This window comes from Clostridium sp. OM05-5BH (assembly GCF_003481505.1).
GTDB classification, from domain to species: Bacteria; Bacillota; Clostridia; order Lachnospirales; family Lachnospiraceae; genus Otoolea; species Otoolea fessa.
The window spans coordinates 57,672-115,342 of the sequence record NZ_QULJ01000008.1 but is presented as its reverse complement, the minus strand read 5'-3'; the positions used below and the strand labels follow the sequence as shown (position 1 = coordinate 115,342).

The window sequence follows — 57,671 nt, the reverse complement described above, 5'->3', positions numbered from 1 at the left end:
GACAACGATAGTCTTCGGAAGTCCGGTAACCAGATTTCGTCCGCGCACTTCCATCGTGATTACCTCCGGACGGCGGTATGCCGCGCCGATATTTATCTTGATCTCCTCAGCAGTTCTCTCACCGATCAAAAGATTGTGTTTCTTTCTCATGTAACGGACCAGCGCCTCGTCGAAGTCATCACCAGCCACTTTAATAGAAGTGCTGACTACGGTACCGCCCAAGGAAATAACGGCGATATCTGCCGTACCACCACCAATATCTACGATCATGTTGCCGCACGCCTTGGAAATATCGATACCAGCGCCGATCGCAGCTGCTACCGGCTCCTCGATGATCGAAACCTCGCGTGCGCCAGCCTGATAAGTCGCATCCTCAACCGCCTTGCGCTCTACCTCGGTCGCACCGCTCGGGATGCAGACGCTGATACGCGGCTTGCGGAGTGTCTTCTTGCCGACTGCCTTGTTGATGAAATATTTCATCATCTTCTCTGTCACTGTATAATCTGAAATAACCCCCTGGCGCAACGGACGGACCGCTACGATATTGCCAGGGGTTCTGCCGATCATCAGGCGGGCTTCCTCGCCGATCGCCATGATCTTATTCGTATCCCGATCGATCGCCACTACGGACGGCTCTTTCAGTACGACACCTTTTCCCTTGATATATACAAGGATGCTGGCTGTACCCAGATCGATACCAATATCATTGGACATCAACATAGTTGTTTTCCTCCTGCTCTGAATATGCACTCTTGAGTACATAAATCTATGAGTTTCATTGTATTTTATCTTCTTTATTTCAGCTTTTTTCGCTGCCATCCAGCCCGCGCATTGTTTTAGAGCGGACTATACCACTTACTATTATATACAACTTTCGATTCTTTTGAAAGAGGTTTTTATTTTTTTATGGACTTTATATTTTTTTTATGAAAGGGACATATTTTAGTCACAACTTTCTCCTATAATACAAGTATGTTATCCGAAAGGGTAACAGGCCTTTGTTTCAAGTGTTACTTGAAATAAAAAAGCTTTTTCATACTCATACCGGACGATACAAATCGTCCGGCCCCCCTAAGCCAATTTCTTTTTTATATATACCTACCATTCCCAATTTAAGAAAAACAGGAACGCCGTCGGACTCTCAGCCGATGGCGTTCCTGTTTTTTGTCAGTGCCAGGCACCTTAGAAAAAGGGCTCTATACTGAATGTTGGGGTACGCTGAAAAACATTTTTTTCTTATATTTTCAGACTCCACTCACTGCAGTCCCAGACCTTCGTTGCGAATTCCTCATAGAAATCCGGTTCATGGCAGATCAGAAGGATATTTCCTTTGTACGCCGCCAGCGCACGCTTTAACTCCTCCTTCGCCTCAACGTCCAGATGGTTCGTCGGCTCGTCGAGAAGCAGAAGGTTCGTCTCGCGGTTGATCAGCTTACACAGGCGCACTTTTGCCTGCTCGCCACCGCTGAGCACGCGCACCTGGCTCTCGATGTGCTGGGTCGTCAGACCGCATTTTGCCAGTGCGGAACGCACCTGGTACTGGGTGTAGGACGGAAATTCTTTCCAGATCTCATCGATGCAGGTCGTCGTATTGCCCGGCGCCATCTCCTGTTCGAAATAGCCGATGGAGAGATAATCGCCCAGCGTCACCTTGCCGGACACTGCTGGAATCAAACCTAAAATACTCTTTAAAAGCGTCGTCTTTCCAATTCCGTTGGCACCGACCATCGCAATCTTCTCGCCGCGCTCCATATAGAGGTTCAGTGGACGGGAGAGTGGCTCGTCGTAACCGATCACCAGATCCTCCGTCTCAAAAATACATTTTCCGGAGGCTCTCGCCTCCAGGAAGTTGAACTCTGGCTTCGGTTTTTCCTTCGCCAGTTCGATCACATCCATTTTATCCAACTTTTTCTGGCGGGACATCGCCATATTTCGCGTGGAAACACGCGCTTTATTACGTGCCACAAAATCCTGCAGCTGCGCGATCTCCTGCTGCTGACGCTTATACGCTGCCTCGAGCTGCGCTTTCTTCGCCTCGTGCACCTCGAGAAACTTGTCGTAATCGCCCACATAGCGGTCAAGCCGCTGATTTTCCATATGGTAAATGATATTTACTACGCTATTTAAGAACGGAACATCGTGTGAAATCAGGATGAACGCATTTTCATATTCCTGCAAATACCGTTTCAGCCACTCGATGTGCTGCACATCCAGATAGTTCGTCGGCTCGTCCAGCAACAAGATATCTGGCTTTTCCAGAAGCAATTTCCCGAGCAGTACCTTCGTTCTCTGTCCGCCGCTCAAATCCGTTACATCGCGGTCCAGACCGATATCGGTCAGCCCCAGCGCACGTCCGACTTCCTCCACCTTCGCATCGATGGAATAAAAATCGTGGTTCATCAGAAGATCCTGGATCGTTCCCAGCTCTTCCATCATCACGTTCATCTCATCCTCCGATGCCTCGCCCAGATGGTCGCAGATTTCATTCATCTGCACTTCCAGCTCAAACAGGAAGGAAAATGCGCTCTTCAAAACCTCGCGGATCGTCATGCCTTTTTCCAGCACCGTGTGCTGATCCAGATAGCCGACGCGCACCCGCTTTGACCACTCTACTTTTCCCTCGTCCGGCTGCATATGCCCGGTAATAATATTCATAAACGTCGATTTACCCTCGCCGTTCGCACCGATCAGACCGATGTGCTCACCCTTTAACAGGCGGAACGAAACATCCTGAAAAATCGCCCGGTCACCAAAACCGTGGCTTAAATGTTCTACATTCAGTATACTCACGTGTGTACCTCATCTCTTTCTATTGTATGTGACTGCTTGAATCATATGTGATTGCTGGTTTGTTTCATCGTTTGTTTCATCGTTTTTTTCGACGCGCATCAAACGCGACTTCGATTTATTGTACACGAAGGGAGAGTTCGTGACAAGCAGAGATTTTCTGTTTTTATTCAGATATTCCATATTGTCGCCCTTTACGGATGTGTATCCGACACTCGAATTTTACCGATACCGCATTACAGGGCAGAAAATCGTTACTGTTCACGGGTAGGCACTTTTGGAACCGAAAGTGCCGTAAGAAAACGTGGTGGCAGCAGGAATTTGCCGTATTTAAATGCGAAGCCACGGCAAATTCCGTTACTGGGCACGTATGCGTGAACAGTAACAGAAAATCATGGATTCTATTTTAATTTTTATCAGGACGCCTTGAACTTCTCCGGCGCTATGTAGTAAGATAGAAAACAACTTGCATTTTGAGGATGTAACCTGTTTCATGACAAATGAGAAAATGACTTGATTTTTGAAGGAGGTTTTATGTACACCTATACCTGGTACCAATGGTTGGCTTTTTTCTATCTATATTGCTTTTTCGGATGGATTTTCGAATCGACGTATGTTTCGCTGAAGAAAAAGAAATTCGTCAACCGTGGATTTCTGCGGCTTCCGATGCTGCCGCTCTACGGTTCCGGCGCGGTGATGATGCTCTGGGTCTCCCTGCCTGTGCACGATAATCTGCTGCTGGTCTATATTTCCGGCTTTATCGCAGCTACTGCCCTTGAATATGTCACCGGTGCTGTGATGGAACGTCTATTCAAGGTTCGTTACTGGGACTACAGCAATCAGCCGTTTCAGCTGAACGGCTATATCTGCCTGAGTTCCTCGATCGCATGGGGATTTTTAACCATCTTTATGACCGATGTCATCCACGAACCGATCGCCCGCGCAGTGCTGGCGGTTTCCCCGGTCGTCCTGATCACCTGCGATTTTGTCATCAGTGTTCTCTTTACCGCCGATATCTATGAATCCACCAAGGCAGCTCTGGCTCTGGGCCATACACTGGAAGCCATGACAAAGCTGAAAGCTGATATCGAGACACTCCAGTCCCGTATCGAACTGCTGCGCGAAGAGGCAATCGAGCGCGGTGCCCTGACCCGGGAAGAGACCGCCGAGAAACTGGCTGCCGCCCAAGCCGAAGCTGGCCGGAAGCTGGCAGCTGTCAAGGCAGAGGCCGAAGAACGTCTGGCGGCTGCCAGATCTGAAACTGCCAGACAGCTTCAGGCTGCAGCGACCGAACATCTTGAACGGGTCGCCGAAACCCGGGCGCTGGCAGAGCAGCGCATTGCAAAAGTCAAAGAAGATACCAGCGCACACCTGGAACACGCCAAAGCAGAATACACCGATCGCGTAGAAAATGCCAAGCTGCGTGTCAATGAACGCCTCACGGAAGTGCGGACTGAAGCCGATGCGCGCCTTGCATTTGATGACCGCCTCGCCCGGCTTACCGCCCAGCTGGAGGAGCTGAAAAAACGGAAGCAGTCCCTGCGTCCGGTGAAAAAACTGCACGCTTTCTACCGCCGCGGACTGCTGCGCGGAAACCCGACCGCTGTTTCGTCCCGGTTTGCAGCGGCGTTGAAAGAATTGAAAGAACAGAATAAATAAAAAAACTATAATATACGCCCAAAATCTTTCTGTATTCGAAAGACTCTGGGCGTATATTTTGATCAAATAATTTTTTTTATATCATTACAAAATATTTTCTGTTGCTTATTCGCCTTATGTTCCCTTTTATTCTCATACATACGTTGATCGGCTCTAGCCTTTGTATCACAAATACTTTCCTGCTCTATAAGCAATGCGCTTCCATACGAAATCTCCGGCAAGTAATCGATGCGCTTTCTTCTCTTTTCTAACAGCCCATAAAACTTATCCTTACAAAATTTTTCTTTTTCCGGGTTCCAAAGAAGAACGCAAAACTCATCTCCACCAATCCGATAACAGTTTCCATAATTAAAATATACCCTTTTTAGGCAATCAGAAATCTCTTTTAAACACATATCACCTGTCAGGTGGCCATATGTATCATTAATATGCTTAAAATCATCCAGATCCAATACTATAAGCATCCTGTCCTCCGCACGCAGATTTAACGTACGATTCAAGTAACTTTTCTGACTCAGTAATCCAGTCAGTCCATCCAACTGATTCCACATCTCATTGCAATAAAGATAATAAAACACTGAAATCAAAGTCATACAGAGCCAGGTGATATGGATCTCCGGAATCAATATCTGTACAAAAATACCCGTTCCCAGGAAAGCTGTCAGACTGTAAATCAGTTTTCGTCCATAATTTTGAAATAAGCTTGCCATCTCCAGTGTATAAAACATCAAATATAAAACTGCCATATAATATACAGCTGTATAAACATGAAATCCTGCCTGTCTTGAATAATGATTTGTTTCATCTACTTTAAATACTAAACCGTTGAAGAACAGGGATATCGTCAATAGAAGCACATATACAAGTTCAACTATTAAAGCAATCTTAAGACTTGCTCTTATACGATTAGAGCGACTCAACGCATAAACCATAACAATTGGAACAGCCGGAGTCAATGCAAAGCCAAGATAATTAGTCAAAATATTCGCAAAACGAAGCCATACCGGAGCACCATCAACCAGTACCGTAAGCATCTCCAAAAACGAAATTGCTCCAATCAAAATAAAAGTAAAAAGAAACCTGTTCGCCTGCTTGGGATTCAACGTATCATTCATGTGCACTAGTACACACATAAAAACGAGAATATAAAGGTTAATTGCTGTCAATATAAAGAAATATAGGTCATTCATATCTTTCCCCCCTTTCCGATTTGCAAATCCACCCTGAAGTCTGATTATTTCTCATTCTTCTTTAATTATATCATTTATTTTACTATATGGCAAACTGGATCAAAAAAATATTGCCCCCTCCGATTTAATTCGTTACTGTTCACGCATACATGCCCAGTAACGGAATTTGCCGTGGCTTCGCATTTAAATACGGCAAATTCCTGCTGCCACCACGTTTTCTTACGGCACTTTCGGTTCCAAAAGTGCCTACCCGCGAACAGTCACTTTAATTCTTCTTATCGTCTTTTTTTCATTAAAATAAAGTTGTTAAACCATTTTCAACTTGTATCCCAAGCTATATTCTTACTCTTCTATCTATGCTACTATTCTGATAATACAATCGTTTTTCTTCATACATTCGTTTTTCTGAGTTATAGAAAGAAACGCAAGCAGAATCGAACAAAGTTTCGATTTTGCTTGCATTTCAGACGCTTTCATCTCGGCAATTGAATAACCGAGGATTCTCGCTTATTATCCTAATTGGGAAAAAATGTCCTAACTTATAAAAGATATGGTTACAAGAACTATTTATATTCCATATTTCTTGTAACCATATCTTCAATATTTACTTACAGCAGCCCATTCACAATTCCCATCACAGACTCGCCGACTTTCTCCGACTTCGTTGCTGCATCTTCCAGAGAAGTACCTTTTACGCCATAGTAGAATTTGATCTTCGGCTCGGTTCCGGACGGGCGGACGCAGAGCCATGCGTTGTCTTCCAGTTCGTAGTAGAGAACATTGGAGGACGGAAGTCCGGTCGGCTTTACCTCGCCGGTTGCCAGATCCTTGACGGTATCTGCCTTGTAATCGCGGACAGCCAGCACCTTATGTCCGGCAAAATCGGACGGTGTGTGGGCGCGGAAATATTCCATGATCTCCTGAATCTTTGCCAGTCCCTCGATGCCCTTTAAGCCGATGGACTTCACTTCATCTTTATAATAGCCGTATTTCTCGTACATCTCGACCATCGCATCCCACAGCGTCATGCCTTTTTCCTTGTAATAGGCAGCCGCCTCGCAGAGTGCTGCGGTCGCGGAAATGGCATCTTTATCGCGTGCGTATGTACCGATCAGGCAGCCATAGCTCTCTTCCATGCCAAACAGATAGGTTCCTTTGCCTTCCTGCTCATTTTTGAGAACCTGTTTGCCGATCCACTTAAATCCGGTCAGAACCTCGATGAGCTCTGCGCCGTAATTCTTCGCAACTGCATCTACCAGATTCGTCGTAACGATGGATTTAACAACCTGTCCATCTGCCGGAATCTTGCCGTTTGCCTGTTTCTGGCTGAGCACATACTCGCAGAGCAGGGAGCCGGACATATTGCCGGTCAGCGGAATGTATTCGCCGGACTTGGTATCTTTGACATACACGCCCAGACGATCGGCATCCGGATCGGTTGCCAGAACGAGGTCTGCATTTTTCTCTTTTGCCAGAGCCAGTCCCAATTCAAATGCTTCCTTTGCCTCCGGGTTCGGATAGCTGACGGTCGGGAAATCGCCGTCTGGAAGCTCCTGCTGCGGAACCACATATACATGGGTAAATCCAAGCTCTTTCATCACACGGCGTGCCGGGATATTGCCCGTGCCGTGAAGCGGTGTATACACGATCGTGATCTGATCCTGCATGCGGTCAATCGCGCCCTGATTGACTACCTGTGCCTTGACCTGTGCAATATATTTGTCGTCGATCGCTGCACCGATGATCTCGTAGAGTCCTTTCGCCTTTGCCTCTTGTGCTCCCATCGTCTTAACAGTGGAAAGATCGGTGATCGCCATAACTTCCTCAGTCACGCCCTTGTCATGCGGCGGTGTAAACTGTGCGCCGTCCTCCCAGTAAACCTTGTAGCCGTTGTACTCCGGCGGGTTGTGGCTGGCGGTGATGTTGATGCCGGCGATGCAGCCAAGCTCGCGGACGGCAAAGGAAAGCTCCGGCGTCGGGCGCAGCGTCTCGAACCGGTACGCCTTGATGCCATTTGCCGCCAGTGTCAGCGCTGCTTCCTCGGCAAATTCCGGGGACATATGACGGGAGTCAAATGCGATCGCCACGCCTTTTGCCGCGCCGCCCTGCTTGATGATGTAATTTGCCAGTCCCTGGGTCGCACGGCGGACGGTGTAGATATTCATCCGGTTAATACCTGCACCGATGATGCCGCGCAGTCCTGCCGTACCAAACTCCAAATCCATATAGAAACGCTCTTTAATCTCATTTTCATCGCCCTCAATGGCGCGTAATTCCTCTTTCGTTGCCTCGTCAAAGTATGGATTTTCCAGCCATTCTTTGTAAATCGTCATGTAATCCTTCATGATTCACTTACCCCCTGCTTTCTTCTAGGATGACTTTCTTTTTCTCCATTATAGTATAATTATTCTGAAAAATAAAGAGAATTTCGGTTACTATTCTTTGTCTTTATTTTTTCTCTTTTCAAAGTTTCTCCATGATGTATCGAATACGCTTAACCAAAGAATTTATATGCATATGTAAATCAACATTTCTTATCGGATTGCCTCAAGAAAGAGGTTACGCGCCGTCTGCTGTTCTTCCAGCTTCTGCAGTTTTTCAATGCTGCGGACTGGAATCCACGCCTTGCCTGCATTATAATAAAAATTTAACTGTTTCCAGTATTTTTCCGGATATAAAAACAGGTAATAGAGGTATGTCCGCTCCTGTGCATTCAACGGCAGAATACGATCATACGTCTCCAGCAGCCGCATCCCCAGACGCAAATCCCAGCCATGCTTTTCCAATATTTTGCGCGTAAAATGATACAGGTCTTCGACCTGGACGCCCCGGTGCATCCGGTTAAATTCAATCACCGCCATCTCATTTTCTTCTACCAATAAAATATGATGCTGGTTCAGATCCCCGTGACACAAATAGTTTTCCGGCTCGCCATCCTGCTCGATCTGCGCTTTCAGCCCGCCTGCTGCTTCCTGCGCCTGCTCATAAAAGATGGCAAAGCTTCCGCTGACTGCCCTCTCAAAATCCGATTTACGCCGTTTTTTCCGGATATAATTCCGCGTACGGACAAGTTCCCGGTTGTGGCGCTCCATCTCCGCCACCGCCGGACGCGTGAGAATTGACCCCAGATTCCACGACTCATCGATCGCAATGCCGCGCAATGTCCGGTGCAGCTTCGCGATCTGCCCGACCGCCCGGACTACCTCCGCCTCGCTCTGCACACTGCACTCGCGCCCGGAAAACCATTCCTTCACAACACACCGCGTTCCATCCTCCGCCACCGACAAAAGCTCGCCCTCCCGGTTCCGCATATACTGATCGGTCCGGCATGTTTTCTGATTTTGCAGAACATTCATGATTTGTTCTTCAAATTCAAGACGTTTGACGGTCCCCTTATATTCCCGGAGGAGTTTTAACCCCTGACTCGTCTCGCAGATCCACGCGCCTCTTCCACGGCGCTTCGACTGCACTTCCAGTTCATACTGTTCCAGCACCTCGGTTGTTCTCTCGTTCACAGCTTCCCCCTCCTGCCTCTATCCGGCTGCCCGCCTTTCCATTTCCCAAAAGAATGTGGACAGCACATTTTCACGCCGGGCCACAGCTGCTGACAGCTATGTTAATTGCAACATTCACACGATTATGCAAATATGCACATCAGACACCCAGCCTGCTACTCCTAACCTATGAGAGGGGGCTTACAAATATGCTTATGCATAAATATCGCAGATTTGAAACACAGCGCACAAACCATCATACACAATCGCCAATGTGGAGTGATTACGAAATTCTGTTCATTGCCATCATTTTGACAGTATGTTACAATGATTCACATTGGGATAAAAAAGCGGTCTGGCTATTTGTCCCAACAATCAGGCAAAAAATCAAATAATATATTTGACTGTAAATGAAAAGGAGGGCTCTCTTTGTCCATACAATCCGCTCATCGTTCCAACGATGAAAATACGCGCCCGCATTCAGGCGCAGCATCATCCCGTGAAGCTGATCTCGGCAGTGCGCCGATCGGGTCACTTCTTTTTAAACTGGCGCTCCCGGCAATTGCCGCACAGATCATCAACGTCCTCTATAACATGGTTGACCGCATGTACATCGGCCATATCCCGGACATCGGTCCCAGCGCCCTGACCGGCGTCGGCGTCACAATGCCGATTATCATGTGCATTTCCGCTTTTGCCGCGCTCGCCGCCATGGGCGGTGCCCCGCAGGCGTCGATCCTGATGGGAAAAGGCGATAAGGATTCTGCTGAAAAGGTACTCGGCAACTGTACCTTCATGCTGACCGTCATTTCGCTCCTCCTGACCGCCCTGTTTCTTGGCTTTGGGCGCCCGATCCTCCTGATGTTCGGCGCCAGTGAGAAGACGATTCTCTACGCCTGGAACTACATGAAAATCTACGTCTGCGGCACTTTCTTCGTCCAGATGGCGCTCGGACTCAATGCCTTTATCAACGCACAGGGTTATGCCAAAACCGGCATGATTACCGTTGCCATCGGCGCTCTCTGCAACATCATCCTCGATCCGATCTTTATCTTTGGACTGCATCTGGATGTGCGCGGTGCGGCACTTGCAACCATCCTTTCACAGGGTATTTCCTGTATCTGGATTCTGCGTTTTCTGACCGGAACGCATAGTACCCTGCGGATACGGCTCCACAACCTGCGCCCGCAGAAGCAATTTATCCTACCATGCCTGGCGCTCGGACTGGCGCCGTTTATCATGCAGTTTACAGAAAGTGCACTGTCCATCAGCTTTAACACCAGCCTGTTGAAATATGGCGGCGATACCGCGGTCGGCGCGATGACGATTCTTTCCAGCGTCATGCAGTTTTCCATGCTGCCGCTGCAGGGGCTCACACAGGGCGCGCAGCCAATCATCAGCTTTAACTATGGAGCAAAAAATATCGACCGTGTGAAAAAAGCGTTTCACCTGCTTCTGCGCTCGGCAGCCTGCTATTCCACCTTGCTCTGGCTCTTATGTATGCTGGTTCCACAGATTTTTATTTCCATCTTTACCAGCGACGCAGACCTTGCCAGCTATACCATCTGGGCGCTCCGGATCTATATGGCAGCTTCCCTGCTCTTTGCCGTTCAGCTCGCCTGCCAGCAGACTTTTATTGCCCTTGGAAATGCGAAAACATCCGTCTTTCTGGCATTGCTCCGGAAAGTGTTGCTTTTGATTCCGCTGATCTTTATCCTGCCGCATTTCGTTTCAAATCCGGTATTCGGCGTATTCGTGGCAGAACCGGTGGCAGACACGATTGCGGTGGCGACGACGGCGGCGCTGTTTTTCAAGGAGTATAAGAAATTGGGATAACTCTTTTAATCATCCTCTGATTGAAAATATTGTTGTTAAAAAAGCAAAAGGAAAAGAGACAAAATCGTTTGTCCGGCTTGTCCTGCCGGTTCCAAACGATTTTGCCTCTTTTCTCTTTTTATTTATTAATCTTCTTATGCTTTACTGGTTCCCGCATTCTGCGATTGTTTCAACACTTCCACCTCAGCCAGAAGCCGCTCTTTCTCATTCCAAGCCGGATTCTCCAGCACCTTTTCAAAGAGAAGATGCAGCGTTTTTCCAAGCGCCGGTCCCGGCTGGATGCCTGCCTGAATCAGGTCTTTTCCGGTTACCGCCAGAGTTTTAAGACGGATACAGTCACCGCGCTCCCGGATCTGCCTTGCAAGTGAGCGAACCATTTCCACCGCATCCATGCGCTCCGGCATCAGAACTTCCTGAAGGAGAAGCAGCCAGTCAAAGACCGTATCTTCCATCGCACTCATCGCGTGGCGGACAGCGCTTTCCTCCGGTTCCATCTGTGTGAATGCAAAACGGCTCAGAATCTTAGCCTTATCGATCGTGTCGTTGTCCATCTTGAGTTCTCTCAGAACCCGGACACAAGTTTCCTCGCCCGCCGGGGCAAGAAAATACGACCAGCGCAAGGCTTTTTCTGCTGGCAGATGTGCCGCAGCAGCAGAAATTTCCCCCGCCATGTCTGTCTCACATTCATGTTTCACGAACATGTGCCCCTGCTGCGCTGCCGTTTCCGTTTTGATCGCATCCTTGTCAGCAGTTGGCACATTCTTCGAATATACCTTCTCTTCCAACCTCTGCTTTGCACAGCTTTTCTGCTTTTTCCACGCCGCAAATACCTCCGGAAATGTCTTTGAAATGTACGGTGCCAGTCCTGCCGCCTCCGTTTTCCAGATAAATTCCGGGCGGTCGGACAGGAGTGTTTTTGTCAACTCCACCTGCACCCGTTCCTTGCTCACATGGACAAGGGAGGGCGCCAGCTCACAGAGCGCCTGCCAGGTCTTTTTCTCTATCGAAAATCCCAGCTGGGCCGAAAAGCGGACGGCACGCAGGATCCGGAGCGCATCTTCCGTAAACCGTTCTCCCGCATCCCCGACGCAGCGGATCCGGCGCGCTGCCAGATCCTCCGCCCCGCCGAAAATATCGACAATTCCCGTTTCGTGGCTGTATGCCATCGCATTGATCGTGAAATCACGCCGTCTCAAGTCCTCACGCAGTTCGGCAGTAAATACGACTTCCTTCGGGTGGCGTCCATCCTCATATTCACCGTCAATCCGGTAGGTGGTTATTTCATATCCGATATGATCACGCATGACCGTGACCGTACCGTGCTGAAGCCCGGTGTCGATCGTGTGACCGAACACCTGCTTCACCTCCTCCGGGTGCGCCGAGGTCGTGATATCCCAGTCACCGGGAATCCGCCCCAGGATCGCATCGCGGACACAGCCGCCGACTGCAAATGCCTCGTAACCATGTTCTCGCAGCTTTCCCAGGATTTCCTCGACCTGGACCGGCATTTCTATCCGTTTTGGAATCATATTAATATGCCTTACCCCAGTAAACCATCTTCGTTGCCGGCTTGCCGCAGCATACGCAGGTGTCAGCCAGATGTTCCTGATTGAACGGGATGCAGCGGGAGGTTACGCCGACTACTTCTTTCAGTTTATCCTCGCACTCCTGATTGCCGCACCACATTGCCTTGATGAAGCCTGGCTTATTTTCTGCGATCTCCTTCATCTCATCCAGTGTTGTCGCTACATAAGTATGGGAATCTCTGTGTGCTTTTGCACGCTCAAACATATCGTGGTGAATCGTCTCCAGAAGCTCGCCAACCTTTGCTGCGATCTCATCCAGAGATACCGTAATCTTCTCATGCGTATCACGGCGAACCAGAACTGCCTGATTTTCAGCAATATCTCTCGGTCCGATCTCGACACGTACCGGAATACCGCGCATCTCGGACTCGCTGAACTTCCATCCCGGAGATTTGTCGGAATCATCCACTTTGACACGGAAGTTGGACAGAACCTCTTTTACCTCAAATGCCTTGTCCAGAACACCCTCTTTTGCCTGCTGAATCGGAACGATCATAACCTGGGTCGGAGCTACCTTCGGCGGCAGAACCAGACCATTATTGTCACCATGAACCATGATGATCGCGCCTACCATACGGGTTGTCATACCCCAGGAAGTCTGATGAACGTATTTTAATTTATTATCCTTATCCAGATACTGGATGTTAAATGCCTTTGCAAATCCATCGCCGAAGTTGTGGCTAGTGCCGGACTGCAGTGCCTTGCCATCGTGCATCAGGGACTCGATCGTGTAGGTTGCCTCTGCACCGGCAAATTTCTCCTTGTCAGTCTTGCGTCCGCGGATAACCGGAATTGCCAGGAAGTCCTCGCACAGATCCGCGTATACATTTAACATCATCTCGGTACGCTCCTGTGCTTCCTCAGCGGTTGCATGAGCGGTATGACCTTCCTGCCATAAGAACTCTCTGGAACGCAGGAACGGACGGGTGGTCTTTTCCCAACGTACAACCGAAGCCCACTGGTTGTAGTTTCTCGGCAGATCGCGGTAAGAATGTACGTCATGTGCATAAAAATCGCAGAACAGAGTCTCGGAAGTCGGACGTACACACATTCTCTCCTGTAACGGCTCTAAACCGCCCTGTGTCACCCACGCTACTTCCGGTGCGAAACCTTCTACGTGATCTTTCTCTTTTTCCAGAAGACTTTCCGGAATAAACATAGGCAGATATACGTTCTCTACGCCGGTTGCCTTAAAGCGCTTGTCCAGTTCATTGCGGATATTCTCCCAGATCGCATATCCGGCCGGTTTGATAATCATGCAGCCCTTTACACTGGAGTAATCAGAAAGCTCTGCTTTCTTTACGATGTCCGTATACCACTGGGCGAAATCTTCATCCATCGATGTGATGGCTTCTACCATTTTCTTTTCCTTTGCCATGTCATTTCTCCTTGTTAAAAACATTTTATTGAAATCCGGCTTGCCGGATTTTGGCGCCAAGGCGCGGCTGCCATCGCAGCCATATTCCCCTGCGCCGAGTGTGCATTGTTGTTTTTTATTTCGTAGAAATAAAAAAGCCATCCGATCCCTGCTGATCGCTGCGATCAAAGGGACCGAATGGCTTAACTTCGGCGGTACCACCCTGCTTAACCAGAATTTCGTTCCGATTCTGGCTCACTTAACTTCCGTTAACGCCGGAAATACGTTGCATTTTCATGCACAGCTCCAGGGCCGGTTCAACTTTCAGGGACACAAAAGCCTCGCACCATACGGCTTTCTCTCTGGACGTGTGTCAAAGTTTACTGATTCCTCTCTTCGCCTGTTTTGTTTCTTATTGTTTGATGTTCTAAAATCAAACGCCGGATTTCTTCCACGGCATCCACAAACTCAGCCGCGCAAATCCTGACAGTATTATGATTTTACGCCAATCGGTCGGGTTTGTCAAGGCTGGAACTCGCCCTTGTACAAGTCTTGACGATGCCTCGCATTTTTTACTCGGTCGTCACTGACTCGGTTGCGTTCGAACAAAAAATAATGTTTTTATCCCTATCTTACGAATCCTATTTTAATAAAATATCCTCCCGGTACATCTCCGCCAGTGACCGCAGAATCTTCGCTGTCATCCCCCAGATGATTCCTTCCTCGCGGCGGTAGAAGTAGACATCGTAATGTCCGCGCCGCCAGCGGTAATCGCGTCCGCCCGGAACATCTTCAAACGGGAATGTCTCTTCCGGCACGGTCACAAGTTCTGTTTCATATCGCTCCGGTTCATGTTCCGCGAACCAGCGGAGCGGGACAGAAAAGGTATGATCGACCTCCGCCTCGGAATATGACCAGCGGTAGCCCTGCAGCGCACCTAAAAATGGAGAAATCTCCATCGCCCCGGGCGCTTCCAGCACATCCAACGGCGCGATAACGCGAATCTGGCGGCGACTGATTAAGAGTTCTTCCATCGCCTCACGGATCGCCGCCTGCTTCGGTGTCTCGTCCCGCTCAACGGCACCGCCCGGAAAACAGATTTCTCCCGGCTGAGTTTTTAAGCTTCCCGCGCGCACCTCAAACACCACGTGGTACTCCCCGCCTTTCTGAATCAAAGGTACCAGCACCGCCGCCCGACGGATCTTCTCCTTCTCCAGCCTTCCGGCTCTCCGGCTGCCCCAGACTCGGCTCATCTGCGCCAGCTCGCCGCCCTGTGTCTGTTCCAAGAATGATGCAACACATTGGTTAAATGCGTCCGGGTTCTCTGCTGCAATAAAATGGGTGCCCTCTAAAAGCCGAATCCTTGCGTTTGGCAGAGAACGTGCGATTTGGCGCGTGTGGCATTCGCGGATCATGTCGTCGCTCCCTGCTACCACAAGGACGGGCATTTTCAGGCGGTGGAGAAGTTCAGGGCGGATCCAGGGTTCATACAACATTAAGGATAGAAGCTCTTTTTTGTGTATATTTGCCTTCCGATCATTTTCCTTATTTTCAGGAATTTTTTCTTTCTGACAGCTTCTTCTCTGTTGTTTATTCAGTCCTTCCTGTCCATTCTGTTTTTCGTTTTCTTTTGAAAATTGCTTTTCTGTCCGCATTTTTCCTGCTGCCATCTGCATTTTTCCCCGTATCTGCCCGATGCCGCTTTTCTGCAGCCAGAGCTTCCCCACAACTCCCACATACTCCCGCGCCACATCCGCCAGCACGGACGGCTTCATGCCAAACGGGTTTAAGTTCGCTCCATTTAAAATCAGCCGATCGACATATCCCGGATATTTCAGTGCAAAAATCAGCGCAATATTGCCGCCGTCGCTGAACCCCAGCAAAATGATCCGCCTAAGTCCCCGGCGGTCAAGAAATCCTTTCAAATCATCAGCAAACCGTTCCAAGGTAAATGTCCCACAACCACGCGGAGATCTGCCATGTCCACGGGTGTCCACCGCAATCACGAGATATTTTGATTCAAAAAAGGATATCTGGTTCACAAAGTAGGAGCTGTCCTCTCCATTTCCGTGAAGCAGCACCATCGGCTGTCCGGAGCCTGACTCTTTTGTATATAAATTCACGTTTGTTCCTCCATATTAAATGATATGCATATTTATTTCAGCTTAACATCCAGCTATCTTCCAGCAACTCTTTCTCTGCTGTTTTCCAGAACTTTTATGCGTTTTTAATTCCTTATCTATTATATATGATCCTTTTGTCTCGCGGCAATTCTAAAAAATCCTTTCATCTCCTTAAATTTCCACATTCAAAAGCAATTTCAGATCGCCCATCCACCAATACTCCACTTTTTTCCTCTTTTTTCCTCTAAAAGCGCCTACTTAATGAGCATCCGCTCCTTCGTCCGCTTCCCCATACTCCTCCACAAAATCCTTAATAATCAACAGCCCAATCGGACCCAGCAGAAATCCAAACAGACTAAACAGCTGCAAGCCCACATAGATCGCCGCCAGCGTTTCAAGCGGCGACAGCCCCATTTTTTTCCCCATCAGGTGCGCCTCCGTGAACTCACGCAAAAAATAACAGAGCAGATACAGCCCGAAGAGAATCAGCGCGTGTCCCCACTCCCGCTTAAACAGGAGAAAAAGACTCCACGGCACCAGCGCCGTCCCTGCGCCGAAGATCGGCAGGGCATCCAGAACCCCGATTCCGATTCCACCCAGAATATAATATGGATTTCCAATCAGCAAAAGCCCCGCCATCGAAAATGCCGAAGTCATCAGGAAAATGACCGACTGGGTTTTCAGCCATGCGCTTCCTGTCACCGCAAGGCGCCTGCCGAGCAGGAAAAATTCGCGGTGAAACATCGAATCAAACCGCCTCCGGCGCAGTTCGTCCATCTCCTGTAAACTCAAAATCGAGGCAATGAAAAATAAAACAACCACAATAACCGCGCGCACAATCCCCGCCGCAGCAGGAACTGATTTCTGAAGGAGCTGCGGTAGCAGGATCTCCTTGACCTGTCCACCGCCCTGCAAGCCTGTTCCGCGAAAGAGCTGCCCGATTTTACCGGCAGGCAGATGAAGGACTCGCTCGATCGACTGTTCAAATTGCTGTCCGAGCAGTGACAATTCCTCCATCCGTCCTGGAAGCTCTTCTAAAAAGTGTTCCAGCTCCTCCGTGAAACGCCGTCCCCCTGCTGCCAGCAGACCGACCAGAAAAATGCTCAGCAAAATCAGCTCCACGCCCCCGATCATACCGATGGGAACGCCGATCATGCGCCCGCGGAAGGAGATTCGCAGCCGTTTTTCGAGAAATGCTGCCGATGGCTGGAGAAGCAGCGCCATCAGATACGCTGCCAGAAATGGGGATATAAGCGGCAGCAGGTAACGGAAACTCAAATACACGCCCGCCGTGACTGCTGCTGTGAGAAATGCTTTTTTCTGTTTTCTGCTGAGTGCCATCTGTCTGCTCCACCTTCCCGATTTTTTCTTTATGCCATACACCGTTATGGTTCTATGATTTCTACAGCCATCCATTCAAACAAACGTCTTTTCCTTAAACCTACACGCCCTTTTTTCCGGATGTATGACAACGAAAAACCACAGGAAACCGGTGTCAGCTCCCGCTTCTCCCGGCTCCTGCGGTCTCTTTTGTAAGCCCTCTTTAGTCGCTCCGGGGCTTACCCATGGACTTTGCCCATTTATGATTCGTACTTCCTTTGTACACACTCTAGTATGGGCAGGCTGGATAAAAATATACACATCTTACCTTCTATTCACCCTTGATCTTTTATTTTCTTGACTTATAGAAAAGTTCGCTCACAGAACAAATTGCGGTTTGGTGGAAAACTCCATTCTTTTTCCCGTCACCGGGTGAAGGAACGATAAACGGACCGCGCACAGCGCCAGCGGTTCCCGACGGGCACGTCCCACGGAAGCAGCCGCTGGTGCGCCATACTTGGTATCTCCCATGAGCGGTGTCCCATGCGCGGCAAACTGTACGCGTATCTGATGGTGGCGTCCTGTGTGAAGATGGATTTCCACCAGTGAACGCACGGTACCGTCTTCCTGTTCTTTTTTTTCTAATATCTGATATTCCAGCTCTGCCCGTTTCGCACCGGCGACCGACTTATCCACAATCCGGCTGGTATTCGTTTTCCCGTCTTTCAACAGATAATCCACGTACTTACCCACATTATCCACAGGTTTTCCACATACGAGCGCCTGATAGATTTTCTCCAGTTTTCCCTCCTGTACCTGACGGCTTAAGTGCGCTGCCGCTTTCAGGTTCTTGGCATATACCATCACACCGCGCACCGGCTTATCCAGTCGGTGGATAACTCCAACATACGGATCCACCGGGGCTGTGGACGCTTTTGGGGATAATCCTGTGGATAACTTTTTCGTCTCCTGCACCTTCCGGTGGAGATAATTTTTTATCTCGCTGACCATATCCGGCTCCAGGCGTCTCGATGTCTGCGACTCAACTCCGGCTGGTTTGACCACAACTAAAATATCTTTATCTTCGTATAATATATCTAACATAACCGATTTCCTCTCTACTTCATCCATGAATTCCCGAGCATTTTAACTTCTCAAATCATCTATGAGCCTTTTTTCTTTCTCTTCTAACTTTAAAATTTTCATATGCAAACCATTGCATATATTTATTGCCAACTCACATGAAACGTGAAAACCTTTCGTTACTATTCATACATTATATTATAACATATCCCATTCCCCTCTTGCATATTTTTCAGAAAAGATGTATAGTATATAAAAACATTTTATGTAGTTTTAAATACTACATATCATATTCACAATTACTTTATTGAGATTACGGCAAAGGAGGTTATCCTATGATTTTTAGTCAAAAACATACATCTGACACAACGGAACTCGTTGAAACAAAGCATCATAAATTCCACGTAAAGGATCCCGGAAGCGCGCTGACGCATTTTATCGCGATGATCGGCGCGGTGATCGCGGCAGTTCCGCTGCTTCACAAAGCGGCCGGAGAAGCAGATTCGCGCCATCTTGCGGCGTTGGCTGTGTTTATCGTCAGCATGATTCTGCTCTATGCCGCCAGCACGACCTACCACACCTTTAATATTTCCGAGCACGTTAATAAAATCCTGCGTAAGATCGACCACATGATGATTTTCATCCTGATTGCCGGAACTTACACACCGGTTTGCCTGATCGTCCTTGGAAATAACGCCGGTTACCGGCTTCTGACGCTCGTCTGGGGTATCGCGATTGCCGGGATTCTCGTCAACGCGCTCTGGATCAACTGCCCGAAGTGGTTCTCCTCGCTAGTTTACATCGCAATGGGCTGGATCTGCGTGCTGGCGTTCCGTCAGATCGTACTGGCACTTCCGAAAAGCGCATTTCTCTGGCTGCTGACCGGCGGACTCATCTATACGGCTGGAGGCATTATCTACGCATTAAAACTGCCGATTTTCAATGCAACGCATAAAAATTTCGGTTCGCATGAGATTTTCCATCTGTTTGTCATGGGAGGAAGCCTGTGCCATTATGTGATGATGTACGCATTTGTAGCATAAGGGTGAAATACCCATTTCGTCTGACAGGCATTATGCCTCATACGTACACGAAATGCATACATTCAATTTTTTATGTCACATTCATTCTCCTTTCAAAAAAGGAACCGTCCTGATGCAGCTGATAGACTGACCCAGGCGGTTCCTTTTCAATTCATTAAAAGCGTTTAAAAATTTTCTACGAAACTATTTTCTATGTTTTTACGTGCTTTCTCATGCTGCTCCTTTATCAAAGTCTCTTTTGATTTCCTTGTAATAAAGCACGATTCCCGTGACACCGACCAGCACTTCCGAGATCGGAAATGCAAACCAGGTAAAGCGCAGGTCAATCAGCGACAGCAGCCAGAAAATCGGAATCAGGCAGCAGATCTGGCGCATCACGGACAAAAAGAGGCTGATCTTTCCATTTCCGATCGCCTGGAAGAAGACCGGGGTCATCAGTGAAAATACCGCCGGAATAAAACTTGCCCCGATGATAGGGAATGCATTTTTTCCGATCGCGATGACCTCGCTGCTCTTTGAAAAAAACCGGAGCAGCTGCACCGGGAAGAAAACGAAGCAGATCACACCGACCAGCATAAACACACAGGAAAATCCATAGCTGTCCCGCATAATTTCCCGGCATCTCGCATAGCTCTTGGTTGCATAGTTAAAGCTGAGCACCGGAACGATACACGTCTGCAAGCCCATCAGCGGGATAAAGAAAAACGTCTGCATTTTATAATAAAGCCCCAGCACCGTCACTGCCGAATCTGAAAATCCGGCAAGGATCGCATTTAAGATCACGATATAAACTGTAAATAATGCCTGCATAATAATCGACGCGTAGCCAAACCAGTAGATCTGCTTGATATAGAGCGGCATTTTTGTGCGCTCTGGCAATCTGCCAACCCCGCCAAACGATGTGATGACCGCAGCCGCCACCTGTCCGCAGACAGTCGCATAGGCAGCACCCGCGACTCCCAGCTCCGGCACCGGACCGAGTCCGAAAATCAGGATCGGGTCAAGCACGATATTCGTCAGCGCCCCCACGGTCTGGGCGACCATCGGACGGTGCATATTGCCCCGCGACTGATGGACCTTCGTCCAGTTTCCTTCCAGAAATGCCCCGATGCTGCCGATACAGACGATCTGTCCGTAAATAACAGCACTCTCGATCGCTTCCGGGGTATTCGCACTTGTCAGGACATACGGACGCATACAGAAGATCGAGAAAATGGCAAATATAAACCAGGTTCCAAGCGCCAGAAGCGTGCCTGTTCCCGCTGTTTCTTCCGCCTGTCCCGGCATTTTCTGTGCATACAGGCGCGCCATGTAGGTATTCACGCCCACACCGGTTCCCACCGCCAGCGCAATGATGATGAGCTGCAACGGATAAATGACCGAAAGCGCCGTCAGCGCCGATTCGGAATATTTTCCCACAAAAAAACTGTCCACAATGTTATACATCGCCTGAATCAGCTGCGCCAGCATAACCGGAGGTGCGATTTGCAGCAATATCTTCGGAATTTTCTCCGTCCGGAAAAATTCTGTATCCGTTCCCGCCTTACTCTTCATCGTCCGTCTCCTCCAGTGCCTCTTCCAGAATCTGGTCATACTCCATAAACAGTTCCGTCATTCTGCGGATCTTGTCCTCTCCCAGACGTTTCGCCGCCCGTTCTTCCATCCGGCTTAACGAATATAATAATTTTTCCGAATACCGTTCGCCCTCCGGCGTCAAAACAAGCGCCTTTTCCTTCCCGGTGCTCTTTTCCAGATCCGCTACAAGAATCCCGTCCTTTTTCATCTCTGAAATCACATGGTTCACCGTCTGCCGCGGAAGCAGATACGAATCACAGATCTGCTTTTGCGTACAGAATCCGAATTCGCGGATGGTGTAAAGCACCAGCATCCGGTTATAGCTCACATTGTTATTCTTTGCCCACATCGAGTATACACCACGGCAGCGGATGATCGCCTGGTTGACCTGATCGTAAAGTTTTTGTATTTTATATTCCATAACCTTCCCCATTCAATCCCATTTGGGACTGAAAGAAGTATACGACAGGATTTTGAAATTGTCAATCTTTACTCGCTCCGCGATATCAAACCGATATGTTACAATGTACGAATAGTGATTTCCATGGTTTTTTAACTAATAGGCACGCACAATCATCGTCTTCCAGGAGCGGTCCTGGCATTTGTATTCCATCTGGATTTCTGTAAATAACATCCCCGCCTGCCTGTGAAACTTCGCAATCTTTGAAATAAGAAAAATATTCTGATGAAAATATCCTATATCGTTATTATCAAATTTGTTAACAAGGAAACAAGGCGATGGTATACTTGTTTCCATGGAAACATAATGCAGGGGGTAATATTATGAACACAGTACTTATAAATCTATTTGTTACGTATATGAAAAAGCAGGAGATACTTTACAAACTTACGAAAGATGAGAAACTACACGGATATAATTAAATGAAAATTAATATCACAGTCAAAATTACACCTAAATGACTAAAGCGCCGTTCCTTTCTTCGGCGCAAAAAAACGACTCATATCGGTATGTTCCAGCGTAAGCAGTTCCACTTTCTTATCAATTCCACCCGCATACCCGGTCAGGCTTCCATTCGTTCCCACCACACGGTGGCATGGGATGATAATGGAAATCTCGTTATGCCCCACTGCACCGCCTACCGCCTGCGCGGACATATGGGACGCATTCTGCATCTTCGCCAGCTTTTTTGCAATCTCCCCATAGGTAGTCGTCTGTCCATACGGAATTTGCAATAAAATCTGCCACACCGCCTGTCGAAATGCGGAGCCAGTCGGATGCAGCGGCGGAATAAAGTCCGGTTCTTTGCCAGAAAAATAAATATCCAGCCATCTCTTTGCCTCTGTTAAAATTAGGGTTTCCTGTGAAATAACTCCGTCTGGAAGTGTATTTGCAAAATACTTCTGCCCCTCAAACCACAGACCCGTGAGTCCGATCGCGTCTGCCGCCAGCAGAATATCGCCTAACTTTGATTTATATGTACATGTATATACTGTTTTATCCTTCACCGCGGACTCCCCCCAAGGTTATCGACTGCTTTTTTACATCCAATCGCTTTCTGCTTCCTCCAGCTTCTTCACAAGTGTATCTTTAAGAACCGTAAAAGCCAGAATAAAGCTATCGCGTATCAGCAGAATCAACTCGTCTATTTCATCCTCATTATATATAACAGAGGTATTGCGTTATTTTAACATGAGTAACCATATCTCAGCATCATTGATAAATCCGATCTTATAACCAAGCTGGAAGTTAGCGATTTCTTTTTCCGGTATTCTCTGTCCCACGGATTTCCTCATGATAGAAATAATCTACGATCACCGGATGTCCCTGCGGGACTCTGCCATAAGGCATTTCATTATCCACAAAGGCACAATCATACTTCTTAGCCATTTTCTCAGCTTTTACTTCAAGTGCTTCAAAGTAGCTGCGGTTATGCTTGTTATAGATCTCGTCGTAAAGTGGTACAAGATCAGGATATTTTCCGGCGATATAATCCATAATTGTCTTTTTGAAACCGCCTCGAAGATTGAGATTTTCGAGCCAGAACAGATCGCACTGATCCTTTACCCGCTCAAAGATTGCTTCAAAATCCGTGATACCGGGGAATACCGGGGATACGAAACAGACTGTACGGATACCGGCTTCATATACCTGCTTCATAGCAGAGATACGGCGCTCAATGCTCGAAGCAGAGTCCATATCGTTCTTGAAATTTTCATCTAGTGTGTTGATCGACCATGAAACGGTTACACGTCCAAGCTTCTTCAGCAGATCAATATCCCGTACCACAAGATCCGACTTTGTGCAGATCAGAATATCTGCGTCACTGCCGATCAGCTGCTCCAGAAGTTTTCTGGTATTCCCGAATTGCTCCTCCTGTGGATTGTAGCCATCTGTCACAGAACCGATGACCACCCGCTGTCCGGCATATTTCTTCGGATTTTTAATTTCCAGCCAATGCTTCACATCAAGGAAAGTGCCCCATTCCTCCTTGTGCCCGGTAAAGCGCTTCATAAAAGAAGCATAGCAATACTTGCAGGCATGTGTACAGCCCACATAGGGATTGACCGAGTAACCGCCTACCGGCAGACTAGACTTAGTCATGATGTTCTTTGTTTCCACCTCACGAATGAGGATTCCATTTATTACTTCTTCCATGATTTCTGTACCTCTAACACTTTATTAAATTCTTCCGGCATTTCCTGAATCATATTTTCATCCCCTATGATAGGGACAAGGTCTTCCTTCATAAACACCGGAATGCCGAGCTTATGTGCCTGGTCCGCCAGAGACCATGCCCATTCCGGCTCCGTATGAATCTTCCTGCTCTGAGCTCCGGTCATGGTGCCGACAACGATCCAATTGATTCCGGAAAGGTCAACTGTGCCGGGATCGTCGAATAACGGCTCAAAGGTAACATGGTAATGTTTTGCTCTGACGTTTTTCCGAAGGGCGTCGATACGCCACAGTTCTGCTTTCCTCGTCACCGTAACGCCAAACCATGCGTTTTCCAGATCGGTATCAAAATCCAGCAAATCAGGTCGCTTGGTAAGGAACAGGAACTGATGCTGTGGATTTTCACGGATCTTTGCAAATACCTCGTCTCTCCATTCCGGCTTCCATCCGGAGAGATCGCTCATTCCGGTAAGAAGAAAGTTCTGCGGACGTTTCTTTTCCATCATCTTGAGCTTACTCGGAAAGAATTCAGAGTCAGCGAAGTCATCAATCATATGCCAGCGTTTCACGTTGTTGCGGGCATAGCAATATGTACACCCCACTGTGCAGCCGATGACGAGATTCATGTTCTGAATCTGATCTTTGATACAAATACTCATGACTTCTGCCACTCCTCAAGATTCTTTCTGATGCGGTCGAGGCATTCCTCAAACCGGGTAATTTCTTCCTCTGAAAAACCCTTGTAGTAAATGCTGCCCATCTCATCAGATACAGAATCGTACTCGCCCTTTAAGGCATGTGCTTTCTCAGTCAGAAACAGGAGTGTTTTCCTTTTGTCCGTTTCAGACTGAACACGGCTTATCAGTCCTTGATTTTCCATTCTTTCCAGCATCGTCGTAAGAGATGTTATCGCTAATCCGCATTTGACCGAGAGTGACCTGATCGAGATTCCATCCTCCTGCCACAGCACATAAAGAATACGCCCTTGGGCTCCATTAAACGCATCGATATTTTTTTCGCTGAGAATCTTCTCAAAAATCCGGTCACCAAGCTGTTTTATTTTGGTGACAAGAAATCCGCCATTTGTTTTCATGCAAAAGCTCCTATATAGTAGTTTATTAAAAACATACTATATAGGAGTTTTATTGTCAAGAGTTTATATGTCTTAATAGGTAAATTCCGTTTTTTTCAATTCTTCAAACTGGAATTGTTCAAGCTTTTTCAAATACTAACGTCCTTAATTCTGTTCAATAATTGATTTATAGTAGTTACCAAAGTCAGCAAGTGAATTAACAATTGGAAGCATTTTTGTTCCGAGTTCCGTTAAGCCGTATTCAACTCTCGGTGGCTGCTCATGGTAATCGTGGCGATATGCCAGCCCATCACTCATCATTTGTCTTAAACTATCTGTCAAAACCTTTTGTGAAATACCATCTATACTTCGTTGTAGCTCATTGAATCTCCATGGACGCTCTTTTAAGTTACGCAAAATCAGCAGTTTCCATTTTCCTCCGATAAGAGATACTGCTGTTGCAACTGGGCATTCCGGTAATTCTTCTTTTGCTCGCATAATTCTCACCTCCGAGTCTATTGTAACACATTCATTTTTGAGTGTACAGTTACAAAAAGGTGCGTACTTGTTTTTGTATGTGTCTCACACTATACTAATACCAAGCAACCAGAAACTACAAATTAACTATGGAGGTTATTATGGCAAATTACACAAAAACAACTATTGGAAAGGAAAACCGAATTGAGCTGCATGAAAAGTTGTCTTTAACAGGTGCAGAAATCAGTTTAAACGAACTACCTGCAGGAGCAAATGTCCCATTTGTTCATTCTCATAAAGAAAATGAAGAAATCTATGGAATTCTTTCAGGTAACGGCAAAGCCATAATTGATGGAGAAGAAATCAGTCTTTCAACTGGAGACTGGCTAAAAATCGCACCTACTGCAAAGCGTCAGTTTTTTGCATCCGATATTTCTGGAATTACTTATATCTGCATTCAGGTAAAAGAAAATTCTCTGGAACATTTTACAGCAGAGGATGCCGTAATCGGCTAATTAAAAGTATTTATTTACAGAAATGCACAGTTCCCGATATGCTAAGAACTGTGCATTCTTTTTCTTCAATTTTACGATTTCTCAATTTTTCAAACTTGAATTTGACTTGCCTATTTTCTTAAAATCTCATGTGGAGCTTCTATTTCATTTGCCAAGGTATGCTCTGTTAATTCTGACATCAATTTCAATTTTTTATTAATCAATGGTCGCATACAATTAGGAACATGTTCCTGATGCGCTCTGTGGATTGCTACACATTCCTTACAGTTTCCGTGATAACGACAGGCTTTCAGGCAAGGACAGTGATCTTTGTCTTTATACTCCTTACGAAATTCCGCTGCAAATTCTTCTTGCAGTCTCAACCCCTCGACACGGTTTCCCTTATGAAATTCTACCATTGCATCCAGTTCTTTCTGGTTCCCTTCAATCTTCATGTTATTATAGCGCCTCCATTTTCAACTATTCCTCATTTTCTGATAAATCCCGATTGTTCTAATCTTTTTTACGCCCACCTTCTTGCCCTTCGGACAAGAAGTATCCCTCGCTCAAAGAGCTCGGTCAATTCCGATTTTTCCACGTAAAAAAGGATGTGCCTTTTTGTGTAATAGGGAATTCCAGGAAATTTCCTATTACACGAGAAATTGCTCTCTCATCACAGTTCACACATTATGCAAACTGCAATCCCATCTCGCACAATCTAATTATATCGCAGCTTTATTATCTCCGTTTATCCATTTATAGTCAAATACTATCATCAAATCGCCAAAATGGACAGCGCTTGCCAATACACTGATTGTTCTGAGCACAATGCGTACACTGGACTTCTGTGCATTCCATTTCGATTCCAAAATGCGTTTTTACAAAATCAACCGCCGCCAGAATCGCCAGATAAGAATCTCTTTTACAACACCTCGGACCGCCGGTGCGCGAAATCGTTTCCAGTGCTTTTGATGTCATCTGATTCGAAAGTCCCCAGGATTCCTCCGTCAGTGGCGTCGCCCCAGACAAGATAGATACAAACATACCTGCGCTGATTCCCGCTCCGCAGGCACCCCAGAATCCGCAGGTTCCTCCTGGAACGGCTTTCCCACGGTTCAGCATTTCCATCACAGATTCCCGCAGATTAATAGCACCTCCCGCATTTTTATATGCAGTAAGCAGCGCCGCTCCCACCATGACATGATGCTCCGGTCCATGCATATGGCAAAACGGTGCATCCATCATCTTCCGGACAATCTCGATCGGATTTCTGGATGTTTCGTCTATACACAGGGAAAGAATGGTGTCCAGTCCCTTCGTATGACAATCATTACAAACATAATGCCCGTTCTGGCATCTGGTCTTGCTCAATTCTTTTTTATGACATAATTCGCACTCCATCCATTCATCCTGTTCCAGATAAATAAGAGGTGCTTTACAGACAATACATTCTTCCTGCATGGGATTTCCATCTCCTTTACATTCATTTCCCGATCAGCGCGTTGAGTTTCTCCACTATATCCATACTTCCCGACCGGAAACCTTCCAGATCGAGTGTAATGTACAGAAATCCCATTTCTTTTAATGTCCTACAGATCGTCTCCCGCTCGGCAATCGCTTTTTCAAATTTATCCGCATCCACCTCGATCCGGACAATATCGCCATGCAGGCGCAGGCGCACATTTCCGCCAAACACGCTTCGAAGATAATCTTCGCCTTTCTCAATCCGCTTCAAAGCTTCCATGTCAAAGGAAGTTCCATATGGAAGTCGGGTCGCCATACATGGCATGGACGGACGGGATGCAACGGAAATTCCTAAGTCAGCCGCAAATGCCTTGACATCCTTTTTCTCCAGTCCGCACTGTGCAAGTGGACTGACGACACCCAGCTCACGGAGTGCCTGGATACCCGGGCGGTACACATGCAGGTCGCTCTCATTGGTTCCGTCCATCACGCACGGAATCCCCTCTTCTTTTGCAAAATCCAGAAGTGTCGCGAACAGGTGGTGTTTGCAGATATAACAGCGGTTGACCGGATTCGTCCGGATGGCTTCCAGCTCCATCTCATTGACCTGGATAATTTTATGGATCGCGCCCAGCTCCTTTGCCACCCGCTCCGCGATCTCCAGATCACAGGCTGGGTGCAGCATGGTGTGAAATGTCACGGCATAAACCGGCATTCCCGTCTTCTTCGCCGTATCACACGCCAGCTTGAGAATCAGGCTGCTGTCCACACCGCCCGAAAAGGCGACACAGACCGGTGCTTTCGCTTTTTCTGCCATGAACTGTTTTAAAGCTTCTCTTTTTTCTGTCTCTGATATCATTGGTTTATTTTCCATGGTTCTTGATTCTCCTCTTAATTATCTAACGAGAATGCACTGTGCCGTTTTTCAATCTCAAAAGTGCTTACTGTAAACTAATACTTCCGTCTTCCATTACTCCGTGGAATACTTCCATGAAGCGCTTCCCTGTCTCCCGGCAGATCGCGCGCACGCTCTCATACTCCGGATAGCACGTATCCACGCCGCCGCGCTTGCAGATTTTTACCTTTGCTGCCCCGTAACGGGTCTGGATCTCCTTTACTTCCCGTGGCAGTATCGTCCTCTCTACTGGATAACGGCGCACACCGATCGTGGTCGTACAGGAGAAGACAAGCTGTTCTAACTCTTCCCGTTTTTCTGCCGCTGTCAGTACATGAAGCACATACGCCGGACGGTTTTTCTTCATATATGCCGGTGTGTACCACACATCTCTGGCGCCCGCTTCCAGAAGCACCTCCATCGCATATCCCAGCGCCTCGCCGGTGCAGTCGTCCAGGTTTGCCTCCATGACCCACATGGAGCTCTCGTCGTGACCGTCTTTTCTGGTTTCTGCTTCCACCGTTTTATCCGTCAGAAGCATCGCCCGCAGGATATTCGCGTGCGCGAAATCCTTATTTCCGGCGCCGATACCGATCTTTTCGATCTGGTACTTCTTCGGAAGCGCCGCTTCTGTCCGGAATGCCGCCGCGATCGCCGCGCCGGTCGGCGTTACCATCTCTCCTTCGACATCCCGAAGCGTCAGTTCCAAGCCCTGTGCCGCTGCGATATTTGCCGTCGCCGGAACCGGAACCGGCATTAAACCGTGCTGGCAGCGTGCGAATCCATGACCTTCGGAAAGCGGCGATATCACCACGCGGTGGATTCCCAGATCCTCCAGGCAGAATGCCGCACTGATAACATCCACAATCGAGTCAATTGCACCAACTTCATGGAAATGAACCTCGCTGACCGGGATTCCGTGTGCTTTCGACTCTGCCCCCGCTACAATCTCAAACATCCGGCGCGCCAGGTTTTTAACGCGGTCAGATGCATCCAGACGATCGATGATCTCGAAAATGTCATGAATGTTGCGGTGGACGTGAGGATGCATATGATCGTGGGTGTGAGCGTGATCATGGCTGTGCTCATGGTCGTGAGTGTGTTCATGATCGTGATGATGCTCATGGTCGTGAGTGTGTTCATGATCGTGATGATGTTCGTGGTCGTGATGATGCTCTTCTTCCTCTAAATGTACATCGAAATCATACGCATCGATTCCACATTTCTTCGTCCGCCCAAAATGCAGATGATACCCGGACACGCCCAGACTGTCCAGTGCCTGTACCAGTTTTTCCCGGCTTGCTCCAAGATCCAACAGTGCGCCAACCGTCATATCTCCACTGATTCCAGACGCACAATCCAGATATAAGATTTTCTCATCCATTTTTACTTCTCCCTCTACTTTTCTCATTTTATTGATACATTTCCGTTTTTCGCTTTTATGCAATTATCACAAACCACTATCACTCTGCCGTCTTCTTCGGCTCCCGCACCGCCAGGCGGTTGATCTGCGCCGCCAGATATGCTGCGCCGTAGCCGTTATCTATATTTACAACCGAAATGCCGTTCGCACAGGAATTAATCATCGTGATCAATGCCGACAGTCCATGAAAACTTGCACCATAGCCGACCGAGGTCGGAACCGCAATGACCGGATTTTCCACCAGCCCGGCGACAACTGTGCCAAGCGCGCCTTCCATTCCCGCCACCGCAATCACGCAGTTTGCCCGCGCAATCGCCTCGCGTTTGGATAAAAGGCGATGGATGCCCGCCACCCCTATATCATAGTAGCGCTCCACGCGGCAGCCGAAAAATTCTACCGTTTTGGCAGCTTCCTCCGCAACCGGGATATCCGCGGTTCCGCCTGTGCAGACTGCCACCAGCCCTTCCAGCTTCCACGGTGTCTCCGATGATTTTCTCGCCTGCAAAATTTTTGAAACCGGATCGTATTCTATCTCCGGGATGCGCGCCCGCACTAGATTCCACTGCTCTGGCGTCGCCCGCGTTCCGAGTACTTCCCCATTTTCCCGGTACAGCGTCTCGAAAATATCCGCCAGATAGGCATCCGGCTTTCCTTGGCAGAACACCGTCTCTGGGAATCCCGAACGCAATTTCCGGTGCAGATCCAGCTTCGCATACCCTAAATCTTCGTAAGGAAGATTCTTGAACGCATTCTCCGCTTCCTCAATACTCGTATCCCCCCGTTTTACCTCTTCCAACAGCTTCCGAACATCCATTTTTCCTCCTCCTTACCAAATCCCGAATTATTAATCTCTTACTATCGCCCATCTTCTTGTCCTTTGGACAAGAAGCATCCCTCGCTCTTATGAGCTCGGTCAATCCCGATTTTCTCTGTCAATATATGAACCGGCTAAACTGCTGCCATCTTTTCCTGCAATGCCTTCAAATCAATCCGCCGCGTGCAAATCCGCTTCAAAAGAGATTCCGAATGGCTCACAATCACCATTCCCAGCTCCCGCTCCTTTGCCTCATGCAAAAGCGCCTGCCAGATCTGGCTCTGGGTCACTGCGTCAAACATCGCGGTGATCTCATCCGCCAGCAAATACCGCGGATTTGCCGCCAGCGCTCTGGCAATACAGAACCGCTGCAGTTCGCCGCCGGAAAGCTCCGATGGAAAACGATCCAGCCATTCTTCCCGGATGCCAAGCCGTCCCCGGCTCTCCTCATCCACCTGACCGCCCTCACTGAGAACCTGGCGCATCCGCCAGCGCGGGTTGATCGCCTGCTCCGGGTGCTGCCAGATTAACTGCACCGGCATACAGCCCCGGATATTCTCAATCGGTATGCTATCAATCTCTACCGTTCCCGCCTCCGGTCTCTCATATCCCGCCAGCAGGCGGCACAGCGTCGTTTTTCCATATCCGCTCGGCGCCACCAGACCCACGCGCTCTCCTAGCTCAATTTTCAGGGAAATACGCGTCAGCACGTGGCGCCCTCCATTTTCATACGAAAAAGATAGGTTTTCTGCCTTTAGTGACATCTCATTCTCCTCCAAAAAATTCATGTTCCGGCAGCGCCCGGTAGAGCGCCTGCGTGTATGGCTCTTTCAGATTCCGTCCCTCCCGGAAGTTCTCCGGCTTTACTTCCTCCAGAATCGTCCCGTCATAAAACACCAGAATCCGGTCCACCATCTCAATCGCCAGTTCCAGATCATGAGTAATCAAAAGCACCGCTGCCCCGTCCTGTGCCATCTCTTTTAAATGACGGATCACATGGCGCGCGGTCATCGCCTCCAGCCCCGGTGTCGGTTCATCCGCCACAATCAACCTCGGCTCCTGCATCAGTGCCGCTGCCATCAGTACGCGCCGCGCCATGCCGCCCGACAGCTCAAATGGATAACATTTTTCCACTGATTCATCCAGCCCGTACCGCTTCAAAAGCTGGCGGCATTTTGCCCGCGTCGCTTCATCTTTTCTGCCGCCGCAGATCTGATCCCCGACCCGCATCAACGGATCGAGGTAGGAAACCCCCTGCGGAATCAGGGAAATCCCATTGCCCCGCAGCCCGGCAAGCCGCGTCTCATCCAGAACCTCTCCCTGATAGGAAATTTTTCCTTCCATCCGGCAGTTGTACGGCAAGATCCCCAGAATCGCGTGCGCCAGCAGGCTTTTTCCCGAACCACTCGCCCCGACCACCGCCGTCAGCTCCCCACTGAAAAGTTTGCAGGAAAGGTCGCGGAGCGGATGGAGTTCGCGCCGTCTAAGCCCACGCGCGTACTGCGTAAAATATAAGTTTAGATTTTGAATTTTCAATATCGGCTTTTCCATAGAATCACAATTTTCACGCAATCTCCGTTCTTTGATAACGTCTGTCTGTTCCAAATCTGATAGCCGCATCGTTTTTGATTGTTTTTGTCTTAATCGCATCATTTTATCAAAATATATGTTTTTCTGCCTCATTCCCAGCATCCTCTACTCATGCACGCTCCCCGGATCCATCAGCCGCCCCAGGCTCTGCCCGATCGCCTGAAATCCCAGCGTTACCAGCACCAGTGCCGCGCCCGGAAAGAGCGCCAGCCACCATTTTCCGGTAATCAGGTACGACATACTCTCGGATAAAATAACACCGATCGCCGGTTGCTCGGAGGAAAGACCGAAGCCCAGAAAGGTCACGCCAGCCTCATGAAGAATCGCATGGGGAAAGAGAAGAATTAACCCGGTCACAAATTGCCGCGATACCTGCGGGACGATGTGGTTCCAGGCAATCCACCAGGGCTTTTTCCCCAGTTTTTCGGAGATCTGCACATACGGACTTTCCCGGATCTGTAAGATTTCCGCCCGCAAAAGCCTCGCCAGCGACGCCCAGTGCGTCAGGGCAATCCCGGCTGCTACACCCCGGAATCCCTTTCCCAGACTGTAGGAAATCAGGATCAGGAGAAGCATGTGCGGGATTCCCATTACCAGATTAATCAGCCCGCATACCAATGAATCCATCAGTCCCCCGCCAAGCGACGCCAGCAATGCAAGCGCCAATGCCACCGCGGCGCTGATCGCCGCGGTCAGAAGCCCCAGCCGGATGCTTAAAGAAAGCCCAGCAACCGTCCGTTTCAGCATATCCCGCCCCATCCAGTCGGTTCCAAACAGCCCGCCGGTTCCCGGAGGCAGGTTTTTTCTCGCAAAATCGACCTGCTGTGCGGCATCCTCCCAGACGGTTCCAAGCACTGTCACCAGAATCAAGAAAAGGAGGGAAATTCCCAGCAGCCAGAGTGTTTTCTTTCTCATGCCCTGCCTCCTTTCCTAAGTCTCGGATCGACCAGCCGGTACAGCCCATCCGCCGCTGCATTTCCTGCAAATACAAGCACGGCACTGATGAGTGTAATTCCCATCAGAAGCGGGATATCGCTTCCCAGACCCGCCGTGACCGCCGCCTGTCCGAGTCCCGGATAGGAAAAGACCTGTTCCACCAGCACCGAACCACCGAAAATCTCGCTGATCGAGCCAAATTGCAGCGTAATTACCGGGAGAAGCAGGTTGCGGAGTCCATGCCGAAAAATCAGCCGCCAGCCGCTCTCGCCCCGCGCCCGCGCATAGAGTACGTAATCACTTTCCAGAATCTCAATCACTTTTTCGCGCGTGTGCATCGCAATCGAAGAAATCCCTGTCAGTCCCAGCGTACACGCCGGCAGAAATGCGTGATACAGGCGATCCGCCAGGCTGACCTCGTCCGCCGCCATTCCCACCGGGACACTGAACCCGATTGGGAAGATGGGAAGCTGCACTGTAAAGAGAAGCAGCAGCACCAGCGCCAGCCAGAAGGACGGCGTTCCCGCGATCACGATGCAATAGCCCGTAATCAGGCGATCCGCCCACTTGCCCCGTTTTGCCGCCGCTGCAATTCCTAAAAATATCCCCACGATTCCCGAAAACAGCCACGCAGACAGAAGGAGCCACACTGACGCAGACGCCTTTTCCGCGATCACCTCCAGCACCGGTCTGCGGTACAGAAGGGAAATGCCAAAATCACCATGACAGATGCCCGAAATCCAGTTAAAGAAGCGCTTCCAGACCGGCACACCAACGCCCCAGTACGCCTGCAGCTTCTCGATCTGCTCCGGCGCCATCGAGCCGAGCGCCGTCTGCCCGACATTCGTCTGCAGCGGATCGACCGGAGACATCGACACCAGCAGAAACGATACCAGACTGACTGCCAAAAGCAGCAGAATCAGGTGCAGCAGACTGCGCCCAAACCATTTCATCCTACTCATAGTACCACCGATCGACATTGTTGACGATGGACCAGCCGTGACCGTGCGGATGCACCTTCTGCTCTGCGACATGAAGCCCGTCTCTCACCCAGTACAGATGATCGACATTCACCAGCCAGATCCACGGAAGATCACCCTCGGCTGAAACGCCCGTCTCGCCGTCCCACTGCGCCTTTTTCCACAATTCATACGAACTTTCCAGATCCGGTGCTACCAGGGCCTCATCCATATAAGCGTCCACGGTCTCATTCGCATACGGCGAATATTCTGCCAGCCCCGTATCTGCCTTTGTATGGTAAATATTATAAAATTCCATCGGCGTGTGCGCGCCCCAGCCCCAGAGAAGCGGCTGCGACTGTGCCTCGTCATACGCAGTATCCCAGCCGGTGCCGCGGATCGATGTGTCAATTCCAATCTCTTTTAACTGCTGCGCCGTATCGGCTGCCAGCGCCTGACGCACCGAATCCCCGGTCGGATAGAGAAATTCCAGAATGGCTTTCACTCCACCCTTTTCGCGGATGCCGTCGGCATTTTTCTTCCATCCCGCCGCATCCAGTATCTCTTCCGCCTTCTCCACATCATAGGAAATGTTCTCCATTTCATCGTTGTACCACGGCATCTTGTCACAGACACTATATGCCGGGCTGCCGTAACCATTTAACACATGATCGATCATTTCCTGCCGGTCAATCGCCAGGTTGATCGCCCGGCGCACCTGCACATCCGCGGTAAAATCATTGCCGATTTTTACGCCATCCTCCCGTACCGTCTCCGGCACCGCCGGGAGGTTAAATCCACGGTTGTCCACCGTCTCACAATCCAAAAGACTGAATTCTGGAACCGACTGGTCTGCATAGGACGCCGCCGTGTACGCCACATCCACCTGCCCGGCGCGCACCGCCGCAAATGCCGCATCCTCTTCCATAAAGAGAATCGTGACCTGCCGCATCTTCGGCGCATCCCCATAATAATCCGGGTTGGCTTCCAGAATCACCTGCTGCCCCTTGTCCCACTGTTTCAGGATATATCGCCCGGAACCGATCGGATGTGTGCCGTAATCCGTTCCATATGCATGCTCCGGCACAATTCCCGTCACCGCCATCGTGTATGACCAGATAGCAAACGGGCGTTCCATCTCAAACACAACCGTCACATCATCGATCGCCTCCGCCTGTTTCAGCATTGAAAAATCGTTGACGGAACTCGTCTCTTTCAATGTGTTATAAGTGAATGCCACATCCTCCGCGGTCAGCGTCTCGCCATCCGTGAATTTCGCATCGTCGCGGATCGTCACCGTCCATGTCATTCCATCCTCGGAGGTCTCCACATCCGTCGCCAGATCATACCCGATACTCAAATCTGTTTCTGTCACCGTCAGGGTGCTCTGGATCAGCGGTTCATGCATATGCTCGCCCGCGCCCCAGCCATATGCCGGATCAAAGCCCGCCTCCGGCTCTGAAGTCGGCGGCATCGCGATAATAACGCTTGTTTGGGTATTTTCCGCTGCATTTTCGCCGTTTTCAACATTTTCTGTCTGTTCTGCGCCGGAACCGCCTTTCTGCGCCTGATTTCCAGCGTTTCCGCATCCGGAAAGCATGACTGCCGCCGCTAAGGCAGTGACGCCAAGCGCTCTGGCTTCTCCGAACACCTTTCCAATGATTTTGCCTGTATTTTCTCGTTTTTTCATATTTTCTGTTGTACCCCTATATTTTTCTTTATGAAACAAAAGGATATCAGAAAAGTGCGATCCCTGCTGAACCGCTGTACCTTCCTGGTATCCTTCTCCATTTTTCTTATTTATCTCAGTTAAAAAAGAATGTGCCTTGACACATTCTTGTGCCGAGCGCGGTCGCTTGCGACATGTTTCTTCTTCGCGCGAGTGCGCATCCTCACGGAGCGTTTTTTATTTCATAGGACGCAATTTCCTATGAAACGAGAAGGCTCCCACCTCTTTAGGTGGTGAGTCCTGATTCCTATTTTTCGTTCCCCCGCTTCTGCAAGGCAGCATCTGCTTGTGCAGCGCTGTTTTCTTTTTCTTATATATATTTAGACTCATTTTAGATGTCTGTTATCTTATTATTATTCCGTCGGCGTCGTCTTTCTCACATTCGTCTCCAGGAAACGGTTATATCCGAGCCAGCCCGGATTCTCCCCGCCGCTCTTTAAGACTTCCAGCATCGTCTCCATCTTCGCATCGGTATTGTCCGCGAAATTCAATGCCAGCGCCTCCAGAAGCGCCGGTTTCTTCGGGGAACCGTACTCTAATTCGCCGTGGTGCGCAAGGATGCAGTGCTTTAACTCCGCCGCTGTCTTTGCCGGGAATCCCGGAATCTCCTTAATACGGTCTGCAACCATCATCGTGCCGATCACGATATGACCTAAGAGCTGACCGTCGTCCGTATAATCATTTTCCGGAAATGCGGATAATTCCTGCACTTTTCCGATGTCGTGGAACAGCGCCGCCGTCAGAAGCAGATCGCGGTTCAGCGCCGGATATGACTTCGTGTAGAAATCACAGAGTTTCATAACACTTAACGTATGTTCCAAAAGTCCGCCCACAAAACCATGATGCACACTCTTCGCCGCCGAATGGAAGCAGAATTTCTTCACAAATGCCTTATCTTCCAGGAAATAGCTGGATGCCAGCTTTTTCAGGTACGGATTCTGGAAAGACTGCACCAGAGCCGTCAGCTCCTGATACATTATCTTGATATCCTTTGAGCTGACCGGAAGGTAATCGCTTTCCTGATACTCGCCCTCGTCCGCCTTGCGTATGCGCTTAATATTTAACTGGTTGGAACCCTGGAAGACCGTCACATCGCCGTCCACATAGACGTACTGCAGCGGCTCAAAATCATTGATGCCCGGGGAACTTAAATCCCAGATTTTGCAGTCTACCGTGCCTGTTTTATCCTGAAGCAGCACGGAAGCGTACTCTTTTCCGTTTTTCGTCACCGCGTGCTGTTTCGTCTTACATAAATATACGTCCGAGACTCTCATTCCTTCCCGGAACTGTTCAATATATCTCATTCTGCCTATATCCTCCTGAATTTCTATCTGGCGCGCAGAGATACCAAAAATGGAATTTCCGTGTATCCGTCGCGCCCTTTCCGCATCACATTTACCGATACAGACACGCCGCTCGCGGAATTTTCAATCTGCGCCTGGAGATCTTTGAAACTTCCGATCTCCTTTGTGCCAAATTTCACAATAATATCGCCGGGCTGGATGCCAGCGTCATATGCCGGGCTGCCGGAGACTGCCTCCGTCACGTAAACGCCCGCCGGAATGCCGCTCCCCTGCATCGCACGGCTCACATCCTGTCCCAGGATGCCCAGATATGCCGCCGAAGCGCCATTCGTCAGCCGCTCCAGAATCGGCTTGTAGCTGGAAATGGTGTACGCCGCCGTCCGATCCGTACAGCTCTCGCTGCGGCAGGACTCCGATGTCCAGCCGACCATCTCTCCGGCTGTATTGATCAAAAAGGTACCCGTCTGCGAATTGCTGCTGATATCCGCATACAGGATCCGCGTCAGTCCATCTGTAATCTGCACATTGCGCGCCACGTAGGATACCGTTCCGAACGAAAGCGAATGCACCTGTCCGGACGGACCGCCGATACCTACGAGGACATCGCCTGCCTTGACCGTATATGAATTGGCAAGTGAAAGCACCTGCACCTTTTTCCGCTCTTCTTCCGGCAGATTGCCGGACGGCACCGCCACAACTGCCATTCCGAGCACTTCGTCAATCTGGCGCACTGTACCAGCGATCTTCGTTCCATCCGAAAATCTCACATTGATCGAATCTGCTGCCCGCACCGCATCGGCGTAAGTAAAGATCAGAAATTCTCCATCACTCTCCGCGATGACTGCACCTGCATAATCACCCGTATTTTCCACCGGGTTTCCAAATATATCCGTATCCTGTTTGCCGGAGCTGACCGTCACGATCGACTTATCACCCTGTTCCCCGATTCCACGCAGCACCGACGTCATCGAATTAAAATTGTCTGCGGAAAACTGATAGCTGGAAAGCGCCTCGCTGACCGCCTCATCAATCTCCTGCTCCATTTGTTCCGGCTGCGCTGTCATATCCGCATCTGCACCGTCCGACGGCGAAACAGAGTCCGGATCGTCCTTGGAAAACTCGACTGAGGATGTCTCCTGCATCCCATTTTCCTGAAAACACCGATCCGCAAACGGCTTTACCGCCGCAAACGAAACCGCCGCGACTCCTCCAAATGCGGCTGACGCGCATACAAAGAGAGCCACCCGCTTCGCAATCTGTTTTCTGGTCAGCGGCGGCTTCACTATCGTTTCTCTCATGAATTCCCGTTTTTCCTTTTTTTCAAGTTCTTCTGAATCCGGCATTTCACTTTCCCCTTTGCATAACATATCCTAATTATACTTTCCTTCTTAAGGTTATGCAAGAAAAAAGTGCGAATGCTTGGCTAGACGGCGGGGAATGTGATATAATGTGAACACTTGACGAGGTCTTTTCGAGTCTAGTGAGAACTTATACCTGACCACTTAATGAGGTCTTTCACGAATTTAGTGGTCACGGTATCATGTGAACACCATTTAAATTAAGAGGATTACCACAACATGAATGAAAAAGCATTAAAAACTCTCGAATATACAAAGATCATCGACCAGCTCACGGAGTACGCCTCCACGGAGATGGGAAAACAGATGTGCCGGGAACTGCAGCCGTCCTGTGATCTGGGGACGATCCGGCAGAGCCAGACGGAGACGACCGATGCCCTGACGCGCGTCCGCATGAAGGGAAGTCTCTCCTTCGGCGGCGTGAAGGATGTGCGTGGTTCCATGAAACGTCTGGAAATCGGAAGTTCCCTGGGGATCCCGGAGCTTCTCGCTGTCAGCTCCCTGCTGACAGTCGCTGCCCGCGCGCAGAGCTACGGACGCCATGAGAAATCCGAAGAATTTCCAGATGATTCCCTTGATGAGCGCTTCCGCGCCCTGGATCCGCTGACGCCGGTCAACAATGAGATCAAGCGCTGCCTGCCATCCGAGGATGAGGTCAGCGATGACGCAAGTCCGGGACTTGCCAAAGTGCGCCGCTCCATGAAGATCGTGGGCGGACGCGTCCATACCCAGTTAAATTCTATTTTAAATTCCAGCCGGACCTATTTACAGGATGCCGTCATCACAATGCGCGACGGGCGCTATTGCCTGCCGGTCAAGGCTGAGTATAAATCCCAGGTACCAGGCATGGTGCACGACCAGTCCTCAACCGGTTCGACTGTATTTATCGAGCCGCTCGCGATCGTCAAGCTGAACAACGAACTGCGCGAGCTGGAAATCCAGGAAAAACGGGAAATTGAATTTGTTCTGGCAGCTCTTTCCAGCCAGCTTATGCCTTACACCGACGCGATCCTCTCGGATCTTTCGATTCTGGCAGAGCTCGATTTCATTTTCGCAAAGGCAGCTCTTTCCCGCCACTATAACTGCGTGGAACCGAAATTTAACAACAAACGGTATATCAATATCAAGGACGGACGCCATCCGCTCTTAAATCCGAAACAGGTCGTTCCGATCAACATCTGGGTTGGCGATTCGTTTGACCTTCTGATTGTGACGGGTCCAAACACGGGTGGTAAAACCGTTTCTTTAAAAACCGTCGGACTCTTTACCCTGATGGGGCAGTCAGGACTCCATATCCCGGCATTTGAGGGATCCGAGTTGGCTGTTTTTGACAATGTATTTGCCGACATTGGCGATGAGCAGAGCATCGAGCAGAATCTGAGTACATTCTCCGCCCATATGACGAATATCGTTTCGATTTTAAATGAGGCGGACGCCAATTCGCTCTGTCTCTTCGATGAGCTCTGTTCCGGTACCGACCCGACCGAGGGCGCGGCGCTGGCGATTGCGGTTTTAAATTTCCTGCACAACATGACCTGCCGGACGATCGCAACCACGCATTACAGCGAATTAAAAGTCTTTGCGCTGACCGCGCCAGGCGTTGAAAATGCCTGCTGCGAGTTCAACGTCGAGACTCTCCGCCCGACCTACCGCCTGCTCATCGGTATTCCAGGAAAAAGTAATGCATTTGCCATTTCCCGCAAGCTGGGGCTGCCGGATTATATCATCGACGAGGCGAAAAACCAGATGGAGCAGAAGGACGAATCCTTCGAGGATCTGCTTGCCAATCTGGAAAACAGCCGCGTGACCATTGAAAAAGAGCGCGAAGAGATCGCCTCCTATAAACAGGAGATTGAAACGCTGAAGAACCGCCTCCAGCAGAAGGAAGAACGTTTCTCCGAGCAGAAGGAAAAAATGCTTTCCAAAGCCCGCGAGGAAGCTCAGAAGATCCTTCAGGATGCGAAGGACACCGCCGATCAGACGATCCGCAACATCAACAAGCTTGCCAAGTCTTCCGGCGTCAATAAAGAACTGGAAGCTGAGCGGACCAAGCTACGCGGCAAGATCCAGGATGTAGACAAGAAACTGGCAGTTAAGAAAACCGCCGCACCGAAAAAAGCCGTTTCCGCGAAAAAGCTGCGTCTCGGCGATACCGTGCGCGTTCTCTCGATGAATTTAAAGGGAACCGTCAGCTCCCTGCCGAACGCCAAGGGCGATCTGTATGTACAGATGGGAATTCTGCGCTCCCTCGTCAATATCCGCGATCTGGAAATGGTCGAGGAAGCATCCATCACCGGACCGGGACTTTCCGGCACGCATACGGGTGGTTCCCGCGGATCCGGAAGCGGAAGCAGCAAGATCAAGATGTCCAAGTCCTTCAGCGTATCGCCGGAGGTCAACCTGATTGGCATGACCGTCGATGAGGCGATCCCGGTACTCGACAAATACCTGGATGATGCCTACCTGGCGCATCTTCCGCAGGTCCGCGTCGTACATGGTCGTGGAACCGGCGCTTTGAAAGCGGGCGTACACCGCCACTTGAAGAAATTAAGCTATGTCAAGGAATACCGGCTTGGCGAGTTTGGCGAAGGCGATACAGGCGTTACAATCGTGACATTTAAATAAGAAATATCCATAACTGTTCAGGTACTGAACAGTTACAAATATCCAAAAAAACAGGAGGAATCAACATGGCTGAAAAGCAGCGCATTCTCATCGTAGATGACGACTACAACATTGCTGAACTAATCTCACTTTACCTGACGAAAGAATGTTTTGAAACGAAAATTGTCGGAGACGGGGAAGAAGCTCTCCGGGTATTTCCCGAATTTCAGCCCAACCTGATTCTCCTTGATCTGATGCTTCCGGGCATCGACGGCTATCAGGTCTGCCGGGAACTGCGAAGTACCTCCCAGGTGCCAATCATCATGCTCTCCGCCAAGGGCGAAATCTTTGATAAGGTGCTGGGGCTGGAGCTGGGCGCCGATGACTACATGATCAAACCATTCGATTCGAAAGAGTTGGTTGCCAGAGTCAAAGCCGTTCTGCGGCGCTACCAGCTGCCGGTGCAGATGCCTGCATCGTCCGTGACCGAACAGCATGGCAATTTTGTCGAATATCCGGATCTCATCGTCAACCTGACGAACTACTCCGTCATTTACAACGGACACTCGATCGAGCTGCCGCCGAAGGAACTGGAACTGCTCTATTTCCTCGCGTCCTCACCAAACCAGGTATTCACAAGGGAGCAACTTCTCGACCATATCTGGGGATATGAATACATCGGCGACACGCGGACGGTAGATGTCCATATCAAGCGGCTCCGTGAAAAAATCAAGGGCAACGACAAGTGGGCGCTGACGACCGTCTGGGGGATTGGATATAAATTTGAGGTAAAACGGTAACTGTTAGTAAAGGAACTGAACTGTTACGTGAAGAGGTAACCGGAGGTTTACCATGAAATCAAACCACTACACACATTCTCTTTATTATAAACTGCTGATCGGCTATCTCATCTTCGGTCTGCTTGGATTCATCACGATCGCGACCATCTCATCTGAGATGACCTACCACCATCTGGTGGAACGCGAATCGGAGGTTCTGTATGACGAGGCGACCATGATTGCCGATCGGTGCAGCAAAGCCTACGAGGGCAAAACCATCAATCTCGACTCGGCATACCCACAGCTCGAGGCGGTTTCCGCCTATCTGCAATCGGATATCTGGATCCTGAACCATGAGGGCACCATCGTTGCGGACAGCAGCGACAGTCGTACCGGCATCGCAATCGACGATTTCGACCCGACCGCACAGGGCAACCGGCTCTATTCCATCGGACAGTATTACAACCTGTTTGACAGCAAAGTACTCTCCGTTTCCGCCCCGATCACAGGCAATATGAAGACCTACGGCTACATCGTGATTCATATGCCAATCCAGAACATTGAGGCGGAACAGAACGGATTTCTGAATATTATTTACATAACATCGATCATCCTGTTCTTCCTATCCCTGGTGGTGCTTCTTGTTTTTACAAAAGTGGTCTATTTCCCGCTCAAAAAGATTACGGTCGCAGCCAATGAATATGCAGCCGGAAACCTGGCACACAATATCCCGATTACCACCCACGACGAGATCGGCTATCTCGCCAGCACATTAAACTATATGTCCAGCGAGTTAAATGAAATGGAACAGTACCAGCACAATTTCATCGCGAACGTATCGCACGATTTCCGCTCGCCTCTGACTTCCATCAAAGGCTATCTCGAGGCAATTCTCGATGGCACAATCCCGCAGGAACTCTATCACAAATACCTGCACATCGTCATTTCCGAGACCGAGCGCCTTAACAAGCTGACACAGGGCATGCTGACGCTCAACTCTCTGGACAGCAAGGGCTATTTAACCCGAACCAATTTCGATATCAACCGGACGATCAAGGATACCGCCGCAACCTTCGAGGGCACGTGTAGCGCAAAAGGCATCACGTTTGACCTGACCTTTGCGGATAGCATCCAGATGGTCTACGCCGATCTCGGAAAAATCCAGCAGGTTCTCTACAACCTGATCGACAACGCGATCAAATTCAGCCACGAGGATTCGATCATTTACATCCAGACCTCCATCCGGTATGAAAAAATCTTCATTTCCGTCAAAGACACCGGCATCGGCATCCCGAAGGACAGCCAGAAGAAAATCTTTGAACGTTTCTACAAGACCGACTTATCGCGCGGAAAAGATAAAAAGGGCACCGGGCTGGGGCTTGCGATTGTCAAAGAGATTATTCAGGCACATGGGGAAAATATCGACGTTGTCAGCACCGAGGGCGTGGGGACGGAATTTATTTTCAGTCTGCCGAAGGCGACGGCGCTATAGCAAATTGAAACTGTCCAATCCCTTCGCAATTACAGCAAATCTTCCATCTGGCATCCCAGTGACCGTGCAAGCGCACGCACGGTTTCTGCGGATGCTTTTTGAATCTTCTTTTTTCCCTGTTCATACTGCTGAATACTCCGCAGCGTAACCCCCGATTGCTCTGAAAGATCCTTTTGGGTATATCCCGCCATCTTCCGGATCCGCCGCAACGCGTTTTTCCCCTGCTCTTTTCTTCGAATGATTCTGTCTGCCGCCTCAACAAATTTATCCTCCGGAGCTTCATGAAGTGCCGGATACATTTCCACAACCTCCCGGACCGGAAGCCCTGCTTCAATTTCCTTAAATTTCTTCTCACTGTACCACTGATAATACGCCAGTATCCAGCCACTCCAATACTCTCTGGAACAGGTAAATTCTACCTGCGGTTCCGGCAGTTCGTCCTTTTTTCCCGCTTTTCGAAGCACTTCCTCCGCAAGCTCCGTTCCAGAAAAGCCGCTCACTACTCTTGGTACACCTTCCCCAAATTTTTCTGCATACCCGGTTGTAAGAAACAATTTCCAAAAATCTTCCAGATCCATCCCACAGGCATTGACCGCATAATCTGTCATTTCCCCCAGATTTCTCATCGCATCATCCAGATATTCAATCCCATAAGCGCTCATCCTCAGCCGACACCTCCCCTCGAATCAAATCCCGCATATAAATACCGTCGATATCATCCTCTTCCACCTTTTTCCGGTATGCATTTCTAGCTTGCTCATCCCTGGCTCTTCGTTTTACATAATATTCCACTGAATCTACTCCTTCATAAGAAAGAAAGTGTATCGCCTGAAATGCCTTCTGACTCTTTAATACATACTGCTCTCCCAATTTTCCCAGCCGCATCGCATACGAAAGCTGCTCTAACGATATTTCATTATTTACAAACGCCCTTGCAAATGAAAAATACGAATCATCCGCCCGGTACCCAATCACCACATCATATCCGTCCACATCCGGGAGGAAATGTTCCAGCAGCCACTCTCTTCCCCGTTTCATGACCGCCGAAGAAAGGCGGATTTTCCGGTATTTCATCAAAATCGCCAGCCAATGAAGAACGCTGTAGTGCTTCTCCATCAAATTTAAAATCAAAAGACCGGTTTCATCCATTTCATACTGATTCACATAGCCGTCCTCCCGCTCGGCGCACGACCACTCCTTCGCCAGCTCCAGACTCTCCGTACAATAAAAGCCCTGTCCGTAGTCATTATAGACCTTTCCCTGACCATACATAGGAGTAGAAATAATTTCCAAGGAACCGTGATATAAAATTTTTCTCATTCTGAGGAACCTCCTTATCTATTATGGGAGCAAGTAGAAACATGTGGTATATAAAAAATAGATTCGTTTTAATAAAAATAACTCTATAGAGATATTTTTATTAATATTATATCTCTATAGAGTTATTTAATCAATTTTTATTTCAGATCTTAAAAAGATATGCCACCTTACAGTACGCACCTTACACAAACTGTAACTGTCCTTTCACGATGTTTTGAATTACACCTACCGCGCCTCTTCCCCCGGAAAATGCGCGTCAGACCGCTTCAGAATCTCCCGGGCAGTCTTTGTCTTTCCAAGACCACCAAAGGTACAACGCAGTTCCAGCGGCAGCGACAGACCGATCTCATAGATCGCGCCGATCGTCTCATCCAGCGGGATCACCTTGTCGTAGCCTGCCAGAATCATATTGGCGCTGGCGAGCGCATTGCTTCCGCCCATGATATTTTTGCCGAGACATGGCCATTCAACACGGTTTCCGACCGGATCGCAGGCAAGCCCTGTGATATTCTGAAGCCCTACAGACGCCGCATCCAGCTCCATATTCAAAAGCCCGCTGGCAAATCCCATATCCGTTCCGTGTCCCGTGTGCGATGCCGCCAGCGCACCATTGACATCAAAATCAACAATCGCTTTTTTCACCGGTGCATCCAGAGATTGCCGGATCATGGAGGCGATCCGCGCCGCCCCCGCCACATGGGAACTGGAAGGTCCGCGCATCACCGGACCGAGTACATCATTGAAGATACTGCAGGGTAGTTTTTCCATGGTTTGTCCTCCTTTTTGTATCAATCATTCCATGTTTTTTATTCATCATTTTTGATTCGTGTTTTTGTAAAGGAAAAGGGAACGTCCAACTTCAACGTCCCCTCTCGTTTCTATCGTCCCATTAAAATAAATGGAATTCTGGATACTACCGGAACATTCGTAATAATCGCTAATGCTGCCAGCATCGCTACCAGGAATGGTATTGCATTTCGAACCGTATCTCCAAATTTACATCTTGCAATATTGGTTGCCGTGTATAAGCAGACACCTACCGGCGGAGTTGCCAGACCGATGGTCAGGTTCAGGCAGACAATCATACCAGTCTGAATCGGGTCAACGCCCAGGCTTGCCATCGCCGGTGCCAGAATCGGCGCTACCAGCATGATTGCCGGAGCACTATCCATAAACATACCAACAACCAGAAGAACCAGATTGACCAGTAACAGTTTCACTGCTAAAGAAGTATGAAGACCAACCAGCATATTCGTTACAGAAACTGCCCATCTCTCATTGGAGATAACCCATCCAAACAGATAGCAGCCGCCGACAATCAGCATAACCGTACCACTGTCGATCGCGCTGTCGATAATCGATTTCCAGAGCTCTTTCCAGCCAACGGTCCGGTATACAAATGCCGACAAAATCAGGGAATAAAGAACCGCTGCCGCCGCTGCCTCGGTCGGAGTAAAGAAACCACCCATGATACCGCCAACAACGATGATCGGAAGTCCGATACATGGAAGTGCCTGTCTGGTTGCTTCCCATTTTTCCTTCCAGCTTGTCTTAGGACCTGCTGAAAAATCACGTTTCACTGCAAATACATAAACAACCAGCATCATGATAATACCCATCAGGATACCCGGTACTACTCCGGCGATAAACATATCGCCAACGGATACCTTCGCTGCCGCACCGTAAATAACGAATGCCAGACTCGGTGGGATAATCGGGCAGCAGCAGGATGCACACGCGGTCAGACCTGCTGTAAACGCCGGATCATACTTTTCATCCTTCATTGCCGGAATCATCAGGCATCCAACTGCCGCCGTACCAGCTACCGCCGAGCCTGAAACTGTACCAAACATCATACATACCAGGATGTCTACCATCGCCAGACCACCCTTGATATGTCCAACGAATGCCTGTGCGAAACGAACCAGACGCATGGTAATACCGCCGTGATTCATAATATTTCCTGCCAGAGCGAAGAATGGAAGACAAAGCATGGTAAAACTATTAATACCATAGATAATTCGCTGCGGAACCAACGCCAGGTTGGCATCACCGGTACTTAAAAGCGCATAGGAGACCGTCGCTACGATCAATACAAAAGCAATCGGAACGCCTAATGCAAGAAACAAGAAAAAGCTTCCAAATAAAATTATACTGCTGAACATATTGACCTCCTACTCTTCATCCCCCGGAAGAGGAATCTTTTTCGCTTCCCCGTAACATATATTTTCAAGAAGCTGCACAAATGTATAATAAATCATAATGAGACCGCTGACCGGAAGGGCTGCATAAAAGAGCGCCAGCGAAACCTTGATCGTCGTTCCCAGATGTGGAATCTGTGCAACTGTATAGTTCCAACCTGAAATTGTAAATAAAACAAGTGCAAATAATAAAATCACATCCGCCAGAACCAGCATAAACTGACGTGTTTTTCCATGGCACAAGTTAATTACCATGTCAACACCGATATGAAGCAGATGACGGCTTGCTACGGCACTGCCAAGCATCGTGGTCCAAACGAAGATATAACAGGAGAACTCCGTTGCCCATGGCATCGTAGCTCCAAACCATCGCAAAATAAACTGGCCGATTACCGCGATACATAAAGCAATTGACGTAACCCCTAATGCAACTCTGGCAACCGTATTGATCACGTCGCCAATCTTGTGAAGTTTTTCAATCAATCCTGCCATTTTTCTCCCCTCTTTGTAAATGTACTCCCGAAAACAGGCTCCGGGAGTACATGATAGTTCAAAAATTATTGTACTTTATTTCGCTGCGCGAACCATCTCAACCAGACCTTCCCAGGTCGGATGTGCCGCGTACATTTTATCATATACCGGAGCAACTTTTTCTTTCCATGCATCAATATCAGTCGGACGTGTTACGGTATAACCTTTTTCTTCATACTCAGCAATCTTTGCCTCGTCATTTTCCAGGAACCAAGCTCTCTGCTCTTCGCCTGCTTTTATAGCTGACTCTTTCACGAGTTTCTGGTCTTCTTCGCTTAAACCCTCATACCATTTTGAAGAAGCAACAATGATACCGCTGGAATAGTAATGATGAATATCGCAGATATTATTAACAACCTCAATATAACCATCTGCTACTGCATATAATGCACTATTGTCTGTTCCATCTACAACGCCATTCTGAAGTCCTGTGAACTGCTCGCCAGATGCCAATGCAACCGGTGTAGCACCAAGTGCTTCGTAGGTTGCCACGCAAACTTCATTCTGCATGGTTCTCATACGAACGCCCTTCATATCATCTACGGTATTAATTGTCTTATCTTTAGTCAGGATATTTCTCCAGCCATCCTCATGGAAACCAAGTCCTGTAATTCCATCAACCGCGCTTAACTGTTCCAGAAGGGAATTGCCAAATTCTCCCTCCAGCGCTTTATTGACATTATCCTCATCCTCAAACAGGAATGGAAGCTCAAAAATGCCTAAATCTGGTACAAATCCGCCCAGTGCACCAGTTCCTACCCAGCCGATTTCCAGGTTATTATTCTGAACCATCTCAACACACTCAACCTCGTCGGTTGTCATATCGCCTGCATAAACCTCTACTTTAATCCGTCCGTTGCTGCCCTCCTCGACCAGCTTTTTAAAAGCATTCGCACCGTAATCATACGGAGAACCGGTTCCACATACATGTGCTACACGGATCGTCATCTCCGCTCCGGAAGTATCTACGCTGGAACCACTATCTGCTGCTTCGGTTCCGGCTGCAGATGCGGATGAAGAAGAATTTCCGCCTGAACACCCCGCCATTGCCATCGCTCCGATTACCAATGCCATCGTACCGCAAAGCCATCTCTTTTTCATAAAGTATCCTCCTTTATACTGTTTTTATGTGAACTCCCGAGGTACTTCTTTCCCTCAGAAGTACCTCCCTGTACCTTTAAACTCTTATTTTGTTTCTATCAATTTAGCCTAATAAGAAACCTTCCGGGAATGGATCGTCCGGATCGAATAACCATGTACTCTCTCCCATCACAAACGCCCGTCCGCTGATCTCCGGTACTACTGCCGGAATTCCTGCCACCTCTGTCTCTTCAACGATATGGCAGTGGAATAAACTTCCAATCAGGCTCTCATGCACAAACGGCTGTCCGACTGCCAGCTTTCCTTCCGCATGAAGAAGTGCCATCTTCGCTGATGTACCGGTTCCGCAAGGGCTTCGGTCAATCGCTGCCGGGGGAATGACAACTGCATTTTTTACATCCGAAACCCCTTCTGTACCCGGTTCGAAAAATTCCACATGCGTTACCTGGTTCATGATTTCCAGATACGGATGCTTGACTGTTACCTGCTCATTGATAAACTTTTTAAGATAATTTCCTTTTTCGACAATCTCTTTTGCATTTTCTTTATCCAGCTTTAAGCCCATTGCCGATGCCGGTACTAACGCAAATACATTTCCGCCGTATGCGATGTCTAACGGAATCTCACCATATCCAGGAACCTGTACCTTTACATCCCGATTCATCACAAATGCCGGGGCATTTTTAAAGGATACCCGCACCGCCTTGCCATCTTTCACCTCAATTTTCACTTTTACCAGTCCAGATGGTGTATCTAAGGTCGCATATGTATACGGTTCCTCCGCTTTTAAGAGTCCGCTTTCAATCAGTGCCGTTGAAACTCCGATCGTATCATGTCCGCACATCGGCATCCAGTTTCCAACCTCGTAATATAAAACACCAAAATCTGCCTCCGGATTGCACGGCTTGGTAACAATCGTTCCGGACATTACGTCATTTCCACGCGGTTCAAAACAAATTGCTTTTCTCATCCAGTCCTGTTCCTGCATCATATAGAGCATCTTTTCTTCCATCGTGTTCCCCGGAATTTCCGGAAATCCCGATAAAATGGTTCGGGTTGGCTCTCCCTCTGTATGTGTCTCGATACAGGTTACTGCCTTTCTCCCCTTAATCTCCTGCAAACAAAATTCATTCTTTTTTTCCATAGGCTCCTCCGTATTAAAAATTTTGTCCGTTCTCTTTCAGTTTTCTGAAATCTCGTTGTTAAAATCATATCATGATGAAAACTTTCAAAAAACATCATTTTTAATACAAAGTTTTTTGTGTTTTGGTTATTATGATGCATGACGTCAGTTAACGGTAGATACTTTCGGTTCTATCATAGTATACTTTTGGATACTTTTTCTATTTTCAAAGTTTTTCCACTTGCAATAATCATAACAACATTTTATTATGCTTTATATATTATCAGTCTATTAAAAATAGTTTAAAACAATAGTTGGACTATAGTCTAGTATTGATTCCATTTTGTTTTCACTAATTGAATACTCACGGGAAAGGAGGCATCTTCATGAGTGCTGAAAATCTTTTTACAACATCACGAATTGAAAACGTCAATCAGATCATTGCTGAACTTTACGACGATTCAATTCTTCTTGAAAAACGGATGGAGAGTTTTTTCCTGAACCTGAACAATATTGTTTTCTTTGAAAAAGCAAATTTTTTGTTTTACCAAAAGCAGGGACAGAATTACAAAACCCATTCCATCTACACCATCAACTGGAATGATGAACAGAAACGGCGGTATCAGGAAGAATACTGCCATATGGATGATGTTCTGTCGATTCTGGACTCCGACAGCAATGTAACTTTCCTGACTAACCAGCTGTTCAATCAGGAGGTTCGAAAAAATTCTCTTTATTTTCAGGAATTTCTACTTCCCATGGGGCTGCATGATTCCATTGAAACGAATTTTTCGATTCGGAACCGGGATCTGCGGGGTGTGTTTTCCATCCACCGATCCAACGATAAAAAAAATTTCCTGCCAGATGAATTAAGCCTTGTCCGGTTATTCCAGCCGCATTTCTGCAACGTATTTAAAAATTACGGGCGGGAGCTCAACATCGGACGGGCATTTCATGTACTGGAAAATTACAACTGCATCGGAATCGGCTGTTTTGACGATAAACTGAATTTTATCGGGTGCAACACAACCTACCATACATACATGGAGAATCATGGATTTGCAGATTTATCCAACAACCCCATTTCCAATTGTTTTCGCTCTCTTTGCCGTCAGCTGCTCCGTTCTGGAAGCATTACCGGACAAAATATCGAATACAAGATGGAAAACAGCCCTTTGTTTCTGGAGGTAAGCCGCTCCCATCTTAAGGAGGGACCAGACAACGACTGCTTTGTATGTCTGTTCTTCGATTTATCCTATGTGATGGATCGTACTCTTTCCCAGATCAGCCGGGATTTTTCCCTGACGAACCGAGAAGTAAATGTTTTAAGCCTTTTACTGCGCGGCTATTCCAACGATCAGATATCTTCCACCCTCTTCGTCAGCATCCCTACTGTCAAAAAGCATCTGGCTTCCATTTATTCCAAAATGGAAATCAAAAGCCAAAAGCAAATTCTGGAACGCCTTCATTTCTACGACAAATATTTTTCGCATTAATCTTGTTTAACCACGAAAAAAGGGAGTCCGCTCATCCTGCAGACTCCCTTTTTCGTGCCCCTTTTTACTCTAGCTTTCCTCCTTGCTCTTCCTGGGTTTCTCTTTTTTCGTTCTTGATCTCCCAATGAATCAAAAATGTAAGCATTGCCCGAAGGACAATGATGGCTCCCAAAATTCCAAGTTCCGACCATTCCCGTACCACAACCGTCCTGAGTACCTCGCCGCCCATCTTAAATTCCAACGCCAGCGCAATTCCCTGTGCCAGATTCAGGCGGATCAGCTGACGCTTGTTTCGTATCCACTGAACAAAGCAGGATACCGCTGTCGAAACCAGCACAATGATTCCAAACAATTCTAGCACGACCGTGCATATCTGTACCAAATTCTCTAACAACCAGTCTAATACTTTAATTACTTCTCCCATTACCCCTTCCTTTCCAGGTATTCTTCCCTTCTCGCTTGTGCTAATTTTATCCATTTCCTGTAGCTCAGTAAATGCGTAAACCTACTGAACCGCTACAATTTTCTTTACTATACACGCCCCATTTCAAATATGCAACTTGATTTTTATTCTGTTTTCATCTTGACAATGAAACGTGAAACTGCTACAATCCAGCTATGCAAACCACATTTGATTTGTGATAAATCTATTTTTAGTATATATGTTTTATTTCATTCATAAATATTCAGGAGGTTTTGATATGTTATTTCTCAGCGAACAAGAAATGTGGCAGTCCGTCACCTTAGAGGATGTCATGGACGCGATCGAAGATGCGTATGCGATTCACAAAAGCGGCAATTATAAGATGCCGGATCGTTTTATCGCACAGCGTGATAAAAATATGATGCTCTATATGCCGTGTTTTCTGGATTCCGTCATCGGTACAAAGATGTTATCCGAATTTCCGGACAATTCCTCTCTGGGAATTCCGTATCTGAACGGACTTATGATTTTAAATAACGCAAAGACCGGTCTGCCGAAGGCGATTATGAACGGAAGTGTCCTGACCGCAATGCGGACCGGTGCGGTCGGCGGTGTCGCACTGCGCTATCTGGCTCCAGAGGATGCTGCCTCAGTTGGTTTGGTTGGCTGCGGTATGCAGGGACTACACCAGCTTCTCTATGCCTGCGAGGTGCGCCCGATCACAGATATTTATCTGTATGACGCATACGCTAAGGATCTTTCCGGCTTTATCGAGCGCTTATCGGCGCGTCTGGCATCGTTTGGAAAAAACGACATCCAGATTCATACCTGCGCGGATACCCGTGAACTGGCTGAGCACAGCCGCGTCCTGATCTCCGCCACCCAGGCGGTCGATCCGGTCTACCCGGATGATGAAGAGCTGCTTCGCGGCAAATGCTTTGTTGCCATCGGCTCCTGGCGTCCGGAACGGCGCGAACTGCCGGATGCGGTGTGGAAACTCGTCAAGAACGCGTACACCGAGCTTCCGTATGCCTGCGAGGAGAGCGGCGATCTGAAAATTCCGCTGGAAAAGGGCGTTCTGACACAGAAGCGCGTCCACTTTATCGAGGATCTGATCGAAGATACCAAGCAGGGACATCCGCATGAGCAGAACGAGACCCGCTGCTTTAAATCAGTCGGCATGGGACTCTTTGATGTGCGGACGGCACAGCTTATCTATGAAAAAGCATTGGAAAAAGGAATTGGACAAAAACTTAATTTCTAGGAAAAATGGTTGGAATAGAAAAGGCTGTATCACCTACCGCGCGCTTCCATGCGGCAGGCAATACAGCCTTTTTCTTATTGTTATATGTGCATTAATTTTCCAGCATTTTTCTGAATCTATAGACTGGCAAATTTTTCGCTCCATATTCTTCTCTACTTATTTATATAACGGATACTTCTCACACAGTTTCGTCACTTCCGCACGGATGTAATCTGCCTTGTTCTCGAAGTCGGTAGCTGCCAGCCAGATGCACTCTGCGATGACTTCCATGTCTTCTTCTTTAAGTCCACGGGTGGTAACAGCCGGAGTACCGATGCGGACGCCAGAAGTAACAAACGGGCTTCTCGGGTCGTTTGGAACGGTATTTTTGTTCAGGGTAATGTATACTTCATCGCAGCGGTTCTGCAGCTCTTTACCGGAAATATCCATGCCGCGCAGATCAACTAACATCAGGTGGTTATCGGTTCCGCCGGTCAGAATCTTGAATCCCTGCTTCTGAAGTGCGGCTGCCAGCGCTGCTGCATTCTTCTTTACCTGAAGCTGATACTCTTTAAATTCTGGCTTCAGCGCCTCGCCGAAGCAGACTGCCTTGCCAGCGATGATGTGCTCTAACGGACCGCCCTGGGTTCCCGGGAAGATCGCCTTGTTGAAGTTGAACTTCTCAGCTGCTTCCTTATTTGCCAGAATCAGACCGCCTCTCGGTCCGCGCAGTGTCTTATGTGTGGTTGTCGTAACAACATCTGCATACGGAATCGGGCTCTGGTGAAGACCGGCTGCTACCAGACCAGCGATATGAGCCATATCGACCATCAGGTATGCGCCTACTTTGTCTGCAATTTCACGGAAACGTTTGAAATCAATCTCTCTTGCATAGGCACTTGCACCTGCAATGATCAGCTTCGGTTTTGCTTCCAGTGCAATGCGCTCTACCTCTTCGTAATCAATCACTCCATTGTCATCGACACCATACGGCACAATGTTGAAATATAAACCGGAGAAATTGACAGGGCTTCCGTGTGTCAGATGTCCGCCGTGATCCAGGTTCATGCCCATAACAGTATCACCCGGTTTCAGCATTGCGATAAATACCGCCATGTTTGCCTGCGCGCCGGAATGCGGCTGTACGTTTGCATAATCACAGCCAAACAGTTTTTTCGCTCTCTCGATCGCGATGGACTCTACAACATCGACACACTGGCATCCGCCGTAGTAACGTTTTCCCGGATATCCCTCCGCATATTTGTTGGTTAATACCGATCCCATCGCCATCATAACCGGCTCCGATACAATATTCTCCGACGCGATCAGCTCCAGGTTTCTTCTCTGACGGGCTGCCTCTGCTTCAATGGCTTCTCCCACTTCCGGGTCTGCCTCTGTAATGAACTTCATTACCTCATCTACCATGTCTGTTTCTCCTATTCTTTTCTGTCATCCATACAAAATCATCAAGTGGATTTTTCATATATAAATATAAAAAACACACTTTTGTCTCTCCGGATTTTTTATTTAAAAAAGCCTTTTTCAGGTCTCATTAAATACTGTCACCAGACGCTTCTTATGCCAGCAGCGCTTCCGCCATCTGCTCCAGCGACGGAATATCGCTCTCCTTGAGCGCCCCGCGAACCGTAACGACCGGTTCAACCACCGTGATCTCCTTCATCGCATCCAGCATTCCCTTCATCGTGCGCGCTGCACTCGGCGCCCAGGAACCGTTTTCAATCAGGGCAACGGTGCGTTTCTGGTAATTCTTGCTCTGTAAGTGGTGCAGGAAATCTGCCATAACCGGCATCACACCCGCGTCATAGGACGGTGCTGCCAATACAATTTTTCCATACCGGAATGCATCTTCCAGCGCCTCCGCCATATCACCGCGCGCCAGATCCGCGATTGCCACTTTCGGGCATTCTTTTTTCTCAAGAATTTCCTTGCATTTCTTCGCCGCATCCTCGGTGTTGCCATGCAGGGACGCATATGCGATAAATACACCCTCAGACTCGACGCCGTAGCTGCTCCAAATCTGGTATTTTTCAAGCACATGACCGATCGTCTCTTTCAGAACCGGTCCATGCAGCGGGCAGATGATCTGGATCTCAAGACCGGCTTCTTTCTTAAGAAGTGCCTGCACCTGCATTCCATATTTTCCTACAATATTGAAATAATACCGTCTCGCCTCGCAGTCCCAGTCCTCATCCACATCAAGCGCACCGAACTTGCCGAAACCGTCGGCGCTGAACAGCACCTTGTCGCAGGAATCATAGCTTACCATAACCTCCGGCCAGTGTACCATCGGTGCCATGACGAACGTCAGCTCATGGCGCCCCAGTTTCAGGGTATCGCCCTCCTTGACCGTCAGCGCACGGCTGGTATCAAGATCAAAGTACAGTTTCAGCATCGGAAATGTCTTCGCATTGCCTACCAGTGTGATTTCCGGGTACCGTTCTACGACTGCCTGGATACTTGATGCATGATCCGGCTCCATGTGGCTGATTACCAGATAATCCGGGGTTCTTCCAGCCAGTGCGGTTTCCAGATTTCCCAGAAATTCCGTCTGTTTGCGCTTGTCTACCGTATCCATGATCGCGATCTTTTCATCCATAATCACGTATGAGTTATATGAAATACCATTTGGCACCTGATACTGCCCCTCAAACAAGTCAATGTCATGGTCGTTTACACCGATGTAGCGAATATCTTCTGTGATCATTTCCTGCTTCCTCCTGTTCTTTTCGCAGCTGCTCCATCTCTTTACAGCTGCCTCTTTTTGTTCTCACAGGCATCCCGCATCCTGCTGTCAGCCTGCCTTATGATTTCATCCGTTACCTCTGACTGACTCTGAATCAGTCTTTCTCCTCAATCGCCATAATCATATCCACGCGTCTCTGATGGCGTCCGCCCTCAAATTCTGCGTTGATCCACTCGTCAACGATCATCTTCGCAAGCTCACTTCCTACCACGCGGGCGCCGAAGCAGAGTACATTGGCATCGTTGTGGCGGCGGGACATCACCGCTGTGTACGGCTCGCTGCATACGCAGGCGCGCACGCCTTTTACCTTGTTAGCTGCCAGTGAAATACCAAGACCGGTACCACAGATTGCGATACCCAGATCGGCTTCGCCGGAAACAACTGCACGACCTACCTTCTCTCCATAAACTGGATAATCACAGCTCTCGCTGCTGTCTGTACCCAGATTTAACACTTCGATTCCTTTTTCTTTCAGGAAATCCACAATAATGTTCTTCAGTTCTACCGCCGAATGGTCATTTCCAATCGCAATTTTCATCTCATCTTCTCCTCATCTGACTGACTTCCGGAACAAATGATATAGTCCGGTCATTATGGAATCATTTTAGTAAAGTTGCCGGGCAATGTCAAGACTGTGAAAATCTCAGAAATACATAAAAAGAGCGCAGAGGAAGCTCTTTCGCACTTCTCCGCGCCCTATTGTTTCTTCTATATAATAGTTATAAATCCGCCGTAAGACGTTTTCCGCTTACGCGCTATGGACAGCCGAAGCCGTCAGCTTGCCATCCGAAAGCCCGATCTCTATCGTATCGCCCGCACGGACGCCGTCCGCCAGAATCAGCTTCGCTGCCAGTGTCTCAACGTTCTTCTGCAGGTACCGTTTCAGCGGTCTTGCACCGTAAACCGGATCGTAGCCATTTTCAATGATGAAATCCTTTGCCTCGTCCGTCAGGGCAATCTTTAACTCCTTATCCGCCAGACGTTTGTTGACATCTGCAATCAGAAGCTCAATGATGCCTCCGATGTTGCCTTTCGTCAGCGGCTTAAAGAGAATAATCTCATCCAGACGGTTCAGAAACTCCGGACGGAAGTGAGCTCTCAAGTCATGCATAACGGAGCTTTCCGCCTCCGGCTTGATCTGTCCCTTTTCATCGATGCCGTCCAGCAGATACTGGGAACCGATGTTGGAGGTCATAATCAGGATCGTATTCTTGAAATCGACAGTTTTGCCGGTCGAATCCGTGATACGTCCATCATCCAGAACCTGCAGCAGGACGTTAAATACATCCGGGTGCGCTTTCTCAACCTCATCGAAGAGGACAACAGAATACGGTTTGCGCCGTACTGCCTCGGTCAGCTGACCGCCCTCGTCATATCCGACATATCCTGGCGGCGCTCCGATCAGACGGGAAACGGAATGTTTCTCCATGTATTCACTCATATCGATACGAACCATGTTGTTCTCATCATCAAACAATGCCTCCGCCAGCGCTTTTGCAAGCTCTGTCTTGCCGACACCGGTCGGACCTAGGAACAGGAACGAACCGATTGGTTTCGTCGGATCCTTGATGCCCGCTTTGGAACGGATAATCGCCTCCGTTACCTTGGTAACGCCCTCATCCTGTCCGATGACACGTTTATGCAGCAGTTCGTCCATATGCAGGGTCTTGCTGCGCTCGCTCTCGGTCAGTTTGGCAACCGGAATACCGGTCCACTTCGAAATAATCCGGGCAATCTCATCCTCGGTGACACTCTCATGTACCAGACTGAGATCCTGATTTTTCACTTTCTCTTCCTCTTCCGCCAACTGTTTCTGCAGTTCCGGCAGCTTGCCGTACTGGAGTTCAGCCGCTTTGTTTAGGTCATATGCCTGCTGCGCTGCCTGAATCTCGCCATTTACATGCTCAATCTCTTCACGCAGTTTGGACAGCTTATCAACGGAAGATTTTTCATTCTCCCACTGGGCTTTCTGGGTCGAAAAGCTGCTCTTGAGCTCTGCCAGTTCTTTCTGCAGTTCTGCCAGGCGATCCTGACTTAAGCGGTCAGTCTCTTTCTTAAGCGCAGCCTCTTCAATCTGCAGCTGCATGATACGTCTCGACAGTTCATCCAGCTCCGCCGGCATTGAATCCATCTCTGTCTTGATCATCGCGCACGCTTCATCAACCAGATCGATCGCCTTATCCGGAAGGAAACGATCCGTGATATAACGATCCGAGAGAATTGCCGCCGATACAAGCGCAGAGTCGGTAATCTTGACCCCGTGGTAAACCTCATATCTCTCTTTCAGACCACGCAGAATGGAAATCGTATCTTCCACGGTCGGCTCATCAACGTGAACCGGCTGGAAACGACGTTCCAGAGCTGCGTCTTTTTCGATGTATTTACGGTAC

Annotated in this window: 50 protein-coding genes and 1 other annotated feature (2 of these 51 cut by a window edge); of the genes, 9 read left to right on the top strand and 41 right to left on the bottom strand. The window is 48.6% G+C overall.

The window, feature by feature from the left end:
- Together DXB70_RS10990 and DXB70_RS10985 are read right to left on the bottom strand one after the other, a co-directional pair.
- A protein-coding gene (locus DXB70_RS10990) for a rod shape-determining protein (RefSeq protein WP_022359104.1) crosses the window boundary here: on the bottom strand, window positions 1–720 show its 5' portion. The gene continues 282 nt to the left of window position 1, outside the view; the window shows 720 of its 1,002 coding nt (coding positions 1–720); the start codon lies at window positions 718–720; its stop codon lies off the left edge, out of view.
- Between the two features lie 516 nt (window positions 721–1,236).
- Complete coding sequence (locus DXB70_RS10985) at window positions 1,237–2,790, bottom strand: ABC-F family ATP-binding cassette domain-containing protein (RefSeq protein WP_118673313.1); 1,554 nt, start codon at window positions 2,788–2,790, stop codon at window positions 1,237–1,239.
- 531 nt (window positions 2,791–3,321) lie between these two features.
- Between DXB70_RS10985 and DXB70_RS10980 the strand changes: the two genes are divergently transcribed.
- Window positions 3,322–4,446, top strand: coding sequence for a putative ABC transporter permease (locus tag DXB70_RS10980; RefSeq protein ID WP_118673312.1), 1,125 nt, complete (start codon window positions 3,322–3,324; stop codon window positions 4,444–4,446).
- Window positions 4,447–4,508: 62 nt separating this feature from the next.
- Here DXB70_RS10980 and DXB70_RS10975 read toward each other — a convergent pair whose 3' ends face one another.
- The 3 genes from DXB70_RS10975 to DXB70_RS10965 all read right to left on the bottom strand — a co-directional run bounded on the left by DXB70_RS10975 (window position 4,509) and on the right by DXB70_RS10965 (window position 9,151).
- A complete protein-coding gene (locus DXB70_RS10975) occupies window positions 4,509–5,636 on the bottom strand; it encodes a GGDEF domain-containing protein (protein ID WP_243099951.1) in 1,128 nt (375 codons plus the stop codon).
- Between the two features lie 608 nt (window positions 5,637–6,244).
- The gene (locus DXB70_RS10970; RefSeq protein ID WP_118673311.1) at window positions 6,245–7,981 is read right to left on the bottom strand and encodes a phospho-sugar mutase; all 1,737 of its coding nucleotides are present in this window, start codon (window positions 7,979–7,981) and stop codon (window positions 6,245–6,247) included.
- Between the two features lie 189 nt (window positions 7,982–8,170).
- The gene (locus tag DXB70_RS10965) at window positions 8,171–9,151 is read right to left on the bottom strand and encodes a phosphotransferase (RefSeq protein ID WP_107001892.1); all 981 of its coding nucleotides are present in this window, start codon (window positions 9,149–9,151) and stop codon (window positions 8,171–8,173) included.
- A 414-nt stretch (window positions 9,152–9,565) separates the two neighbouring features.
- On the opposite strand from DXB70_RS10965, the gene DXB70_RS10955 reads away from it, so the two are divergent.
- A complete protein-coding gene (locus DXB70_RS10955) occupies window positions 9,566–10,966 on the top strand; it encodes an MATE family efflux transporter (RefSeq protein ID WP_118673318.1) in 1,401 nt (466 codons plus the stop codon).
- A gap of 134 nt (window positions 10,967–11,100) precedes the next feature.
- On the opposite strand, the gene DXB70_RS10950 is transcribed toward DXB70_RS10955, so the two are convergent.
- The 5 genes from DXB70_RS10950 to DXB70_RS10925 all read right to left on the bottom strand — a co-directional run bounded on the left by DXB70_RS10950 (window position 11,101) and on the right by DXB70_RS10925 (window position 18,456).
- Window positions 11,101–12,495 carry a polynucleotide adenylyltransferase gene (locus DXB70_RS10950; RefSeq protein ID WP_118673309.1) on the bottom strand — a complete coding sequence of 465 codons (1,395 nt, stop codon included), beginning with the start codon at window positions 12,493–12,495 and terminating at the stop codon, window positions 11,101–11,103.
- Window position 12,496: 1 nt separating this feature from the next.
- Complete coding sequence (gene proS / locus DXB70_RS10945) at window positions 12,497–13,930, bottom strand: proline--tRNA ligase (protein WP_022359111.1); 1,434 nt, start codon at window positions 13,928–13,930, stop codon at window positions 12,497–12,499.
- Window positions 13,931–14,095: 165 nt separating this feature from the next.
- Window positions 14,096–14,315, bottom strand: a binding site (T-box leader).
- A gap of 235 nt (window positions 14,316–14,550) precedes the next feature.
- Entirely contained in the window at window positions 14,551–16,032 is a 1,482-nt protein-coding gene (locus tag DXB70_RS10940) for an alpha/beta fold hydrolase (protein ID WP_118469493.1), read from the bottom strand.
- Window positions 16,033–16,290: 258 nt separating this feature from the next.
- Window positions 16,291–17,373 (bottom strand): AI-2E family transporter, encoded by a 1,083-nt coding sequence (locus DXB70_RS10935; protein ID WP_118673308.1) that lies wholly within the window; start codon window positions 17,371–17,373, stop codon window positions 16,291–16,293.
- Between the two features lie 357 nt (window positions 17,374–17,730).
- On the bottom strand, window positions 17,731–18,456 hold the full coding sequence (locus tag DXB70_RS10925; RefSeq protein ID WP_118469495.1) for an RluA family pseudouridine synthase: 726 nt from the start codon (window positions 18,454–18,456) through the stop codon (window positions 17,731–17,733).
- 314 nt (window positions 18,457–18,770) lie between these two features.
- Here DXB70_RS10925 and DXB70_RS10920 point away from each other — a divergent pair, with 314 nt between their 5' ends.
- The gene (locus DXB70_RS10920) at window positions 18,771–19,478 is read left to right on the top strand and encodes a hemolysin III family protein (protein WP_118673307.1); all 708 of its coding nucleotides are present in this window, start codon (window positions 18,771–18,773) and stop codon (window positions 19,476–19,478) included.
- Between the two features lie 210 nt (window positions 19,479–19,688).
- Here the strand turns inward: DXB70_RS10920 and DXB70_RS10915 are convergent, their stop codons facing one another.
- The 7 genes from DXB70_RS10915 to DXB70_RS10875 all read right to left on the bottom strand — a co-directional run bounded on the left by DXB70_RS10915 (window position 19,689) and on the right by DXB70_RS10875 (window position 25,258).
- Window positions 19,689–21,032, bottom strand: a complete 1,344-nt coding sequence (locus DXB70_RS10915; RefSeq protein WP_118673306.1) for an MATE family efflux transporter — start codon at window positions 21,030–21,032, stop codon at window positions 19,689–19,691.
- Window positions 21,022–21,474, bottom strand: coding sequence for a MarR family winged helix-turn-helix transcriptional regulator (locus DXB70_RS10910; RefSeq protein ID WP_107001883.1), 453 nt, complete (start codon window positions 21,472–21,474; stop codon window positions 21,022–21,024). Before DXB70_RS10910 ends, DXB70_RS10915 begins: the two co-directional genes overlap by 11 nt.
- Before the next feature lie 500 nt (window positions 21,475–21,974).
- Window positions 21,975–22,520, bottom strand: a complete 546-nt coding sequence (locus DXB70_RS10900; protein ID WP_118524142.1) for a methylated-DNA--[protein]-cysteine S-methyltransferase — start codon at window positions 22,518–22,520, stop codon at window positions 21,975–21,977.
- A gap of 241 nt (window positions 22,521–22,761) precedes the next feature.
- Window positions 22,762–23,670 (bottom strand): radical SAM mobile pair protein B, encoded by a 909-nt coding sequence (locus DXB70_RS10890; protein WP_107001881.1) that lies wholly within the window; start codon window positions 23,668–23,670, stop codon window positions 22,762–22,764.
- Entirely contained in the window at window positions 23,658–24,347 is a 690-nt protein-coding gene (locus tag DXB70_RS10885) for a radical SAM mobile pair protein A (protein WP_118570126.1), read from the bottom strand. The genes DXB70_RS10890 and DXB70_RS10885 overlap by 13 nt, the downstream gene beginning before the upstream one ends.
- Window positions 24,344–24,781 (bottom strand): radical SAM mobile pair system MarR family transcriptional regulator, encoded by a 438-nt coding sequence (locus DXB70_RS10880; protein WP_009535039.1) that lies wholly within the window; start codon window positions 24,779–24,781, stop codon window positions 24,344–24,346. Before DXB70_RS10880 ends, DXB70_RS10885 begins: the two co-directional genes overlap by 4 nt.
- A gap of 144 nt (window positions 24,782–24,925) precedes the next feature.
- The gene (locus DXB70_RS10875) at window positions 24,926–25,258 is read right to left on the bottom strand and encodes a helix-turn-helix domain-containing protein (protein ID WP_008373705.1); all 333 of its coding nucleotides are present in this window, start codon (window positions 25,256–25,258) and stop codon (window positions 24,926–24,928) included.
- A 140-nt stretch (window positions 25,259–25,398) separates the two neighbouring features.
- On the opposite strand from DXB70_RS10875, the gene DXB70_RS10870 reads away from it, so the two are divergent.
- A complete protein-coding gene (locus DXB70_RS10870; protein WP_020993869.1) occupies window positions 25,399–25,752 on the top strand; it encodes a cupin domain-containing protein in 354 nt (117 codons plus the stop codon).
- Window positions 25,753–25,862: 110 nt separating this feature from the next.
- Here DXB70_RS10870 and DXB70_RS10865 read toward each other — a convergent pair whose 3' ends face one another.
- The 12 genes from DXB70_RS10865 to DXB70_RS10810 form a co-directional block, all read right to left on the bottom strand.
- Window positions 25,863–26,186, bottom strand: a complete 324-nt coding sequence (locus DXB70_RS10865; protein WP_004613237.1) for a hypothetical protein — start codon at window positions 26,184–26,186, stop codon at window positions 25,863–25,865.
- Between the two features lie 307 nt (window positions 26,187–26,493).
- Entirely contained in the window at window positions 26,494–27,192 is a 699-nt protein-coding gene (locus DXB70_RS10860) for a DUF5714 domain-containing protein (protein ID WP_118673305.1), read from the bottom strand.
- 22 nt (window positions 27,193–27,214) lie between these two features.
- Window positions 27,215–28,069 carry an ATP-dependent sacrificial sulfur transferase LarE gene (gene larE / locus DXB70_RS10855; RefSeq protein ID WP_207665602.1) on the bottom strand — a complete coding sequence of 285 codons (855 nt, stop codon included), beginning with the start codon at window positions 28,067–28,069 and terminating at the stop codon, window positions 27,215–27,217.
- A 67-nt stretch (window positions 28,070–28,136) separates the two neighbouring features.
- Window positions 28,137–29,474, bottom strand: coding sequence for a nickel pincer cofactor biosynthesis protein LarC (gene larC, locus DXB70_RS10850; protein ID WP_118673304.1), 1,338 nt, complete (start codon window positions 29,472–29,474; stop codon window positions 28,137–28,139).
- A gap of 79 nt (window positions 29,475–29,553) precedes the next feature.
- Window positions 29,554–30,327, bottom strand: a complete 774-nt coding sequence (gene larB / locus DXB70_RS10845) for a nickel pincer cofactor biosynthesis protein LarB (protein ID WP_118469270.1) — start codon at window positions 30,325–30,327, stop codon at window positions 29,554–29,556.
- A 134-nt stretch (window positions 30,328–30,461) separates the two neighbouring features.
- The gene (locus DXB70_RS10840; RefSeq protein ID WP_118673303.1) at window positions 30,462–31,091 is read right to left on the bottom strand and encodes an ATP-binding cassette domain-containing protein; all 630 of its coding nucleotides are present in this window, start codon (window positions 31,089–31,091) and stop codon (window positions 30,462–30,464) included.
- A 1-nt stretch (window position 31,092) separates the two neighbouring features.
- Entirely contained in the window at window positions 31,093–31,932 is an 840-nt protein-coding gene (locus DXB70_RS10835) for an ABC transporter ATP-binding protein (RefSeq protein WP_243099950.1), read from the bottom strand.
- 90 nt (window positions 31,933–32,022) lie between these two features.
- A complete protein-coding gene (locus tag DXB70_RS10830; RefSeq protein ID WP_118673301.1) occupies window positions 32,023–32,832 on the bottom strand; it encodes an ABC transporter permease in 810 nt (269 codons plus the stop codon).
- Entirely contained in the window at window positions 32,829–33,815 is a 987-nt protein-coding gene (locus DXB70_RS10825; protein WP_333718288.1) for an ABC transporter permease, read from the bottom strand. The genes DXB70_RS10830 and DXB70_RS10825 overlap by 4 nt, the downstream gene beginning before the upstream one ends.
- Complete coding sequence (locus DXB70_RS10820; RefSeq protein ID WP_118673300.1) at window positions 33,808–35,502, bottom strand: ABC transporter substrate-binding protein; 1,695 nt, start codon at window positions 35,500–35,502, stop codon at window positions 33,808–33,810. The genes DXB70_RS10825 and DXB70_RS10820 overlap by 8 nt, the downstream gene beginning before the upstream one ends.
- Before the next feature lie 392 nt (window positions 35,503–35,894).
- Window positions 35,895–36,845: an HD domain-containing protein gene (locus tag DXB70_RS10815; RefSeq protein WP_022358800.1), complete on the bottom strand. Its 951-nt coding sequence runs from the start codon at window positions 36,843–36,845 to the stop codon at window positions 35,895–35,897.
- A 23-nt stretch (window positions 36,846–36,868) separates the two neighbouring features.
- Entirely contained in the window at window positions 36,869–38,143 is a 1,275-nt protein-coding gene (locus DXB70_RS10810) for a S1C family serine protease (RefSeq protein ID WP_233430292.1), read from the bottom strand.
- A 279-nt stretch (window positions 38,144–38,422) separates the two neighbouring features.
- Here DXB70_RS10810 and DXB70_RS10805 point away from each other — a divergent pair, with 279 nt between their 5' ends.
- The 3 genes from DXB70_RS10805 (at window position 38,423) to DXB70_RS10795 (ending at window position 43,078) form a co-directional block, all read left to right on the top strand.
- Complete coding sequence (locus DXB70_RS10805) at window positions 38,423–40,828, top strand: endonuclease MutS2 (RefSeq protein WP_117796702.1); 2,406 nt, start codon at window positions 38,423–38,425, stop codon at window positions 40,826–40,828.
- A 65-nt stretch (window positions 40,829–40,893) separates the two neighbouring features.
- Window positions 40,894–41,607 carry a response regulator transcription factor gene (locus DXB70_RS10800; protein WP_107001860.1) on the top strand — a complete coding sequence of 238 codons (714 nt, stop codon included), beginning with the start codon at window positions 40,894–40,896 and terminating at the stop codon, window positions 41,605–41,607.
- Between the two features lie 52 nt (window positions 41,608–41,659).
- Window positions 41,660–43,078, top strand: a complete 1,419-nt coding sequence (locus tag DXB70_RS10795; RefSeq protein WP_107001859.1) for a HAMP domain-containing sensor histidine kinase — start codon at window positions 41,660–41,662, stop codon at window positions 43,076–43,078.
- 29 nt (window positions 43,079–43,107) lie between these two features.
- Here DXB70_RS10795 and DXB70_RS10790 read toward each other — a convergent pair whose 3' ends face one another.
- The 7 genes from DXB70_RS10790 to DXB70_RS10760 all read right to left on the bottom strand — a co-directional run bounded on the left by DXB70_RS10790 (window position 43,108) and on the right by DXB70_RS10760 (window position 49,375).
- Complete coding sequence (locus DXB70_RS10790) at window positions 43,108–43,740, bottom strand: helix-turn-helix domain-containing protein (RefSeq protein WP_022358806.1); 633 nt, start codon at window positions 43,738–43,740, stop codon at window positions 43,108–43,110.
- Entirely contained in the window at window positions 43,721–44,398 is a 678-nt protein-coding gene (locus DXB70_RS10785; RefSeq protein WP_107001858.1) for a DUF3990 domain-containing protein, read from the bottom strand. The genes DXB70_RS10790 and DXB70_RS10785 overlap by 20 nt, the downstream gene beginning before the upstream one ends.
- A 225-nt stretch (window positions 44,399–44,623) precedes the next feature.
- Entirely contained in the window at window positions 44,624–45,166 is a 543-nt protein-coding gene (locus tag DXB70_RS10780; protein ID WP_118469280.1) for an L-serine ammonia-lyase, iron-sulfur-dependent, subunit alpha, read from the bottom strand.
- A 110-nt stretch (window positions 45,167–45,276) separates the two neighbouring features.
- The gene (locus tag DXB70_RS10775) at window positions 45,277–46,563 is read right to left on the bottom strand and encodes a TRAP transporter large permease (protein ID WP_118469282.1); all 1,287 of its coding nucleotides are present in this window, start codon (window positions 46,561–46,563) and stop codon (window positions 45,277–45,279) included.
- A gap of 9 nt (window positions 46,564–46,572) precedes the next feature.
- Window positions 46,573–47,091 carry a TRAP transporter small permease gene (locus tag DXB70_RS10770; RefSeq protein ID WP_118469284.1) on the bottom strand — a complete coding sequence of 173 codons (519 nt, stop codon included), beginning with the start codon at window positions 47,089–47,091 and terminating at the stop codon, window positions 46,573–46,575.
- A gap of 75 nt (window positions 47,092–47,166) precedes the next feature.
- Window positions 47,167–48,231: a TRAP transporter substrate-binding protein gene (locus DXB70_RS10765; protein WP_022358811.1), complete on the bottom strand. Its 1,065-nt coding sequence runs from the start codon at window positions 48,229–48,231 to the stop codon at window positions 47,167–47,169.
- A 103-nt stretch (window positions 48,232–48,334) separates the two neighbouring features.
- On the bottom strand, window positions 48,335–49,375 hold the full coding sequence (locus tag DXB70_RS10760) for a proline racemase family protein (protein ID WP_207663959.1): 1,041 nt from the start codon (window positions 49,373–49,375) through the stop codon (window positions 48,335–48,337).
- Between the two features lie 365 nt (window positions 49,376–49,740).
- Here DXB70_RS10760 and DXB70_RS10755 point away from each other — a divergent pair, with 365 nt between their 5' ends.
- A complete protein-coding gene (locus DXB70_RS10755; protein WP_118629596.1) occupies window positions 49,741–50,850 on the top strand; it encodes a helix-turn-helix transcriptional regulator in 1,110 nt (369 codons plus the stop codon).
- Window positions 50,851–50,914: 64 nt separating this feature from the next.
- Here the strand turns inward: DXB70_RS10755 and DXB70_RS10750 are convergent, their stop codons facing one another.
- Window positions 50,915–51,274: a DUF1622 domain-containing protein gene (locus tag DXB70_RS10750; RefSeq protein ID WP_118472544.1), complete on the bottom strand. Its 360-nt coding sequence runs from the start codon at window positions 51,272–51,274 to the stop codon at window positions 50,915–50,917.
- 277 nt (window positions 51,275–51,551) lie between these two features.
- On the opposite strand from DXB70_RS10750, the gene DXB70_RS10745 reads away from it, so the two are divergent.
- Window positions 51,552–52,538, top strand: a complete 987-nt coding sequence (locus DXB70_RS10745) for an ornithine cyclodeaminase family protein (RefSeq protein WP_182431310.1) — start codon at window positions 51,552–51,554, stop codon at window positions 52,536–52,538.
- A gap of 156 nt (window positions 52,539–52,694) precedes the next feature.
- On the opposite strand, the gene glyA is transcribed toward DXB70_RS10745, so the two are convergent.
- The 4 genes from glyA to clpB all read right to left on the bottom strand — a co-directional run.
- The gene (glyA, locus tag DXB70_RS10740; protein WP_022358816.1) at window positions 52,695–53,942 is read right to left on the bottom strand and encodes a serine hydroxymethyltransferase; all 1,248 of its coding nucleotides are present in this window, start codon (window positions 53,940–53,942) and stop codon (window positions 52,695–52,697) included.
- A gap of 151 nt (window positions 53,943–54,093) precedes the next feature.
- Window positions 54,094–55,242 carry an FprA family A-type flavoprotein gene (locus tag DXB70_RS10735; protein ID WP_107001855.1) on the bottom strand — a complete coding sequence of 383 codons (1,149 nt, stop codon included), beginning with the start codon at window positions 55,240–55,242 and terminating at the stop codon, window positions 54,094–54,096.
- 133 nt (window positions 55,243–55,375) lie between these two features.
- Window positions 55,376–55,819 (bottom strand): ribose 5-phosphate isomerase B, encoded by a 444-nt coding sequence (rpiB, locus tag DXB70_RS10730; protein ID WP_022358818.1) that lies wholly within the window; start codon window positions 55,817–55,819, stop codon window positions 55,376–55,378.
- Window positions 55,820–56,029: 210 nt separating this feature from the next.
- Window positions 56,030–57,671: the 3' portion of an ATP-dependent chaperone ClpB gene (gene clpB, locus DXB70_RS10725; protein WP_107001854.1), read on the bottom strand. The gene runs 950 nt beyond the window's last position; only the last 1,642 of its 2,592 coding nucleotides appear in the window; the start codon falls outside the window, past its right edge — the gene reads right to left on this strand; its stop codon occupies window positions 56,030–56,032.

Coding starts and splice junctions, on each gene's coding strand:
- DXB70_RS10805 (WP_117796702.1), top strand. CDS start 38,423: ATGAATGAAAAAGCATTAAAAACTCTCGAATATACAAAGATCATCGAC.
- DXB70_RS10920 (WP_118673307.1), top strand. CDS start 18,771: ATGATTTTTAGTCAAAAACATACATCTGACACAACGGAACTCGTTGAA.
- rpiB (WP_022358818.1), bottom strand. CDS start 55,819: ATGAAAATTGCGATTGGAAATGACCATTCGGCGGTAGAACTGAAGAAC.
- DXB70_RS10970 (WP_118673311.1), bottom strand. CDS start 7,981: ATGAAGGATTACATGACGATTTACAAAGAATGGCTGGAAAATCCATAC.
- DXB70_RS10975 (WP_243099951.1), bottom strand. CDS start 5,636: ATGAATGACCTATATTTCTTTATATTGACAGCAATTAACCTTTATATT.
- DXB70_RS10885 (WP_118570126.1), bottom strand. CDS start 24,347: ATGAGTATTTGTATCAAAGATCAGATTCAGAACATGAATCTCGTCATC.
- DXB70_RS10925 (WP_118469495.1), bottom strand. CDS start 18,456: ATGTTAGATATATTATACGAAGATAAAGATATTTTAGTTGTGGTCAAA.
- DXB70_RS10860 (WP_118673305.1), bottom strand. CDS start 27,192: ATGCAGGAAGAATGTATTGTCTGTAAAGCACCTCTTATTTATCTGGAA.
- DXB70_RS10825 (WP_333718288.1), bottom strand. CDS start 33,815: ATGAGTAGGATGAAATGGTTTGGGCGCAGTCTGCTGCACCTGATTCTG.
- DXB70_RS10745 (WP_182431310.1), top strand. CDS start 51,552: ATGTTATTTCTCAGCGAACAAGAAATGTGGCAGTCCGTCACCTTAGAG.
- DXB70_RS10890 (WP_107001881.1), bottom strand. CDS start 23,670: ATGGAAGAAGTAATAAATGGAATCCTCATTCGTGAGGTGGAAACAAAG.
- larE (WP_207665602.1), bottom strand. CDS start 28,069: ATGGAAAATAAACCAATGATATCAGAGACAGAAAAAAGAGAAGCTTTA.
- DXB70_RS10815 (WP_022358800.1), bottom strand. CDS start 36,845: ATGAGATATATTGAACAGTTCCGGGAAGGAATGAGAGTCTCGGACGTA.
- glyA (WP_022358816.1), bottom strand. CDS start 53,942: ATGGTAGATGAGGTAATGAAGTTCATTACAGAGGCAGACCCGGAAGTG.
- DXB70_RS10880 (WP_009535039.1), bottom strand. CDS start 24,781: ATGAAAACAAATGGCGGATTTCTTGTCACCAAAATAAAACAGCTTGGT.
- DXB70_RS10830 (WP_118673301.1), bottom strand. CDS start 32,832: ATGAGAAAGAAAACACTCTGGCTGCTGGGAATTTCCCTCCTTTTCTTG.
- DXB70_RS10755 (WP_118629596.1), top strand. CDS start 49,741: ATGAGTGCTGAAAATCTTTTTACAACATCACGAATTGAAAACGTCAAT.
- DXB70_RS10780 (WP_118469280.1), bottom strand. CDS start 45,166: ATGGAAAAACTACCCTGCAGTATCTTCAATGATGTACTCGGTCCGGTG.
- DXB70_RS10735 (WP_107001855.1), bottom strand. CDS start 55,242: ATGATCACAGAAGATATTCGCTACATCGGTGTAAACGACCATGACATT.
- DXB70_RS10785 (WP_107001858.1), bottom strand. CDS start 44,398: ATGAGAAAAATTTTATATCACGGTTCCTTGGAAATTATTTCTACTCCT.
- DXB70_RS10765 (WP_022358811.1), bottom strand. CDS start 48,231: ATGAAAAAGAGATGGCTTTGCGGTACGATGGCATTGGTAATCGGAGCG.
- DXB70_RS10790 (WP_022358806.1), bottom strand. CDS start 43,740: ATGAGCGCTTATGGGATTGAATATCTGGATGATGCGATGAGAAATCTG.
- DXB70_RS10915 (WP_118673306.1), bottom strand. CDS start 21,032: ATGAAGAGTAAGGCGGGAACGGATACAGAATTTTTCCGGACGGAGAAA.
- DXB70_RS10760 (WP_207663959.1), bottom strand. CDS start 49,375: ATGGAAAAAAAGAATGAATTTTGTTTGCAGGAGATTAAGGGGAGAAAG.
- larC (WP_118673304.1), bottom strand. CDS start 29,474: ATGGATGAGAAAATCTTATATCTGGATTGTGCGTCTGGAATCAGTGGA.
- DXB70_RS10840 (WP_118673303.1), bottom strand. CDS start 31,091: ATGTCACTAAAGGCAGAAAACCTATCTTTTTCGTATGAAAATGGAGGG.
- DXB70_RS10950 (WP_118673309.1), bottom strand. CDS start 12,495: ATGATTCCAAAACGGATAGAAATGCCGGTCCAGGTCGAGGAAATCCTG.
- DXB70_RS10775 (WP_118469282.1), bottom strand. CDS start 46,563: ATGTTCAGCAGTATAATTTTATTTGGAAGCTTTTTCTTGTTTCTTGCA.
- DXB70_RS10875 (WP_008373705.1), bottom strand. CDS start 25,258: ATGCGAGCAAAAGAAGAATTACCGGAATGCCCAGTTGCAACAGCAGTA.
- DXB70_RS10865 (WP_004613237.1), bottom strand. CDS start 26,186: ATGAAGATTGAAGGGAACCAGAAAGAACTGGATGCAATGGTAGAATTT.
- DXB70_RS10810 (WP_233430292.1), bottom strand. CDS start 38,143: ATGAGAGAAACGATAGTGAAGCCGCCGCTGACCAGAAAACAGATTGCG.
- larB (WP_118469270.1), bottom strand. CDS start 30,327: ATGGATGTTCGGAAGCTGTTGGAAGAGGTAAAACGGGGGGATACGAGT.
- DXB70_RS10910 (WP_107001883.1), bottom strand. CDS start 21,474: ATGGAATATAAAATACAAAAACTTTACGATCAGGTCAACCAGGCGATC.
- proS (WP_022359111.1), bottom strand. CDS start 13,930: ATGGCAAAGGAAAAGAAAATGGTAGAAGCCATCACATCGATGGATGAA.
- DXB70_RS10870 (WP_020993869.1), top strand. CDS start 25,399: ATGGCAAATTACACAAAAACAACTATTGGAAAGGAAAACCGAATTGAG.
- DXB70_RS10795 (WP_107001859.1), top strand. CDS start 41,660: ATGAAATCAAACCACTACACACATTCTCTTTATTATAAACTGCTGATC.
- DXB70_RS10820 (WP_118673300.1), bottom strand. CDS start 35,502: ATGAAAAAACGAGAAAATACAGGCAAAATCATTGGAAAGGTGTTCGGA.
- DXB70_RS10750 (WP_118472544.1), bottom strand. CDS start 51,274: ATGGGAGAAGTAATTAAAGTATTAGACTGGTTGTTAGAGAATTTGGTA.
- DXB70_RS10935 (WP_118673308.1), bottom strand. CDS start 17,373: ATGGCACTCAGCAGAAAACAGAAAAAAGCATTTCTCACAGCAGCAGTC.
- DXB70_RS10770 (WP_118469284.1), bottom strand. CDS start 47,091: ATGGCAGGATTGATTGAAAAACTTCACAAGATTGGCGACGTGATCAAT.
- DXB70_RS10800 (WP_107001860.1), top strand. CDS start 40,894: ATGGCTGAAAAGCAGCGCATTCTCATCGTAGATGACGACTACAACATT.
- DXB70_RS10980 (WP_118673312.1), top strand. CDS start 3,322: ATGTACACCTATACCTGGTACCAATGGTTGGCTTTTTTCTATCTATAT.